Source organism: Chlamydia caviae GPIC, assembly GCF_000007605.1.
Classification (GTDB): domain Bacteria; phylum Chlamydiota; class Chlamydiia; order Chlamydiales; family Chlamydiaceae; genus Chlamydia; species Chlamydia caviae.
Map to the genome: position 1 here is coordinate 863168 of NC_003361.3, position 57671 is coordinate 920838.

The following is a 57671-nucleotide window of genomic DNA, read 5'->3' on the forward strand; positions in this document are numbered from 1 at the left end:
TCTTCTTCTAACCCTTCTATATGTGCTAGAAGATTTTGAATCATCTCGATGTCTTTCATATCTGCAAAGCTCGAGGTGATTTCCTCTTGCTTTTGTAAAGCAAGATACTCTTCACGAACTAAGAAAAGCTCCTTACGAACTTCTGCTAGCGTCTCTGTTTTTTCAGCAAACTGTTCTCTTAGCTGCAAATATTTATCTTTATAAGACTTAAGCTCAACATCAATAGCCGGCGTTTCAATAACGATAGCTTTTTGTTCGTTCACAAGAGCATTTAATTGTGCAATTTCCTCATCTTTTTGATGTAAAAAATTCTGACACTCTTCTAATCGTACACGCAGTTGATCGACTTCTTGAACATGAGACTTAAGACTATGACATTCCTCTTCTAGGGTTGTTCTCAGTAATTTTTCTTCAATAAGCTTATTTTCTAAGGACGACACCTTCTCATCTTTTTCTCGCAAAGTGCGGAGCCATAGCTCAGCATCCTTACTTTCGTTACTGGAAAAAGTTTCTTTCCCAGATACCCAAGAAAATACAGAAGTTGTTTCATCTCCAGCTACAAGACGAACATATTCATTATGTAAAACAGCATAATCTTCCAACCAGCTATTTTTCTGATCAGCAAGAATCTGCAAGTCTAAAGCCATATGCTCCTGCTTCTTACAAGAAGCTTGCAGCAAAGCCCGGTATTCTTGAAGCTCAGATTCTAAAGCTTGCGCACGTTTTTCTAAAAATTCACACGCCATAGCTTTATCATGAACTACTTTATCGTAAGCTACTTGAATCTCCGTATACTCGTTTGATAGCTGATCATATTTTTGTTTTTGTTCATCATTTTCTTCATCGATAAGGGATATGCCAAAAACAAAAATTCCCCAAGATAATAAAAAGGCTGTAGATAGCCCTAAAGCCCACAATAATGAAGAATAAGTAGCGATGTACTTATAATAGTATACAGATAGAAATAAACAAGAAACTACACCATATCCCCAAAACCGGAAATAAACAGAAGCAACTAAAGCTAAAGCAGAGAAACACATCGTTAACAGAAGTAACGTTGCATCCACGATAGAAGCACAACCTAATCCACAGAAAATCAAAACTATAGATGATAGAAATACCCACTCTATTGAAAAAGACCTACATCTACCCAACAAAGTTTCCCATCTAAATCCTTGATAGACTTTTCGATAAAGATGTTTATTAAAAACGTGCATGGCCTCAAATCCCATACAAGAATACTCCTAAGATTCTTCCAGAGAATCTTGAGCCTTAGTTAATAAATAGCTAATCACAGCAGGATCTCCCTCGTAGGTCATCTCTACTTTCATCTTACCATCTGAAGACGCATGCCCGCAAGTCACCAATACATAAGCACTCACATCCTCATCGAAAGTTCCTGTCCCGTCGTCACATTCGTTTCCAGACACTTCCTTCTCCTCTCTAGCTAAAGGCCCCTATCACCAATTCATTGATTGATAACAAGTCCTTTATTTTCTTTAGAAACTCTAAACCTTAGAGATCAAAACTTTTTTACTTTCCCTGCGAAATTTTTTAATTCTATTTGTTGCTAAAGGAAAACAACTTATTAAACAAATCAAATTATTGATTGAATTTATTATTTAATAAAACGCTTTGTTTATTGGTAAAATAAAACTAAATAAAACTAAAAATTTTTCTATTATGACAATACAACCTATCAGCACCGCATCTACAGCTTCGATAGCATCTAAAGAAACGGCGCAGGCTGCTCAACTTCCTCCTTTAGATCCATTAAACACACCTCCTATTGGGGCATTGCTTTTTAGTATTTACGAGCTTCTCCTACAAGCGATTGAAATTCGACAACAAACAGTTCTGACTCAATCACAACAATTAAATGATAATACTAATATCCAACAACAATTAAACCAAGCAACTAATCAAATCAAATTTGCTGTTGTAAGTGCTGGAGGCAAGGAAGACGAAATTACTCGAGTACAAAACCAAAACCAGAACTACTCCGCTCAAAGATCAAATATTCAAGATGAATTAGTCACTGCTCGACAAAATGGACAAATTATCCTCTCACACGCATCTACGAACATTAACATTATCCAACAACTAGCCTCTCAAGACTCCTCGTTCTTAAAAACGACAAGCGCCATTGGAAGTACAGTAAACCAACTCAACAAACCTCCTTCATAAGCAAGTAGGGAAACAACTTAAAGTTAATCGAAGAAAATAGGTAGGAAATTATGTGGTTCTCTTCTCCAGCACTTCAAACTAGCCCTAGAGCCGCTATTGACGTTCCCGGGACATCTATCACAGGTGGACCAAATACAGCAACAGCCGATGAAATTATTGCAAAATTTGCGAAAGATTCCAATCCTCTGATTATCACCGTGTACTATGTATACCAGTCTGTATTGGTAGCGCAGGACAACTTATCTATTATCGCTCAAGAACTTCAGTCTAATGCTTCTGCCCAGACTTTTTTAAACAACCAAGAAGCTTTATACCAATACGTAACCATACCTAAGAACAAATTAAACGATAACTCGTCGGCGTTCTTACAAGATGTTCAATCAACAAACCAAGCTGTTGGAGCTTCTCGACAAGCACTACAAAACCAAATTTCAGGTTTAGGAAATGGTGCTCAGGTTATCTCAAGTAACTTGAACACGAACAATAACATTATCCAACAGTCTCTACAAGTAGGCCAGGCGTTAATTCAAACGTTCTCACAAATTGTAAGTTTGATAGCAAACATTTAATCATAAGGAACTTAGCATAATGACCACCCAACCTATAATACCAGGCGTTGATAAAGTCCCAACAGTTGTTCCAGCAAGTACAAAAGTTGTGTCTGATAGTATTGTGATTAATAAACCTTCCGCTATCTATTTCTGCATCTCTGTAATGTTGCAGTTATCGACATCTACTACAGAATTCGGAAAGGCCATTATGTCCGTACTTCAAGACAATACGGTAATACAACAAAAGAAAACAAAAGAGCTTATTAACCTACCTTTATTGAAAGTCCCCGACCTTCAAAAAGTTGATAATTTTAACGCAGATAAACCTGAATATAAAAACCAGACAGAAATCCAAGCCTATCAAACCTCGAACCAACAAATTACTGCTAACCGACAGTTAATCCAGCAGGAACTGGCTGCTGCACAACAAAGAGCACAAGCAAACCAAAAAGCGGTAAATGCTACGTCTACGGAATCTATGAAGTTATTGCAAGCAACTAATGCTCTCCTATCTTCATTAAAAGACTATAATATTAAAGCAAATCTAACGACATCTCCGTCTGATTAATTATTTAGATAAGGACTTCTAATAAAACAATCCATGATCTAATATAAGCATTACTGAAAAGAAAAGAATCAGGTAAAACCTCCATGAGGGTTATCTTCCCAGATAAACATAACAGATACCCGTTTCTCACTCAGATACTTAAACGGCTTCCCTCGTTTATCTTAATAACCTCATGTGTTTCCCCTATTCTTTCTTATTTGATGAAAAAACTCTTTGGCATCCCAGGGATCATTGAAACCCTGGCGCTATCCACAGAAGGAATTCATAAATATAAATTCTGGCAGTTTATCACCTACCCCCTCATTACCGCAGATTCTCTATGCATCCATAAAGAAGGGTGTATGGACATTACTCAACGGTTACTTATTAGAAATATGCTTGGCTTCACTTTCTTTTATAAAGCCACTAACCACGTCATTCGAAAACTAGGGTCAATAACCTTCCTAGTCCTTATTGTCAGCCAGACTCTTATTATAGGAGTTGTCATTTGGGGATGCTTGAAACTATTTCACAGCTCACAGGCCCTATTTGGTCCAGAATGTTTAATTAGCACGCTGATGTTAATTTGGGTTTTCCTTGATCCAGAAAAACGCCTAGGACTCACCCCACTCCCTATTACCCTATCGCGTAAATGGGGATTTGTCGTCCTAGCAACCTTTTACTTCTTTATTCTACTCTTCTCAGGAGCCTTCGCTTTATTCTTCGGATCGATATTATCCCTAATGTTAGGGGTTCTTTTTTGCTATAAAGAAAAAATCCCTAATCCCTACAGAATATCTCGGATGTTTTAACCTTCTTCGGCAAATAATGCCAAAATCGCCGCCCGAGCCTCTCCAAGACCAGAAAGAACACCTTCCTCAAACCGAAAGAAAGGATTTTCTTCCAGCATAGAAAAATCCATGGGCTGTAATACATCATCAGAAGTTAAATTCGGGACGATCTGCTCCCCCATGCTTTGTAAACGAGATTTTTGATTTTCATAAAGCTGATTCAACAAATCATGTAGTTTATTTTTCATTTTTCTCTTTTCGCTTCTCTATAAAGAATTGTTTCATCAATTGTTCAGACTCCTCACGGCAGATCCCCGAGAAACACTCTACCTGATGAAATGGGTGTTTTGCTGTAAAAACATTTATCCAACTTCCTCCTGCACCTAAACGCAAATCCGGAGCTGCCCAGACAATTCTACGAATACGGGCTAATTGAATAGCCCCAGCACACATCAAACAAGGCTCAAGAGTACAGTAGAGCACGGTATCTACCAAACGCCAATTCTCTAAATATTGTGCTGCGGCTCCTATACATAAAATTTCAGCATGAGCAGTTGGGTCCTGAAACTTCTCCGTAGTGTTGTGACCACGAGCAATTATTTTATTATCTTTAACTATAACACAGCCTACGGGAACCTCATCCTGATCATATGCTTGGCGAGCTTCCTTTAGTGCTTGATTCATAAAAAATATATCTTTTTCTATATCCATAGGCTTTATATTAAATAACTCATAACCACTTTTTGGAATTGGATTATAAAAAATCCTCCTATTAAGAAATAATAAAAAGTCCTCACATCAGTTTAACAACCATTTTTGAATCAGATTGAAAATATAGAATTTTTATTTGCAAATCAAAAAAACCCGCCTCACCATACCAAAAGGTGTACATTAACAATCTTCTCAAGTATAATTGGCTTTTGCAGCAATTATTTTATTTTAAGGAGACATCCAATGTCTTTGGATAAGGGAACTAAAGAAGAAATTACAAAAAAGTTTCAACTTCATGAAAAAGATACCGGTTCAGCAGATGTGCAGATCGCTATATTAACGGAACACATCACAGAACTAAAAGAACATCTCAAGAGATCTCCTAAAGACCAAAACTCTCGATTAGCCCTACTAAAATTGGTAGGACAAAGAAGAAAGCTCTTAGAGTATCTTAACTCTACAGACACCGAAAGATATAAAAATTTAATTACAAGATTAAATTTAAGAAAGTAATCTTTCATTTATTTTCCCCGAACATAAGATCTAATTAGGAGACCTTCATGACATTTGAAACTATTTTCGTTACCCTCGAAGAAGGCAAAACATTAGTATTTGAAACGGGGAAAATTGCTCGCCAAGCTAACGGAGCTGTTCTTGCTCGCATGCAAGAAACTTGGGTCTTTTCATCTGTTTGTGCGGCCAATCTCGAAGAACCTGTAGACTTTCTCCCTTTAAGAGTCGATTATCAAGAAAAGTTTTCCTCTATAGGAAAAACTTTAGGCGGGTTCATTAAAAGAGAAGGTCGCCCAACTGAAAGAGAAATTTTAACTTCTCGTTTGATAGATCGTTCTATGCGTCCTTCTTTACCGAACCGGTTAATGCAGGATGTTCAAGTCTTATCTTATGTATGGTCTTATGATGGGGTGACTCTCCCCGATCCTATAGCTATTTGTGGTGTTTCTGCAGCACTAGCAATTTCTGACATTCCTCAAATTAGTGTTGTAGCTGGTGTTCGTGTTGGCTTTGTCAACAATAGTTGGGTAGTTAACCCAACAAAAGCCGAAATGGATGTTTCTAGAATGGAGCTCGTTTTAGCAGGAACCGAAAATGCTATTCTAATGATAGAGGGTCATTGCGACTTCTTAACGGAAGAGCAGGTTATCGAGGCTATTGAATTTGGTCATAAACACATAGCAACCATTTGTAGAGCAATCAAAGACTTGCAGCAAAAGGTAGGCAAGAAAAAGAATTCCGATGCTATTGTTCCCCTTCCTGAAGAAGTTCAATCTTCTGTAAATACGTTTGTTGAAGGCAAATTTGCTGATCTTTTAAAAATTAAAGAGAAAAAAGCTTTTGAGGCTGCTTCGAAGCAATTAGAAAAAGAAATTGTAGAGAAGTTCCTAGAAGAAAATGAGATCTTCACAGCATTGAATATTAAGACAGCTTTCAAACAAGCTAAGTCGGATTATATGCGTGCTTTGATACGCGAACAAAGTGTTCGTTCTGATGGACGGGCAATAACAACAATCCGTCCTATTTCTATTGACACATCTTTCTTACCAAGAACCCACGGAAGTTGTTTATTCACTCGTGGAGAAACACAAACTGTGGCCGTTTGTACTTTAGGTAGCGAGGCTATGGCGCAGCGTTACGAAGACTTGAACGGTGAAGGGTTGGCTAAATTTTATTTACAATACTTCTTCCCTCCTTTCTCTGTTGGCGAAGTAGGAAGAATAGGTTCTCCAGGAAGAAGAGAAATTGGTCATGGTAAGCTTGCTGAGAAAGCTTTAAGCCACACTCTTCCTGATCCTGCAAAGTTTCCTTATACTATCCGTATAGAATCCAACATTACTGAATCTAATGGTTCTTCATCCATGGCTTCTGTTTGCGGAGGTTGTTTAGCTTTAATGGATGCTGGGGTCCCTATTAAAACTCCTATAGCAGGTATTGCTATGGGGTTAATCTTAGATAATGATCACGTCACTATTCTTTCAGATATTTCTGGATTAGAAGATTATTTAGGAGATATGGACTTTAAGGTTGCTGGGAATACCGAAGGGATCACAGCATTCCAAATGGATATCAAGGTAGAGGGCATCACCCCTACAATTATGCAAGCAGCCCTAGCTCAAGCTAAAGCTGGCCGTCAACATATCCTGGATATTATGAAAGAGGCTCTTGCAGCTCCAAAAACAGACTTATCACAATATGCTCCTCGTATTGAAACGATGCAGATTAAGCCAAATAAAATTGCTACTGTTATTGGACCTGGAGGAAAACAGATTCGTCAAATTATTGAAGAAGCTGGAGTGCAAATTGATATTAATGACTCAGGTCTTGTCAGCATTTCAGCATCTTCTCCACAAGCGATAGAAAAAGCTAAGTCTATGATTGAAGGTTTAGTTGGAGAAGTTGAAGTTGGTAAAATCTACGAAGGTCGAGTGACATCTATTGTTCCTTTCGGGGCTTTCGTTGAAATTCTTCCTGGTAAGGAAGGTCTTTGCCACATTTCTGAATTCTCTAAACAACGTATAGAAAACGTTGGTGATTTCGTTAAGCAAGGAGACATCCTGGCTGTTAAATTGCTAAGCATTAATGAAAAAGGCCAATATAAACTCAGCCATAAAGCTACTCTCAGCGAGTAGTCTTACTTTTCCATCTGTTTGAAAGATAAAAAAAAGCCACATGATTTATGTGGCTTTTTTTATGTCGTTACTAAATTCAGAAATTAGCTTAAGTTGTAGTATTGTTTAATTTTAACGTACCATCTTTCATAGCATTTTCCTGAGGTGGAGGAGGAGGCAAATCATCAGACACCTTCTTGAACAATATGCCTTCTTCTTTTAAACGTGCTCTTTTCCTTTCAGGATCCCAAGTATGATCCATAATTTCTTTAACATCCTTAGCATCTAAAGTTTCAAACTCAATTAACATCTGAGTCATAAGCTCTACTTCATCTCGATGCTCTCTGATAATTGTTAAAGCACGCTGATAAGCAGCATCTAATAATGCTCTTAACTCACCATCAATAGCTTTAGCTGTTTCTTCTGAGTAACTTTTCTCATGATACGATCCATAACCAGTAGAGCTATCCGAACGCTCGTCATAAGTTACAGTTCCTAACTGTTCACTCATTCCCCATTCGCAGACCATACTGCGGACTAATTTTGTAGCCTGAGAAATATCTTGCTGAGCACCACTAGAAATATCTCCTAAAAAGATATCTTCTGCAGCACGGCCTCCCATAAGAACAGCTAACTGATCGAAAAGTTCTTTTTTCCAATAGCTAAGCTTATTCTTCTCAGGAAGAAAATGCGTGGCTCCTAAAGATAAGCCTCTAGGAATAATCGTTACTTTATCCACAGGATCGGCATGTTGCACGCAAAGACCTACAACAGCATGTCCTGATTCATGATATGCTGTAGTTTTTCTTTCTTCAGCATCCATTTCTAAACTACGACGTTCTTTACCATAGAGAACCTTATCACGAGCCTCAGCAACCTCTACAGCAGTCACCGCAGTACGATCCTTACGCGCAGCAAGAAGAGCTGCTTCATTCAATAAGTTCTCTAAATCCGCTCCAGAAGCTCCTGGGGTGCTTCGCGCTACCGCCATGAGATCTACAGTAGGATCTAATTTGATTCTCTTAGCGTGTACAGATAAGATTTCAAATCTACCTTTAATATCGGGTAAATTCATAACCACACGACGGTCAAAACGACCGGGACGCAATAACGCCTTATCTAATACGTCAGGACGGTTAGTCGCAGCCATAAGGATAACACCTTCATTCGTGCCAAAGCCATCCATCTCAACAAGTAATTGGTTTAATGTTTGCTCACGTTCATCATGACCACCACCTATACCCGCACCTCGATGACGTCCTACAGCATCAATCTCATCAATGAAAATAATACAAGGAGCGTTTCTCTTAGCTTGCTCGAACATATCACGGATACGGCTAGCACCAACCCCAACAAACATCTCCACAAAATCAGAACCTGCTATTGAGAAGAAAGGTCGGTCAGCTTCTCCAGAAACAGCTTTCGCTATTAAAGTTTTTCCTGTTCCAGGAGGTCCTATTAATAATACGCCTTTAGGGATTCTTCCCCCTAAGCTCGTGAACTTTGTGGGATTTTTTAGAAAATCTACAATTTCTATGAGTTCTTCCTTAGCTTCTTCAATGCCAGCAACATCAGCAAAAGTAACCTTATTCTGCCCATTCGTTAATAAACGTGCCGGAGATTTGCCGAATGACATCGCAGAACCATTCATACCACGTACTTGTTTCGCAAAGACGAAATAAACAAAGACAAGCACCAGGATAATCGGCAAGAATGTAAATAAATACCCTATATAATGCGGAGCAGGCTCCTCACTCTTAAATGTTTTCTCTAAAACCAAATTACGTGGCTGATCTGGAGCTTTAAAAGTTAAGCTGCGGTTATGAGAGAAATCTTCCCACTCTTGTTTCGCTCCAGAAAACCAATGAGCGAATACCTCAGGATCTTGTTTTTCTAAAGCACGAGAAGATAATTCTTGATTGTTGAAATACCAAACTACCTGGCTAAGATCACTTCGGAGTTTATCCAACTGCACTTGGTTAATCTGACTATCTTCAATAAGCTTCTCATATTTACTACGTTCTTCACGGTATAGGCGTACCGAACGCAACTGACCAAAACGCTCTCCGTTATCAGATAAAGCTAATGATGAAGAAATTCTCTGTAGAGAATCTAAAACTCTCTGATAAAGAGCACTGAGATGCTCAGCATCCATCGACTGAGTTAAAGAAACTTCTACCTGTTGATAGAGATCTTTTAATTCGCGTTTTACACTCTCAGAACCTATGCCTAAAGCTGGAGAAAGATATTTTCCAATAAGTTCATATAAATCCGAACCAAAAGTACGTAAACCTTCACTAGATCTAGGAAGAGTTTGATAACGCTGCTCTAAAGAACGCAAGTTGATAATTTGAAAATTATTTGGAGCTTGAATAACAAGAGCTCCTAAAGAAGATTTCCCTAACTCTACACTAGGAGAAATCAAATAACCTGTTTCAGGGATAGACCATCCTGAAATCGCGGAAAACCATAAAACAGAGCTCTCAACCTCTTTCGAAAGGTTGTCTAAACTCTTATTTATTTCTTGAAGATCAAATTCTAATTGATGTCTTTGATCTATCAATTCTAAGTAATGATAGCGTAGTTGGCTTTCATCTGTTGAAGAGTCTCGGAAACGTCCACTAAATGAAACTAAGTTATCATTCAGAGCAATCTTTCGGCTATCTTCAGGATAAATCAATTTTAAGTTTACTAAATGCTCTAGCTGATGGCTAAAACTGACCCGTGCCTTCTTGGTAACTAGAAAATTTTGAACGGCTATTACGGCGAAGATCACACCAAATAAAAGGAAAAAAAACAATGTAGGGAAACTTTTTTTCGATTCGGGCTTCATTTTTTTATCTTTAGACATAAACTACACAACTAAGCTAATCAATCAGACAGGTAATTATTTAATATAGCATATTTTTTATTATTTTGTTTACAAAACCTAGTTATAAAATAAAAAATATGAAACACTGTATATACAATGACCTATTACTCATCATCTTCGAATACATGATGAGAATCGTCATTATATACTTTCTACTCTATCATTACTACTCCAGCTTTTATGATCACTCTTTTATCTCGAAGTCGCATTTGTGCTGGTAATTTGCGCTGTAAATGATCATAAACCGTTTGCAAAAAATGTCTTGAGGCAACTACTCCAGCCCTAAAAAAGAACTCTTTGCAAACCCATTTAGTCAAAAAGACTTGTTCTATTAACACTTGAGGAATTTCAATAGACCAAGTTGTATTTTCTTTTCGCATATTCTCAAGAAAAGGCTCTGCTTGCTGTTTCATATAACAAGAAAGTTCTTCAGAATCTTGGGCTAATGTCAATAAAGGCTGCGTGATATTCTTGCCAAAAATTTCTTCCAACCAAGGGAATATCTTCTTACGCATTCTAGCGCGAAGATACCGTTCGTCAGTGTTGGTTATATCTTGAACACAGGGAACGTTTTCCGCATCTAAAACATTTATTATTATCTGCTTAGGAATGTGCAATAAAGGTCGAAAAAGTGGGATATCTTCGTAAGATGTTTTTGGACTCATCCCTTTTAAATTACTTAAGGATGCTCCTTCCAATAGACGTTTTAATACGGTCTCTGCTTGATCATTAGCGTGATGAGCTAGAAAGATTCCCGCAAGATTCTGCTCCTTACACACTTTGTGAAACAGTGTATAACGATAGCGCCGCGCAGCGTTTTCTGGATCTCTCGAAGTTCTATATTCGGGAGGAACATGATCTATAAGAATGGGAATCCCTTCTTCTTCACATCTGATTTTAAGTTCTTCAGCCTCACGATAGGAAGATTCCCTCCATCCATGATCTACATGGACTGCGGTAAAAGCAACTCCTCGCGACTTAAGAAGATATAGAAGAAATAATGAATCACTTCCTCCTGATAAAGCAAGTAAGTAGCTTTTTTTCATATCTAAAGAAGAAAAAAAAACTTCTAATAGCTTATCATCTCTGAGTAGACGGGATAACATAATCTAAACACATATCCGTGTAAATGCATTACAAATAAGTTTAAGGTTTATTGACTTGGGGAAACACTGTCGCGTTATCCTTAACCTTGAAGAACTCCTGATATCAGGTATATCATGCCTATTTTATGGAAAGTCTTAATTTTCCGTTATTTAAAAACCGTTACCTTTTGTACGCTAAGTCTTATCTGTATTTCTATCATTAGTTCTCTTCAAGAAATCGTCAGTTACATAGCAAAAGACGTTCCCTATCTGACAGTTTTGCGCTTAACAGCTTACCAGATCCCGTACTTATTGCCTTTCATTCTTCCGGTTTCTTGCTTTATCTCTGCATTTGCACTTTTCCGAGGTCTTTCTGATAATAATCAAATTACTTTCCTTAAAGCCTCTGGGGCTTCTCAAGGGATTATTACTTTCCCTATCCTTATGGTCTCTTGTGCTATCTGCTGTATAAATTTTTACACATGTTCTGAACTTGCTTCTATTTGCCGATTTCAAACCTGTAAAGAAATTGCCAACATGGCAATGACCTCGCCAACACTTCTGCTGCAAACGTTACAGAAAAAAGAAAATAACCGCATTTTCATCACTGTGGATCATTGTGCAAAAAGCAAATTTGACAATGTGATTATTGCTTTAAAAAGAGATAAGGAAATTGCCAATGTCGGGATTATCAAAACTATCATCCCTGACGTAGCAAACGACACTGTCGAGGCGAGGGATGTTGTGATGATTTCAAAACTTCCTTCTACACTGACAGAGCAACATTCTTCAAATTCTAAGGAATACTACATAGAAACTTTGGACGAGATGCTAATCCCTAAAATTACTTCAACGTTATTTGCGGGAAAATCTTATATGAAAACGCGAACGGATTATCTCCCTTGGAAACAGCTTGTTAAACAGTCATTTAGTCATGCGCACCTACCTGAAACCTTAAGAAGGATCAGCATAGGTTTGCTCTGTATTACTTTGACCTATTCAGGAATGGTTTTAGGAACCTATAAACCCAGATTTCGTAAATCCATAACTCTATATTGTATTTTTCCCGTAATGGATTTGATTTTATTAATAGTTGGCAAAAATACTACTACACTACTTCCTGCGTTTATGATGTTTATCATTCCGCAGGTAATCACTTGGATAGTTTTTTCTATCCGTGCGTATCGAGAAAGCAGAGGCTATGCATAGATTATGTACATTTGGAAACGTTACGTATTAACTAAATTTTGGTTATCTTTAGTATCTTTAATAGTACTTGCCTTTGTTTTTTATGCCTCTATCCATCATTCCCTCCACGCGATCAAAGGAAATTCAACCGCGTTAGCCTCAGGTGCCTCTTTAAAGCTTTCCGTTCTATATTATCTATCTCAGATAGCTCTTAAAGCAGAATTTTTGATTCCCCAATTAGTTGCAGTAGCCACAACGATTACGCTATTTTCGATGCAGAACAAACGTGAAGTTCTTCTTCTTCAGGCATCGGGACTCTCATTAAAATCTCTAACAGCTCCTTTAATCCGTTCAAGCTTCATTATCACCTTACTGCTATATGCAAATTTTCAATGGCTGCATCCTATATGTGAGAAAATATCTACAACTAAAGAACATATGGATCGTGGAACCTTAGACAAAGCACAAGATAAAGTTCCTGCTCTTTATCTCAAAGATCAGACAGTATTACTGTACTCTTCTATTGAGCAAAAAGCCTTAACTCTTAACAAGGTATTTTGGATTAAAAATCCCAAAACTATCTATACGATGGAAAAGTTGGCGTTTACAACACCATCGCTTCCTATTGGTCTGGATGTGATACGTTTTTCAGAAACAGAATCTGGCACTATGGAGCTCAGTGAATTCTCAGATATGAAAGAGTTTCCTGAGATTGAATTTGGGTTCTATGATAATCCTTTTTCTAAGATCTTCACAGCAGGAGGAAAAAACCGTCTTTCGGAATCTTTCCGGGCTATTCCTTGGAACGCTACAGGTTTGGGATTATCAACGACTATTCCTCAGCGCATTTCCTCGTTATTATCGACATTTTATTATATGCTGATTTCACCCTTAGCTTGTATATCAGCAATGATTCTCTCTGCTTATCTTTGTTTAAGATTCAGTCGTGTCCCTACGGTGACTCTTGCCTATTTGGTTCCCTTAGGTACGATAAACACCTTTTTCGTCTTTTTAAAAGCAGGGATGGTGCTATCCAATAGCAGTGTTTTACCCATATTGCCCGTAATGTTATTTCCTCTCGTCGTCTTAGCAATATTTACAAACTATGCTTACGCTAAGCTTCAGTAATTTCGTTTAAATAGCCTGAGAAATGCCATTTTTCCAAATCATAATTAAAGAAAGGTTTGAGATTAGATAAGTTTTGTCTATTTTTTCTCAGGCAATTAAGAAACTTACTCATCAATTCTATATGACTTGAAAACACCAAGCGATCTCTGGCGACTAAAGTAGGTGCAAGAACTTTCACCATGAGCAATTTCAATTTATGCTCATCCCACGATGCTTCACCAGCAAAGAAAGTAAACCCTGAAATGAATATCGATGCATAATCTAATCCATCTTTAGACATAACTATGAGGTTATTCGGGTCTATAATTTCTATAAGCTTAAAGACAAGCAGGTAAGAAATAATATGCAAGAGCAATAACTTGTCATTTTTAAATAAGATTTTTTTCTTAGAGAAAAAAGTATCTTTCAAAACAGATAAGCTATTGTCAAGAAATTCATGGATTTGTCCCTTGGATATATTAGGAACAGAAAAAAGAGATAGAGATCCTGATTTACTGAATTCTTCTTTCAATACAGAAAAGAAACCAACAAATGTTTCTTGTTCACCATGTGTTCTTTCTATACTTTTTAGCAGATCTTCAGGTTCTGGGAATGAAAATATATGCGCCCTATCAATGCTATCCAAGCTTTCTTCTATAACACGACTTCGGGCACGATCTTTTCTAGATAAACGATTCTGTATATTTAAAATGAAGGTAGTATCTCCTAGATCTGCCTTAGCATTAAGAAATCCTATAAATTCCGCATTACAATTAGCATACAGTATGGAACTTTGAGTTATAGGGCTCGGAGAGCGTATGACGGTGATAGATTTATCTCCTAATTTCAAAATTCCTTCTATTCCAGGGAACATACCTAAAATAATAGGATCAAACACCGAAGCATGTGGATCGAGTATTCTATCTATAGCTTTAAATAGCGGTCCATTTGGGTACTTAGAAAGCAACCGATATAACCCCTCATAAACCTCAGAAACATATTGCCCGGAAGAAAGAGGTTTCTTATCCCCTTCAGATTGCAATTTCGTATGTATATGGAAATATAAGTACCGAGCAGCCTCTGTAAATGCGAGTTTACCTTCAAAAATGCCACTACTTAACGTAGACATTAGCGTATACGAATGTCGATAATGCATCTGGTCCTGAGTATGATTACTCAAAGCTTTCCACGCATCTCTGAGGAAATAGAGAAAATCATTAAAATAATGGAGATTATTTTTTTTTGGATTATTAGAAACTATAGTGGCTTCGTATCTAGAAAAGAACAAGCCCATAACAGCATTATGAATCTTTTCTGTAGATGGCGTTTCTAAATCACTGAGAGCTTTTTGATAAAATAACCGTACAGGCATGTCGTTAGTAAATACTAACGAAGAGGCTAGGTTATGGAGCTCTTCGCTATTCCACACAAGCGTTTTTGTTAAAGGATCTCCCTCATGAGCTGTTTCGTGGATCTTTCCCTGCTTACAAATAATCTGAGTCAAAGCATCGGTATAAAAGCGCTTATTCTCCTCATCAGACATATAAAAAAGCTCGTAGGAACGATCGCGTTTAACCTCTACTAGGTTATTTAAGAAACGCTCTTCTTGATGCATTTCTTCTAGCTCTCGCTCTACTAGATCCTCATCCTCTTCTTCCTTAATAATTTTTCGACTAAGATTTGCCTGAGTCTTATTATAGACCTTACTTAACTCAGAATAGTCTTGAACCAAGTTTTGATACAATTCTCGCTCTCTACTTTCCAAAAACGAAAATACATTCTGCACCCCAGCAATAAGGAAATTAGATTCTTGTAACGCTTTATTTGCCTCACTCTTGGGCAAAGCTCCCGCCTTCTTAAGATAGTCTTCTATATTTTTCAAAGCGTGTTTCATTTCGCCAACATGTTGGTCAGCAGAAAGCATGTCATCAAGCTTAACGTTCTCTATAAAAGAGGAAGAGGAACTGTAAGAAATCTTTTTTAATTTCTCTAAATGTTCCAATACTTTTTCAAAATTATAACAAGATCTTCTCATACTTCCCCATAAAGGAATCAAAAAATTAGATTATCATCTCGCGATCGTTTTATTAGTTTATTATAAACAAAATTTAACAATCAATTAATTTTAGAATAGAAATAAAACTATAATTAATAAAACTCTGAACTAAAGAAATTAAAAACTAATAAAAAAAACAAACAAAGAGAAAAAAGATGAAAACCAAGACTGGAGGGACTAAAGAGAGCTAAAAGACTGATATTTACAAAGAAACGGAAGAAGAGGGATTCGAACCCCCGGACCCTTTCAGGTCTCCTGTTTTCAAGACAGGTGCATTAAACCGCTCTGCCATTCTTCCTTAAGAAAATTGCTGTAAAAACCTTAGGTCGTTTTCACAGAAAAGACGGATATCCGAGATTCCATGTTTTAACATGGCTAACCTTTCGATACCCATGCCAACAGCATACCCTGTATAGGTTTCAGGATCAACACCGCTGTTGCGCAAAACTTGAGGGTGTATCATACCAGCTCCAGCCACTTCCAGCCAACCAGTATGTTTACAAAGGGAACATCCTGCAGCCTGACACTCACAAGAGACATCAACTTCTATTCCCGGCTCAACAAAAGGAAAGTAGCTGTGTCTTAAACGCAACTCTATTTTCCTTTCGAAAAATGTATGGTAAAACTCCGTCAACATCTCTGTCAAGTCAGAAAGTGTTACATTACGATCAACATAGAATGCCTCTACCTGATGAAAAATAACATGTGAACGGGCTGAGATATCTTCATTACGAAAACACAAGCCTGGAGCGACAACTTTAATAGGAGGTTCCCCTCTACTTAGTTCTCTAACCTGAACATTAGATGTGTGTGTGCGTAATACTGTTTTAGCATCTAGATAAAAAGTATCATGCATTTGTCTAGCAGGGTGGTTCTCTTCAAAATTGAGTAAGGAAAAGTTGTTTTCTTCACTTTCAATATTTGGAGCTTCGCGAACACAAAATCCTAAATGAACAAAGATATCCACAACATCGTCTAAAACTTTTTTGACAATATGCTTCCCTCCAGGACATTGAGGTTCTCCTGGTAGTGTGATATCGATTTTTTCTTTGAGAAATTCTGCGGATTCTTCTGCTAGAAGAATAGCGTTATTTTTATCTCGGATTAAATCCTCGATATAGGTTTTACAAGCATTTATGGAAGCACCCATTAGAGCCTTTTGGTCCGAAGGACACTCCCTTAACTTATCTGCAAAACAACGAAAAAGACCTTTCTTTCCTAAATAGCGAACCTTTAGATCGAAAAGATCTTTTGAAGAGTGAACTTGATCTAACTCAATACAAAATTGTTGCTTTGTAGCTTCAAGCTCCTCTTGAATCATCATGAGATTAATTCCTTAAATAGTTGCCTCTAAAGCTTTTTTAGCTTGATTAGCTACTTCTGCAAAACCCATAGGGTTATGAATAGCCATTTCCGATAGCATTTTTCTATTTAAATCGATTCCGGCACATTTTAAGCCGTTAATTAAACGGCTATAGGATAGACCGTTTATTCTAGAAGCTACGTTAAGACGAGCTATCCAAAGACTACGAAAATCGCCTTTGCGATCTTTTCTATGCATATAATTGAATGCCATAGCTCTCATTACAGAGGATCGGCTTTGACGAAAGTGCCCTTTTCTATCTCCCCAAAAACCTTTAGCTTGTTTCAATACACGCTTACGACGGCGTCTGGAAGCTACTGAACCTGTTGCTCTCACCATAATAAAATTCCCTTATTCTTAAACAAGCATCATTCGCTTATACATCCCTACCTGACCCTTATCTACTAAAGGTTGCTTGGATAGGTTGCGTTTTTCTTGCGAAGATTTTTTTGATAACTTATGCCTCTTCCCTGGGCGGGTTCTTTTTAACTGACCAGAACCTGTCAACTTAAAACGCGCCGCAACGGATTTATTGCTTTTCATCTTGGGCATTGATTTTGTCCTGCTTTTTCTTAGTTTTAACCGTTCCTGGAGCCATTACGCAAATTAACGAACGGCCATTTAATTTTGGTTCGGATTCCATGAATCCGATGTCTTCGAGACCTTGGCTCATCTTTTGCACAACTCTGTGCCCATGTTCTGGGTAAGCAAGCTCACGACCTCGGAACATACACGTAATTTTTACTTTATTTCCTTTTTCAATAAAAGCCCTTGCTTGTTTTAGCTTTGTAGAAAAGTCGCCTTCGTCAATATTTGGCTTTAATTTGACTTCTTTAATGCGCACTTGGTGCTGGGCTTTCTTAGAATCTTTTTCTTTCTTCGTCAGGTCATAGCGATACTTGCCATAATCCATGATCTTACACACGGGAGGCTCACTATTTGAAGCAACTTCCACAAGGTCTAAATCAGCTTCTCTAGCTAAATCTAAAGCATCTTTGGTATTCAATATGCCTAGTTGTTCACCAGAAGAACCTATAAGACGGACTTTAGGAGCTCGTATCTGTCTGTTAATTTTTAAATTTAATGCCACACTCTATCCCGATTACTCGTTAACACGATTCTTTAAATGATCAGAGGCCAGTACCTTGCCACGGGGAAAATCTATAGAAATAATTCTCCCCTTACCTAGACAAGAAAGCTAAGATCTTAGAGCATCCATAAAAGAAAAGCAATTGAAATCCCTTTGTCTGGTGCTTTGTCTACCAACTTCTTAGTCTCCCTATTTAAAGAAACCCAATATTTTAAAAATTTATCTTTACAGAACTTTTAATAAAAAAAGCTCTGTAAGCACGTCTGGAAGTATGATTTTTCGTTGCATTTAAAACTTTCTAAAATATAACCTTAATGCTTTCTCATTCCGCATCTTTCTATACTAAGTTCCTGATTTAGCAAACTGAAAGTGTATTTTTATAACTATATAACTAATAAAACATCGTTGTTTTGGTGTCATAATGTCTACGCTGACCCCTGAAAGCTCCTTAGGGTCTTACGTCAAGATTTCTCGTCCCCTCCCCAAACAAAAAATGCGGGAGATTGTGCTACAGATGCTTTACGCTCTGGGTATGGATCCTTCATGCGAAGAGAGTCTTGTTCCTCTTTTAATGTCTGAGACTGCTGTGACTCAAAGACACGCTTTTACTGCTTTAAGTTTTTCAAAAGAAATCCTTGCAAAGTCTTCCGAATTGGATTTATTAATTGCTCAAACAGTGAAAAACACCTCCCTTGAGAAATTGACTTTGATGGAGAAAAATGTTTTGCGTTTAACGCTTTTTGAACATTTCCATGGTCAGCCTATAAATACTGCTATTTTAATTGCTGAAGCTACAAGACTGGTAAAAAAATTTAGCTATATTGAGGCGTGCACATTTGTTCATGCAGTTTTAAATGATATTTTTCGTTTAGCTATGCCCGTAGCACATCAAGAAATTCCGTTATGTTGTCAGGCTTAACCACATCTAAAACTTAATCGGAATCCTAAATGTGAAAGAATCTACCGTTATTCATTTTCCTTTCTCAGTTCGTCGAGGTGTTTGGTTAAGTAAGTACTCCACATTTCGTATTGGAGGTCCTGCCAATTACTTTAAAGAGGTTCACTCAACGAGTGAAGCTCAGCGGGTCATTCAATTTTTATATAGTCACAATTATCCTTTCATTATTGTAGGTAAAGGTTCTAACTGCCTATTTGATGATCAAGGATTTGACGGTTTTGTTTTATATAACAGCATCCAAGGAAAAGAATTTCTTTCAGATACCACTATCAAAGCGTATTCAGGAATGTCTTTTTCTTTTTTAGGTAAAACCCTTGCCTCATCAGGATATTCAGGTTTAGAATTTGCCGTAGGCATTCCTGGATCTGTTGGGGGTGCGATATTTATGAATGCTGGTACTGGCAAACAAGACACTGCCTCAGTAGTGGAAAGTGTCGAGGTGATTAATTCTAAGGGAGAAATTCTTTCATATCGGAATGAAGAATTAGAATTCGGTTATCGAAAATCACGTTTTCAGAATCACAACGAATTTATCTTATCAGCAACCTTCCGCATATCTAAAAATTCTTCCTCTTTACAAATTGCCAAAGATCTACTTGAAAGTAGGCTACTCTCTCAACCTTATCAACAACCTTCTGTCGGATGTATTTTCCGTAATCCCCCAGGAAACTGTGCGGGCAAGCTGATAGACGAGGCAGGTTTAAAAGGCGTCTCTTTAGGAGGGGCTCAAATATCTCTGAAGCATGCCAATTTCATTGTGAATACGGGAAGAGCCACTTCTCACGAAGTGAAAGAGCTTATCCGCATGGTTCAAGACAAGCTAAGATCTCAGGGAATTAGCTTAGAAGAAGAAATTCGTATCATCCCTTATCGCCTACCTTAAGAGAGCGGAAAATTAAGAGCCTTGGAGCCTTGTTCCTATTCATAATATAGAAAGATCCCACTTCCCATAACCTAGAATCTAATCCAATCGCAAGTTTCTCAATAGATACCATCTCATGCGATCCCTCTTCATGACCTGGATAACATACAACAGTAATCACACCTTGAGGAGCAACTAAATCGAGTGCTTTCTGAATACTAAGCATCGTTGTAGTTTCTAAAGTCGTAATACGTTTATCCCCGTTTGGGAGGTAGCCTAAATTATAGTGAAATAACTTAGCTCCTGCCTCGTTGATATGTTCGTGAGACATTTCTTTAAATTCTATAACAGACCTCTCTTCAGGAGATAGAGATTTTGAACATAAAAGAGCCGTTCTGTTTAAAGCTTCCTTTTGCACATCATAAGCTATCAGCTTCCCTTTTCCTTTCAATAGTCGGGCTAAAATCAAGCAGTCTTTACCATTACCACAAGTAGCATCAACAACGGTGTCACCAGGAGTAAGAACTTTTTGAAAAATTTCATGAGATAATTGAACAACATTTCCTTGAAGCAACTCTATTCCTTTAAACATCAATAAGCCTATTGCAAAGATACTCTTTTCTCGATAACATTACACGCAAGTTTGGGGTATTAGCTCAGTTGGTTAGAGCGTCACGTTGACATCGTGAAGGTCAGCTGTTCAAGTCAGCTATATCCCAACTTTCTTTACAAATTCTGTATAAAAAATCTCCTGTCCCTTAGATCTCCACAACCTTTCAAACCAAGAATCTCCGTAGTTATCCAACACTTTACAATAATAAGGATCTTCGATTGTAGGCAGTAAACATTGTCTCATCATCTTGATAGCTTCAACAAGATAGTTCTTATCGTCTGTAGCAAGAACTAAAATTCCAGACTCTACCAACACCCTAACAACATCGTTCATGAACTCATCTTGAAATAAACGGTGTTTACGATGACGAGACTTTGGCCATGGATCAGGGAAGTTAACAACTATACGTTGTAAGATTTCATTTTTAAGATAGTGACGAAAAAATGTCTGTGCTTCCCCACAAACAATCCGCAAATTACTGACCTGAAAATTATGCATTTTCGACCAGATTTTCCTCACCCTATCAAAGCGCTTTTCAACAGCTATCCAATTCATCTGGGGCATATTTTGCGCTTGGGAGACTACCCAATCGCCATTTCCTGAGCAAAGCTCACAAGAAATGGGGTTGTTATTTCCAAAAAATTCTTCCCAAGAGGGCATGATGAATTGATCGTGTTTGAAATAGTGATTGGGAATATAGAGAACATTATCCTTTATTTCAGTACTACGTTCTTCCCAAAAAAAAGGAACTTTTAAATTTTGCGGTTTCATTGTGAAATAATAATAAGAACTTATATCTCAGGAAATTATAAAAGCTCTTTCAGTTTTCTCTAAGGATTTTCTTTTCAAGAGAAAAAAGATTAAAAACGATTCCTAGATATAAAAAAATGACTTTCAGAGATTACTGAAAGTCGTCAAAATATCTATAAAAACTATTTCAGATAAGGACTACCAGCTTAAGTTCCCAGAAGTTTGGTATTCCGTTACGCGAGTCTCAAAAAAGTTCTTCTCTTTATTAAGATCGATAGTTTCACTCATCCATGGGAAAGGATTTTTAGAATAATAAATAGGCTTCAAACCAATTCTTTCTAAACGACGATCGGCAATATGACGAACATAGTCAATGAACATTGAAGATTTTAGTCCTAAAATACCCCGTGGCAAGCAGTCTTTAGCATATTCGATTTCTAGATCTACTGCTTTTTGAATGAGGGCTATGATTTCATCTTGAAGTTCTTGAGACCACACTTCGGGATTCTCTTCTTTAATACCATTGATAAGATCAATACCGAAATTCAAATGAATAGTTTCATCTCGTAAGATATACTGGTACTGTTCTCCTATCCCAGTCATCTTGTTTTGACGATGGAAAGAAAGAATCATTACAAAACCACTATAGAAGAAAATCCCTTCCATAATGATGTAGTAGCCTACTAAATTCTTAATAAACTGACGTAAGCCCTCTACAGAATCTGTGGAAAAATTAGGATTCAGAACATCTACAGTCAAGGTCATTTGGAAATCATCCTTAGCCTTAATAGTTGCACGTTCATTATAGGCGTTGAAAACTTCTCCCTCATCTAGCCCCAAGGACTCACAGATATAAAGAAAAGTATGGGTATGCACGGCTTCTTCAAAAGCTTGTCTCAATAAATATTGACGTGCTTCAGGATTGGTAATGTGTTTGAAAATAGCTAGGACAATGTTATTACCTACCAAGCTTTCCGCAGTGCTGAAAAACCCTAGGTTTAAGAGAATGACTCGACGTTCGTCTTCCGAAAGATCGTTAGATTTCCATAATTCAATATCACGAGCCATCGGAACTTCTGTCGGCAGCCAGTTATTTGCGCACCCATTTAAGTAATGTTCCCACGCCCATTTATACTTAATCGGGACCAACTGGTTCACGTCTACCTGATTACAATTCACCAAGCGTTTACTATTTAATTGGACTCGCTTTGATTTGCCGCCTAAAATATCTGCTTCCATTGTTTCCATCCTTCTCTTGTGTATTACTGGCAAGATTCGCAACCTTCTTCGAGAGAACAGACAGGAGTGCTCTTAGTTCTTTCTACGACAATACTCGTAGAAGCGGACTTATTCTTCATCCATCGAGGTTGGATGCCTCGTTTGTTAACATCAGTAAATGATTTCTCTACAGAAGTAGCTGCCAAGGACCTTAAGTAATACGTAGTTTTCAGTCCCTTTTTCCATGCTGTGAGATACATGGCAGAAAGTTTTTTACCATTAGGTTCCGACAAGTATAAATTGAGAGACTGTCCCATGTCTATCCATTTCTGCCTTCTAGAAGCACATTCGATAAGCCATTCGGGTTCAATCTCAAACGCTGTAAGGAAGATTTTTTTCAAATCATCGGGAATGCGTTCAATCTCTAATAGAGACCCATCGAAATATTTCAAATCATCTAACATATCGGCATCCCATATGCCTAATTTCTTGAGCTGTTCTATCAAATACACATTAGGAATTGTAAATTCTCCGGAAAGGTTGGATTTCACAAACAAATGCTTATACGTAGGCTCTATGGATTGGGTAACTCCAATAATATTAGAAATCGTTGCTGTTGGGGCAATCGCCATAGTATGGCTATTTCTCATCCCATAAGCTTTGATAGCTTCACGAACAGGTGTCCAATCCTTACGACACGAGGTGTCCATAAGAACATTTTCTTCACCGCGGTATTCTTTTAATAGCTCTACAGTATCTAGAGGTAGATAACCGCGATCCCATTTAGATCCTTTATAAGAGCTATATGTCCCCCGTTCTTTAGCTAATAAACTAGAAGATAGTATTGCATAATATGCAATCAATTCAGCACTTTTATCAGCAAACTCTACAGCTTCTTGAGAAGCATAGCTAATATTGAGTTTATAAAGAGCATCCTGGAAGCCCATCTGCCCTAAGCCCACCGCTCTATGAGACAAGTTTGCATTAGCTGCTTCTGGAGTTGGATAAAAGTTAAGATCAATAATGTTATCTAAAATGCGAATAGCTATTGAGATGGTTTCTGCGAGTTTCTTTTCATTGATATCGCCATTTTCAATATGCTCTACTAAGTTTACAGAACCTAGATTACAAACTGCTGTTTCATTTTCTGAGCAATTTAACAAAATCTCCGTACATAAGTTTGAACAACGCACAACCCCAGCATGATCTTGCGCACCACGGATATTTGAAGGATCTTTAAATGTTAACCAAGGATGCCCAGTTTCATAAAGCATGCTCAGCATCTTACGCCATAAATCTTCAGCAGGAATCTTTTTGTATAACTTAATTTCTCCGTTATCGATTTTTCTTTCGTATTCTTCATAAAGCTTATCAAATTCAAAACCATAAGCCTCATGTAAACCAGGAACATCATCGGGACTAAACAAGGTCCACGTCCCTTTTTGATCTAAACGTTTGAAAAATAAATCAGGAATCCAACTTGCTGTATTGATATCGTGAGTACGTCGGCGCTCATCACCAGTATTTTTTCTTAGTTCTAGAAAATCTTCGTAATCTAGATGCCATATCTCTAGATATACACACATAGCGCCTTTACGCTTACCCCCCTGATTCACAGCAATCGCTGTATCATTGGCGACTTTAATGAAAGGAATCACGCCTTGGCTTTTACCATTGGTTCCTTTTATTAAAGAACCTATAGCTCGTACCCCTGTCCAGTCATTACCGATACCTCCAGCCCATTTAGAAAGCATAGCGTTATCTGATATGACTTTATAAATATGCGCAAGATCATCTTGTACAGTGGATAAATAACAAGAGCTTAATTGTGAATGGCGCATTCCAGAATTAAATAGCGTAGGTGTTGCTGGAGTATAGCGGAATGTAGATAGTAGGTTGTAGAAAGTGATGGCCCACGAAGTCTTATCTTCACCTTCGTTTAATGCAAGCCCCATGGAAATACGCATCCAAAAAATCTGCGCGGTTTCTAATCTACGTCCTTCATGCTGGTTGAAATAACGATCATAAAGATTTTGTACTCCCATATAAGAGAACTGACGATCTCTAGATATATCTAAAGCTTCAGCAAGGGCATCAAGATCATACTCTTTTAAACGAGGATTTAATCGATATTCTTCCCCATTAAGAATATAGTTTTTAAAACATTGCTTTTGTGCTTCAGCAAGATCAGAATCTGTTGCGCTTTTGCCCATAGTTTCTTGATAGACAACATCGGTAAGCAACTCTGCCGCTACATAAGCATAATCAGGTTCTTTTTCGATATTTGCTCGAGCTGCCATAATACAGGCCTTAACAATTTCTGCTTCTTTGATTCCAGAATAGAAATTTGCAAATGCCATAGAAGCTAGCGTCTGGGGATTTGTGGTTTCAGGGAATCGCTGGCACGCCCAAATAAATTTATCAGTTAGTTGAGCTTTGTTTATTTGGTAAGTACTACCATCCTCCCTAACAACATCATAAACTTCTTCAATACTTTCTTGTGTAGCAACGTTTTCTTTACTTTCACGGATTCTAGAACGTGCTTCTCGATATAAAATATAGTTTTTCGCAACATCATAATGACCAACTACCATGAGTTGTTTTTCAACAATATCTTGTATGACTTCTATATCGACAGTTTTTTCTTGAGAACAAACCACTAAGATTTCTTCAACAATTTTATTAGTCAAATCATTGATCTCAGCAAGAGTTTCTTGAAAAGGAGTATCCGTATTTTTTTGCGTAGCCCTAAAAGCTTTTTCTAAGGCTGCAGAAATTTTCATAGGATTGAATTTTACAGCATTTCCATCCCTACGTCTTACCAAAACGCAATGCCAAGATCCTTCGCGCTGCTCTTTATGCTGATCTCTATAAACAATATAATCTCTAGCAACGTCTTGCAAACCATTTACATATAACTGGTTTTCTACCATATCCTGAATACGCTCGACGGTAACAACTTGCCCTTCTCTAATCTTTTGCATTACCTCGTTAACAACTCGATGCGTAATGTCGGAAATAGAATTTTCTAAATCCTCAGGCAAAGGAGAGTTATTTTCTAAACTACGTGTATCACGAAAAGCAGCTTCTAAAGCTTGAGATATCCGATCTTGATTGAAGGGGACGAACATGCCATTACGTTTCACAATAGTATAATTCTTCTCTTTTACCTCGACCATATGTCATCCCCTAACAGCTGTATTTTCGATTCAAATAAGTATTTCCAAGCAATAATAGAATTCGGCTAAACACTTAGGAAAAGTTAAGACGAACTTTCGTAATTGAAGATCAAAAAACTTAGAGAAAGCTCTCCCTTCTCCAGAAGACGTTTCTTCCAGAAAACCCAATATGTAGTGAAACATTATGTGCTTGTATACCATATATAGGAATAGACAGCGTTTCGTGCAATTGAAAAGTAGTCTCATTCTCTGGAAAAAAATCCGCTTCTGAGGAGCATTTTTTCCACTTAGATACGCAATGATCTTTTCGGCAAAACCTTGTTGATTTTAGATGAATATATTATGCTAAAGCCATAACGAACTTCAGGAATCCTCATGGCAGAATTGGAACCAGAAATCCGAGGCAAGCGTCGTGTAGTGACTCCCAATGCCATTACAGCTTTCGGCCTCTGTTGTGGACTTTTTATTATTTTTAAGAGTGTTTTAAAAACGTCATCGTCTGTAGAACTCTTGCACCGTCTACAGGGACTTTCGCTTTTATTAATCAGTGCGATGATTGCAGATTTTTCTGATGGCGCTATTGCACGCATTATGAAAGCAGAAAGTGCTTTCGGCGCACAATTTGACTCTCTTTCTGATGCTGTGACATTTGGTATAGCACCGCCACTCATTGCAATTAAAAGCCTTGATGGTGTGTATGCTGGAGGGTTCTTTTCCTCGCTTCTTCTTGTAACTTCTATTATTTACTCTCTATGTGGAGTCTTAAGATTAGTTCGTTATAATTTATTTTCTAAAAACCCTGGAGATGCGACACGGCATTCGTGTTTTATTGGCTTGCCTATTCCTGCGGCGGCGGCGTGCGTTGTATCTTTAGCTTTATTTGTAGCTTCTGATTTCTCAACGGTATTACCTGTACAAGTACGTGCTGTTTTGATTTCTTTAGGGCTACTTTTTATTGGAAGTTTAATGATCTCTCCGTGGAAGTTCCCTGGAATCAAAAACTTACGTTTTAAAGTATCTTCTTTTTTACTTGTCGTCGCTACAGGATTAGTAGCATGCTTATTTTTCCTAGGTCTTGTTGATCACTTTACCGAAGTATTTTTCTTAGTCTCTTGGCTATATGTTTTGGTAGTTTTCCCTATTTTTGCGATCACATATCAAAGAAAAAAGAAACGTCAATGATAGATTTCTCCACAACACAGATTACTATTGCCCTTGCTGCCTTTGGCTTGGGGTTGTCTTTATCGTCTCTTTACTATCGGAAAAGAGAATCTTCTCAGATGAAGTTGCAGAGAAATTTAGAACACGAAAATGAGCTTCTTAAAAATTCTTTAGATTTATCGCGTCGCCAAGAACAACTCATGGAAGATTTCAGTAATAAGCTTGCGGTATCTTCACAATCTCTTATCAAAGAGATGAAAGAAGAAACACAGAGTTACTTTTCTGAAAAATCCAAAACTATTGAGTCTATATTGACTCCTGTTCAAGCTACTCTGACAGCTTTTAAGCAAAACTTAGAAACTTTTGAGTCTAAGCATGCTGAAGATCGCGGTTCATTAAAGGAGCAAATCACCCATCTTCTTGCCGCTGAGAAAAAGCTAGAGAAAGAAACACAAGCTCTTACGGACATTTTAAAGCATCCAGGATCACGAGGTCGCTGGGGAGAAATCCAATTAGAAAGAATTTTGGAACTTTCCGGCATGCTGAAGTATTGCGATTATGAAACTCAGGTTACCGATGCTCAAGGGTCAGCACGTGCTGATATGATCATCCGTCTTCCTAACGAGCGCTGTTTGATTATTGATTCGAAAGCTCCATTTTCAGAAACCTATTTTTCTCAAAATACTTCTAACAAGTCTGATCTTGTAGGAAAGATAAAAGATCATATCAAAACTCTAAAATCAAAAAGCTACTGGGAAAAATTTCATTCTTCCCCAGAATTTGTGATTCTTTTTCTTCCTGGGGAGAGTATTTTTAATGATGCTCTGCGTATTGCTCCCGAGCTTATCGATGTTGCAGCAACCTCTAATGTCATTTTATCAGGACCTTTAACCTTGCTGGCTTTACTAAAAACTGTTGCTCATATGTGGAAACAGGAAAATCTACAAAAACAAATTCAAGAGATAGGTCAGTTAGGAAAAGAGCTACATCATCGCTTGCATGTAGTCTTTAATCATTTTCATAAGGTTGGGAAAAACCTTAATAATGCTGTGCAAAGCTACAACGATATGTCCTCTAGTCTACAACGCAGGATATTGCCAACTCTAAGAAAATTCGAAGATTTAGAAGTAGCTTCTTCCGTGCATAAGATAGAAGATCCTTCTTCTATTGATAATCCTGCTGCTTCTTTATTACCTAGTTATGAAGAAGAAGATATCCCTGTAGAAAATTCCCTATTGCAAGAAGATACGCTCTAACACCTTATAAAGCAGACTTTATTGGCAACTCTTGATCGAAGTTTTTCGCATTATCCTCAAGCATTTCTTTTCCAGCGAAGGAAATGAATGTTGTTTTCCCCTTAGGATTTTTTAAATACTTCTCCATAACAGAGCAGATATGCTCTTTCGTTATATTAAGAACGGCTCTACGAAACGCCTGACGTAAAGCAGGAACTCTTCCGCAGCGCAATCTATAATACCCTGTAGATGCACGACTTCCAGGAGCTATTGGAGAATCTAAATTTTGGATCACTCCGAGAACTCCTTCATGAATATCTTCACTTGAGAAATTTCCTTTAGAAATTTCATCAATACCATGAAGAAATGCCTGATGAGTATCAAAAATTGCCGGATCACGATAACTATAACAATAAAATGCTCCTCTACCGAGGTTTACAGCAGCTCCCGATCCATACGCTCCACCTTGTTCGCGGATCTTTGTATGTAAAACAGTATTATCAAGGATTTCTGCAGCTACAGTGAGAGCTGCAGCATCAGGATGATCATACGGTAAATCTCCGATAGGGAAAGCTAAAGTATTGAAGGCTGCACGAGCAGGAATATATAGCCCTTGAGATGCTTGGGAGATATCTATAGAAGGATTTATCCAGGGTTTATGCGGCTGACCTTCTACATCTAAAATGCCGTAGAAATTATTCTCACGTAAATATTGATAATTTGCACTGCTACCGCTAAGAATCAACTGACGTTTACCAAAGAAACATTTTTTATATAAGGATTGTAAAATACCAATAACGCTATCAACTTCCTTATCAAAATTGCTCGTTAAACTACAAATTTTATCAACATAAGGCAATCCCGAAGCTAAATAAGACAAAGTTGCTGATATAGATTTATCCATACAAGCCATGCTCACAGCATAACCCATAGGACTATTACGCACGCTATTTGTCAGTGCTTCATTATGCTGCATAAGCAGCTCTTTAATTCTTGCTACGTCTGTAAAATCAACACTTGTTAGTGTCTCTCCCATAACTTGGAATAACTTATCAGCTTTAGATGCTAAAGCTTTTCCACGAATACCTAGCGAAGGTGATAACAAGGCATTTTGATTTGCATGTGGAGAAAATTCATAAGAAACATCCACCCCTCCCGTATGCTCTAGGAGAAACTCAAGCTGTTCCCTATAAGATCTACCCGCACATCCCAACTGCAACATAAGGAAGACAAGTAAACGCAACCAAGGAAGTTCTTCAGCAGATAATGGAGGAAGATCCATAACTAATTCTGCAAAAATTAAATCGTTGGTAAAACAATCGTGATGAAGAACCTCACCACAAGAGAGGTTCTCCTTTGTAAGATTGTATTCTTTTCCTGAGTTAGGAACTTTATCCAAAGAAAAATTCGGAAGAATCTTATCTAAATCTTCGTTCTGCGCTTGATACTCTTCTAAAACCTTAGAAGTCAGGCGTATTTTTTCCACATCTTCTGGAGAAAGCTTCTCTTGTACTTCTTTAAGAAGAGACTGCTCTTCTTGATTTTCAATAGAAATCAAATCAGCATCAGGGAGCAAGATCACACGAGCAAAATGCGGATTATCTAAGAAATACTTCCTGATAAGCTTAGGAAGGTAATCTGGTTGTTTTAATTTTTCTCGAAGATCTGCAAATAGACTATGTATTCTTAATCCATCTTCAGCACGACCCCCATGCTGTCGTAATAGCCCTGAACGGAAAAATAGTGATAATCCATAGGGTAAAGAGTAACCAGCAATTTCCTTCCTAGCTAACTCTAATTGATGTACAGCAGCTTCAACAAGATTATTAGGAATTCCCTCTCTTATGATCTCTTCTAAGCAAGCAAAAATCCAAGATTCTAATTTCTGAGCCCCTCCATGGGAACATCCCTTACAAACAATAGTAATAGGGATTTCACGAATCTCGCTATCGATTCCCATATCTGCTTGTTTACAAAATCCTGATTTTAACAATCGAGATTTTAAAGGAGCAGCATCTGTGCCCATAAGAACAACATCAAGAACGTGCAAGGCTAGCAGTTCTTGCTGATCTAATATGGAACATGTCAACCAAGACAAGCCAAAAAGCACCTTATCTTCATTTTGACTATCCGAAGGATATTTAAGGATATTTCTAACGGGCTCTTTAAATCTCTTTTGAAGAGGAACGGCAACCGTCTGTTTTTCTAATTTACCTACATGACGTAAGAGTTTCTCTTCGAGAAAATCTAAATGCCTAGAAGGCTTAATATTTCCATAAAAATAAAATAGGCAACGCCCGAGGGTATATTGACTTTGATGAAATGCTACTATACTGTCATGAGAGAGCGTAAGGATATCCTTAGGCTCTCCTCCTGAGTTCACCCCATAAGTGACCGAAGGGAATAGGGCTGCATTTAAAGCTTCTGATAATCGGGATTCTCCCGACATCATTGCGCCTTTCATCTCATTAAAAACTACGCCGGTATAGGTTAAGGCATTTTCCGGATTCAGTTCATATCGCCATCCCTCCTGCAAAAAACTATTTTCTGTAAGGAGGGGATGAAAAACAGCGTCTATGTACACACTGAGTAAATTATAGAAATCTTCAGGAATTTGCGATGCCGCAGGATAACAGGTAAAATCCGCTCCTGTAAAAGCGTTCATAAACGTATTTAAACTACGTCGTGTCATGGAAAAGAAAGGATCACGGACGGGATAATTATCGGAGCCGCAGAGGACCATGTGCTCTAAAACATGAGCTACACCATTAGAAGTTTGCGGACAAGTTCTGAAGCAAATGTTAAAAACATTTTCATCGTCATTATTGATGATCATCATAATAGAAACGCCTGAGGGTTTATGTTCTACCTCGAGCAATTTACTTTCTATTTCAGGGAGATCCTGACTCAATTTAACAACGAAATTCCTATATGTATCTCCAGCTTTCATAATCTGTCCAAATCCCTAATGCGACACATCAGGTGTTTTCCATCCTTTTTAAATCTATAGTATTAATTGTACTATAATGTTCTTACTTTTCAGCAAAACAAAGTTAAGTTACCTTGGGTATTATTTTCAATACCTCCTAAGGAAAGTTATGAACGATGATCTCAATTATTTTGAAAGTCATTATGAAAAATTTCTCAAGGAATTTTCAGATCTTCTTCACTTCCGTTCTATATCTGCAGATCCCGATTGTCTGACTAATTGCAAAAAGTGTGCAGATTTCCTAGTTGACAATCTTCAAGATATATTCTCAATAGAATTATGGGAAAAACCTGGCCATCCTCCTATAATCTATGCCACTTACCGTGAAGCAGGTCCCGCAGCTCCTACCCTACTTCTCTATAATCACTATGACGTACAGCCTGCAGATCTTGCTGATGGCTGGTTAGCAGATCCTTTTACTATGAGAAGAGAAGGAGAACGCCTTATAGCGCGCGGTGCTTCTGATAATAAAGGACAATGTTTTTACACCTGGAAAGCTCTTGAGCATTATTACAAATCACGAAAAGGTTTTCCCGTCAATATCACCTGGATTATTGAAGGTGAAGAAGAAAGCGACAGCCCCGCTTTAACGAGTTTTGTTAAAGAGAAACAAGAAGCTCTGCAAGCAGATTATTTCTTAATTGTTGATGGAGGGTTCTCCTCCGCAGAATCTCCCTCTGTTAGCATTGGAGCGCGAGGTTTAGTGACTATGAAAGTTACCCTAGAAGAAGGCAGCAAAGATATGCATTCAGGGATCTTCGGAGGTGCTGCCTACAATGTAAATAGAGCCTTAGCAGAAATGCTTACTACGTTGCACGCTAGTGATAATTCTATCGCCGTAGAAGGGTTTTACAATGACGTTTCTCTCCCCAAAGAAAATGAATCCTGTGATATTCCCAAAGGAAATCTTTTAAAAGATGGTGAGAAAACTTTCGGTTTTTGCCCTACGTTATATGCTCCTGCAGGAAGTGTTGAAGAAGCCTTAAGTTTATACCCCACTTTAGAGATCAATGGGATCTCTGGCGGCTATACAGGACCAGGATTTAAAACTGTAATTCCTTATAAAGCTACTGCGTATCTTTCTTGCAGGCTAGTCCCTAATCAAAATCCAGAAAAAACAGCACAACAAGTTATTCAGCATTTAGAAAAACGCGTTCCCTCTACATTAAAATTTTCCTATGAGATTTTTGAAGGTTCCCCAGGATGGAGAAGTTCTCCGAACCTCCCGCTTGTTCTCATGTTGCAAGAGATTTATTCAGAGCTCTACCACGAACCTTGTCTCAAATTATTTATGAAAGCCACTATTCCCATTGCCTCATTGCTCGGGGAAATTTTGAAAACAGAACCTATCGTTTGTGGTACATCATATTTAAGTGATGCTATTCATGCTGCTGAAGAAAACTTCTCCTTAGAACAAATAAAAAATGGTTTTCTCTCTATTTGTCTTCTTCTTGATAAGTTAGGAAAAGCATAAAAAAAGCACCCTCTTGGAGAGTGCTTTGACAAAATAAGCTTATGAGAACTTAAGCTTATTCTTCTGGTTTTAATACAATAAAGCGAATCACCTCTCCTTGTGAAACCATAAGGAGGATATTTTCGTTATTTCCATCTTTTAAAACAGAATTCAGCTCTTCTACTGTAGATACTTTCTGTCTATTTACAGCTAAGATAAGTTGTCCTGGGGCGACTCCCGAAGATCCTGCTACAGAACCTGCTTCAACAGCAACAATAAGCACCCCTTTACTATCGGGAGCCATGCCTAATTTCTTAGCAGTTTCTGGATTAAGATTTTGCACGCGTATGCCTACACGATTTAAAGCGGAGACACCATCATCTTGAGGAGCCTGAGAAACAATGACAGGAATTTCTATAACCTGACCTTCACGAACCACTTTAAGTAATACACGCGTATCAGGATTCATTAAAGAAATCGCATTACGGAATCCGCTGAGAGACTCTACTTCCCTACCGTTGTAGGCAATGATAACATCTTCTTGCTTTAATCCTGCTTTATGTGCTGGAGATCCCTTGACAACATCTGTAACTAAAGCTCCGTAAACTTTATCTAGTTTATAACAGGCTGCTAGCTCAGCATCTATAGGTTGTAAAGTAACTCCTAAAAATCCACGAATTACCTGGCCATCACTAATTAGCTGATCGATGATTCTCTTAGCCATCAAACTAGGAATAGCAAAACCAATACCAATGTAGCCTCCGCTACCACTGACAATAGCAGTGTTTACCCCTATAACCTTTCCATCGATGTCAAGAAGGGGGCCTCCGGAGTTTCCTGGATTGATAGCAGCATCCGTCTGTATAAAATCTTCAAAATCTGCAATGTGCAGCTGATTTCTACCTTTTGCGCTAATTACCCCTACAGTAACCGTAGCTTGCAAACCAAAAGGATTCCCAATAGCTATGGCCCAATCCCCTACTTTCAAATGATCAGAATTTCCAAAAGTAAGATGAGGCAGCTTATCAGCATTAATTTTAATAACTGCTAAATCTGTTTTAGGATCTAAGCCTATAACCTTAGCAGGATATTTTTGACCGTCATGTAAGGTAACATGAATTTTCCCTGCGTCTTCAACCACATGATTATTGGTAACTACATAACCATCTGAAGAAACTATGAACCCTGTACCACGAACAGCTTCTTTAGAGACCGGACGTTCTTTTTGCGTAGGCAAACCAAAGAAACGATTAAAGAACTCATCGTTGAAATAGTCAAAAGGGTTATCATAAGGTCCGCGACGTCCTGGAGCAGGAGCTACTGGACGATTACATTTAGGAAAGCTCTCGATATAAACAACTCCTGGGGTTGCCAGTTCAGCAACCTTAGAAAATCCTCCGGAAATCTCCTTTAAAAGCACCTCTTGAGGCACCTCTGCTATCCGTGCATCTTTTTTCACAGCAGCAAATCCTGAAGGAGAAAGCGTAGGAACACTTAAAAACATCGCTGTGGCTAATAATAAATATAATGGCTTCTTCGTCATACCTTTTTCCCTATAGGTAGGCTTCTAGATTTCGTGCTCACGTTTTTGGAAGTTTGCAAATCCCAATGCTTTTTAAATACGTGTTTTATCAAGCATAGTGATTCACATGTCTTTTTGGATATAATCACGAAAAGCGAATTATATTGTAGCAAGATATTACTACAAAGAATTTTTATCTTAAGAACTTTCGGAATATGAATTTATATCTTCTTGAAAAGAATATGTAAAAAAGAAGAAATAGTGAGCTATTTTTCTGATTTATAAACTTCTATACACATAAAAATATAATTACCAGCAACATATGCAAGCAATTGCAGATAAAGAGCTTGTCCTCACTATCGTGAGCGAAATACAGCTTCTACAGTTTCTCCGATGAGAGCAGGGGATTCAACAACAAAGACTCCTGCTTTTCTCAAAGCTTCTTTCTTACTCTTTGCATCTCCAGAATTCCCAGAGATAATAGCTCCTGCATGGCCCATACGTTTCCCTTTAGGAGCCGTTTCCCCTGCGATAAAAGCTACAACGGGTTTCGTACAGTAAGTTTGAATCCATTCAGCGGCTTCTTCCTCAGCACTACCTCCGATTTCTCCAATCATTAAGATAAGTTCTGTTTGAGGATCATTTTGAAATTCTTCAAGGACATCAATAAATGAAGTTCCATTTAAGGGATCTCCCCCTATACCAATGCATACACTTTGGCCTATGCTCCGTTGTGTAAGCTGCCAAACGGCTTCATAAGTTAAAGTCCCTGATCTAGAGACCAAACCTACATTTCCTGGAAGATGGATATATCCCGGCATAATACCAATTTTACATGCTCCGGGTTTAATAATTCCTGGGCAATTAGGGCCTATAAGCCGAGAAGCACTATGTTCCATCACATGGCTCACTTCAAGCATATCTTTTATTGGAATCCCTTCTGTAATGCAGACAATCAGATCAATTCCAGCATCTTCAGCTTCTAAAATCGCTTCCGCAGCATAAGCAGGGGGAACAAAAATCATTGTCGCTTGACAACGAGTAGCCTGTTTTGCTTCTAATACAGAATCATACACAGGGAGATTGAGGTGGGTAGTGCCTCCTTTTCCTGGAGTAACTCCCCCAATGAAATTGGATCCATAAGCTAGGCATTGCTCAGTATGAAATGACCCCGCTTTACCTGTGATTCCTTGAGTGATTATTGGTGTTTTTTTACTTAATGAGCAAAACATAGATTTTCTTAACCCTGCTTACTTAACGCTACTGCAAGCTGTGCGGCTTCATTTAAAGAGTCTGTAAATTGGCAAGGGATTCCTGAACGTTGTACAATATCTTTCCCTAGATCTACATTAGTTCCTTCCAAACGGACTACTGTAGGAATGAGATTTTCCCTTGTTTGCATAACAGCAACCAATCCTGAGGCAACTGCAGAACAATCCATAATGCCTCCAAAGATATTGATAAACAGAACTTCTACATTTTCATCTGAGAGGACTAAAGAAACCGCCTCTTGAACCTGCTGTTCTGTAGCGCTTCCTCCTACATCAAGAAAATTCGCTGCAGATCCACCGTGAATTTTAAGAATATCTAATGTACTCATAGCTAATCCTGCACCGTTTACTAAACAGCCGATATTTCCATCTAGAGCGATGTAGGAAAGCCCTATCTGCTTAGCAAGCACATCACGGACATTTTCTTGAGAGGGATCGTAAAGCACTTCAAGTTTCGGATGACGGTATAGAGCATTATCATCAATAGTGATTTTAGCATCTAAAACGAGAAGATCTCCCTCTTGAGTAAGTACTAAAGGATTGATTTCAAGAAGAGAGGCATCATTATCGTAGAAACATTGGACTAGCTTTTTAATTAACTGTGCGCCTTGTTTCCTTATATCCCCTTCCCAGTTCATAAATTTAATGATCTGTCTAATCTGATAATTATATAGGCGTGCAAAAGGCGTTAGAGGCACTGTGAGCAACTGATCTGGATATTTCTGAGCGACCTCTTCAATATCCACACCACCTGCTTTTGACAGCATAATTGCTGGACAGCGGTTTTTCCTATCCATGATCACTGCAAGATAATACTCAGCAGCAATATTTACTAAAGGGGTAATAAGAACTTTCTCTACGGGAAGAGCTTCTCCTGAAGTTTGGTTGCTTACGAAACGCATGCGCAACAATTTGTCAACAGCTGCCAAAATATCAGAAGGAGATTTAGCAACAACTACACCGCCATTTTTCCCCCGGCCTCCCGCATGTACCTGTACTTTGACAACACCAGCGTCTATAGCCAACTCCTTGAGTGCCTGTTGCCCCTCTTCGACAGAAGAGGCCACACGATAAGGAGGGATGGCGATATCATAGGAGACAAGGAGATCCTTAGCTTGGTATTCATGAAGGTGCATAAATAACCCTTTGAATTTTCTTCCTTATCTTGTATCATTTCTTTTACTTCAACTAACTTTGCTCTAATCTGTGTTCAAGTTCTTTAGTAGCAAGATTCAGTCTTTATTTAAAAAATCCCTCTCTACAGACCTTTTAGAATTTACAGAAAGTTTATTTTATGAAGCTGATTTCGGTTCAGATCTTACCGAAGAGTTGTGTTCTCGGTTGCGCAAGTGTCGCAAGCCCGATGAGTCTACTGTTAAAGATCTTGTCTTATCGTTACTTCGTGAAACAATAGCGAATCTTCCTCATACGGAATTACCTCAAACAGAGGGCCCAATCGTCTCCTTAATGTTAGGAACAAATGGATCTGGGAAAACAACGACAGTAGCTAAGCTAGCGCATCATTACCAGTCGCAATCAAAGAAAGTCATGATAGTCGCTACCGATACTTTTCGTAGTGCTGGTATGGATCAGATGCGCTGTTGGGCAGAGAAATTAGGTTGTGGATTTGTCGCTGGCAAACCTGGAGGTGACCCTGCAGCTATTGCTTATGATGGCATTGCTTCTGCTATATCTCGAGGTTATGATCGTGTGCTTATAGACACTTCAGGTCGTTTGCATACCCATACCAATTTACTCAATGAACTATCAAAAATTGTTTCCGTTTGTAATAAGGTGCATCCAGGGTCTCCGCATGAAAGGCTGATGACTATAGACGCCACTTTAGGAAGCAATGTTATTGAGCAGGTTCGTGTATTCCATGATACCATTCCCCTGTCTGGGTTAATTCTTACTAAAGTGGATGGTTCTGCTAAAGGTGGAACTTTGTTTCGCGTAGCAAAACAATTGAAAATCCCCACAAAATTCGTCGGTTACGGCGAACTTATTGGGGATCTTGAAGAATTTCAGATAGATAGGTTCTTAGAAAAGCTTTTCCCTTCCTAATCTTAGATTTTTTAGCGTCTTTTCCCTGAAGCAGCAAAAATCTGTAGAAGATACCAAAATATCATAATCACGTTGCAATACATCTTGAATGCCATGATTAAAGATAGCTTATAGCTTAAATCACCGTCGTCGCCTACACTCTGAGCTGCCTTACGGACTGCTTGAGCATCCAGAACAGTCAATCCCACAAAAATTGCTAATCCTATATAGCAAATTAACAAGTAGACCATTGGCAAATAAACAAATAGAGATACCAAGGCGAATATCAGTGTTACCGCCATTAAACCAATCAGAGCAAACATCAAAATGACACGCATCTGTGTAAGATCACTTTTGGTAAAAGCTCCGTAAGCAGCTGCTAGGCCAAAAATCAACCCTGCAGAGCCAAAAGCGGCCCAAACGACTCCTCCACCGTACTGGGCAGCATAAACGGGAACTAATGTTCCAAAGAATAACCCTTCTAAAGCAGAATAGACTAAAAATAATCCCATAACTGCAGAAACAGAAAGCTTATGAATCATAGCACTGATGCAAAAAGATATTCCTAGAGTAGCGATACACCAAACCCACCAGAATGAAAATAAAGTCTTATACATCCCAGAAAAGTATAACCCTAAGGATACACAAGTCGTTACAGCAAGACCAGCGGTCATCCAGCCGTAAACTCTGGATGTAAATGTTCCCGGTAAACGAGACTCTTGTACGTAATCACGATCATATAGTCCCATATAACCCTCCTATACTCACATATAACTAAAAATTAACAAAATGCTCTTGTTTTATTTAAAATTTGTAATAAAAGCTAGCTAAATTAATTACTATTACTACAAGCATTAATACCAAGACAATTTTTCCACCTGGGACTAAATGTTTTGCTTGATAATGTTTTTTCCCATAACGCCCTTTCCAGATCATTAACACTGGGCAAACTCCGATAATTAAAGCAGCGCCGAAACCTCCAGCATAACTGAGACATTTAAGCACGATCTCGGGATAGCACATTGACCAAGCTAAAGGGATAATAACAGTTAAAAAGAAAATAGAAAAACTACGTTTCTTTTTATTCCATTGAAGAGCATCCGCGAGGAAGTCCATAACCCCCAGAGCCACGCCTAAAAATGAAGAAACTAAAGCAAAGAAACCAAAAAACTCCCCAGCAAGATAAAACATTGAACACTGCAATGAAGTTTTCATAGCCTCTACTGCTGTATAGCCATGTTCCTTAGCTTTCATAAGAAAGTCTAAAGGAACAACTCCCAAAACAAGAGCCTCCCAAATCACGTATAAAATCAAAGGAATCAAACTACCAATAAAGATAGCTTTTTTAACATCTTTAACGTTCTTATCCATGTAGTAATACAGTGAGGGCACTACATTGTGGAAACCAAAGGAGAGAAACAGAACAGATAAACCTTCTGTAGAGCGCGCCCACGAAGCACGTAAAAGTAGCTGGGGTTGTAAAGAAAAAACTCCTAAGATACAAAATACCGCGAAAGCAATAGCTAATCCTAAAACAAAAAAGCGATTACAGTAATCTACAACTTTTGCTCCCATCATCAATGCAGGGCAAATCAAAACTGCAAATGCCAAAGGGGCCATGTGACGTATCCAAGGAATGTCTAATCCCTGACAACCAAAAATACGAAATAGGATATTCCCTCCCTCACAAAAGTAAGCAATAAGCAAAGAGTAAAATAGGAACAGGTAAAGGAGCCACATGAAGATCTTACCAATATCCCCTAAGGTATATTGCGCCATCGACAACAAGTTAACTTGTTGCTTTTCCTTAAACCAAGTCATAATTTCGAGGTAACAAAGTCCGGATGCCACAGAGAAAAGCCAAGATAGCACATAAAGAAGAGTCGTGGGGAGAAAACCTGCATACGCTGTTATTACAGGAACTGCTAACACACCAGCTCCTATGGCGGTCCCTGTAACAATAAGGGAACCTCCTAAAACCTTGTTAGACATAAAAAACCTTTACATTTTGTCTATTTGAAAACCAAAAATAATTAAGAATACAAACACTAAACCCTACTTTATTCAACTGTTACAGACTTTGCTAAATTCCTAGGACGGTCTATCTCATAGCCTTTCTTCAAAGCCATAGTATAGGCCATAATTTGCCCGACTATTGTATAAAGAATCGGAGACACTAAAGGATGACTATTAGGCACATAGATCTGAGCATCCGAAACGGCGGCAATATCTTCTTGTGATTCTGAAGCTACAGCAATCACATGCGCTTGCCGAGCTTTCACTTCCATGATACAACCTACCATCTTTTCATAGACGACAGGATCGCCGCAAAAAGTAATCACTGGAGACCCTTGACTAATTAAAGCAATAGGCCCGTGTTTCATTTCACCAGCAGGATAACAGTTTGCTTCAACATATGCAATTTCTTTCAACTTTAAAGCAGCTTCCATACAAATAGGATACATCAAACGACGCCCTAAAAATATGAACCTATCTTCGTCGCAATAATCATTTGCCCATGAATGCAAATTTTCATTTGCTAATAAGCGATTGCATAATTCTGGAAGTTCAAATAAACCTTTTCCACAAGCACGATGCTCTTCTAAACTTAGCGTTTGTTTTAAAGTAGCTAATTTTAATCCTAGTAAAATCAGCAAAAGCAGTTGTGCTGTAAAAGCTTTTGTAGAAGCAACACCAATTTCAATCCCGGCTTCTAAAAATAAACAATGATCGACTCCTGTAGCTAATGCAGACTCTTCAACATTGCAAATCCCTAAAACACAGGCAACCTGTCTACGACGGAATTCTTTTAAAGCAGCTAATGTATCCGCAGTCTCTCCAGATTGACTGATTAAAATCGCTAGGGTCTTTTTCCCAATATATGCCTGCCGATAGCGAAATTCCGAAGCAACTTCTACATGGACAGGAATAGAAACTAAAGACTCTATAATATACTTTGCTAAAAAGCCTGCATGATAGGAAGAACCGCAAGCGACAATAGAAATCTCATCAAAATCTTCTATTGAGAAACCATTTAAGAATTTCTCACTAATACATCCCTGCTGATCTAAATATTTATGAATGAGACGTTCTAAAACTTCTGGCTGCTCATAAATTTCCTTAAGCATATAATAACTATAGCCCTGCTTATCGGAATCCGCATCGGTATAAACAACTTGACGCACTTCTTTATGAATGCGCTTTAAAGCGAAATTATATGTCTCAACTTCACTTCCAAGACCTACAACAGCCAATTCTCCGGAAGCTAATGCTTGAATACTCTTTGTATGTTTTAAAAAGGCACGCGCATCTGAAGCAATAAAGCTTTCCTTCTCCCCTAACCCAATGATTAATGGGCTCTCCTGTGCTGCACAAAGCAAAACATTAGGATGATCTTTATGAATAAGACCACAGGAAAAACTTCCCTGAAGTTGCGATAGAGTCCATGAGAAACTATGAACCAGATCTCCTGTAGCTTGATAACGGAAAGCAAATAGCTGAGCAATAACTTCAGAATCGGTATCTGAAGAAAAAGAAATGCCTTCAGAAATTAGTAGGGACCTTAATTCTTTAAAATTATCGATAATGCCATTATGAACGATCGCACAGGCAGAATTCTCATCAACATGAGGGTGCGCATTCTTCACTGTAGGCACGCCATGCGTTGCCCAACGGGTATGACCTATAGCTAATGAAGAAGGCACATTTTCCTTCTCTAAAGAGCTTCTAAGCTCATCGACACGGCCTACGGTTTTTCTTACGAACAACCGCTCGGGAATAACAGCTGCAAGCCCTGCGGAATCATAACCTCGGTATTCTAGTTTAGCTAACCCATCTAAAACTACAGGAACAGCTAATTTAGCACCTATATATCCAAATATTCCGCACATACATACCCTACTCTATAATGCCGGCCCCCAACTCAGAATCAACAATATCAGCTATAGTCTTAGCTAGGGAGTCGACTTGATGCTTCTTTAAACCCTCAACCATAACTCTGCAAATATTTTCAGTTCCAGAATATCTTAATAAAACACGTCCAGAATCACCTAAAGACGATCTTACATCTCTAAGAGCCTCTTGAACTATAGGCAAAGTATCTAAGGGAATTTTCTCCTTAACAGATACGTTGATAAGTGCTTGAGGGCTTTTTACAATTAGAGAAGTTAAGTCTGAAAGCGTAGATTCACTTTCAATCATAATGCGAAGCACTTGTAAAGCAGAAACAATACCATCTCCAGTAGTGTTATAATCTAAAAAGATCATATGGCCGCTTTGCTCACCACCGAGATTTGCCTCATGCTCTAACATATTCTGAAGAACATGACGATCTCCTACAGAAGAAATCAATGTCTCTATTCCTAAACTTTCGAGATATTTTAATACTCCGAAGTTAGTCATCACAGTAGCAACAACACGATTCCCGTTTAAAAGAGCCTTTTTCTTTAGATCACTAGCGCAAATACTCAAAATCATATCACCATCAACAATATGACCTTTTTCATTTACCATGATAATACGGTCACCATCACCGTCTAAAGCAATTCCCACATCTGCCTTGTGCTCTATTACCGCTTTCTGAATTACCGAAGGAAAAAGAGCTCCACAGTTATCGTTGATATTACTGCCTGTAGGCTCACAACCATAACAAATCACTTCAGCATCCAACTCTTCAAATACAGAAGGGGCCACTTTATAAGCAGCACCGTGAGCACAATCTAAAACTATCTTCAACCCCTTTAATGTTCTTCCTTTAGGGAAAGTAGCTTTGGCAAATTCTATGTAACGGCCCATAGCATCTACGACACGCTTATTCTTCCCCACAGCATAGTCTTCAGGGAAATTTCCAAAATCTCTACAAGCGACCATTTGCTCAATACGGCGCTCTATAACATCGCTAATTTTAAACCCCTCAGAAGAGAAAATCTTTATCCCATTATCCCAATAAGGATTATGGGATGCAGAAATCATAATTCCCGCATCTGCACGATAAGCTCGGGTAATAAAAGCAACTCCTGGAGTAGGTATGGGACCTAATACTAGGGTTTCTATCCCCATAGAAGTTAAACCTGCAACAAGTGCATTCTCAAACATATATCCTGACAAACGTGTGTCCTTACCTACAACAACACGGTGTTTCCCAGGTTTTCTTTCCTGTAAAACCCCTGCAACAGCCTTGCCAAGCAATACAGAAAGCTCTACAGTCATAGGCTCATAATTAGCTCTTCCTCGAATCCCATCCGTACCAAAAAGTTGTTTTTCTTCCCTTGTCATTTATTCCCTTAAAGATTCGTTCTCAATAGTTTAAAGAGTAGACCCTGCTCCAAAATTCAGATATTAAAATAGCGTTTGTATCGATTTCCTAGCAGATAAGACAAGTTAAAAACTCAAAGTTTTGGTCCTTATCGAAGAGTAACTGGTTGCATTTACTGAATTTGCACCCCACATAATCTTCCTAACGCTTTTAAACCTTCTAACACAAAACTAAAATTGTTATTTAGAGAAATTATGTTTCTAGAGACGTGTTTTTAACATACTCATGCAAAAAACCTCAGCGTAGGATCAAGACTTGATGATCTTTTAAAATCCTAAGAATTCCCTTAGTATAAATTCTTATAAAAGGATCTTAATTTAAAAATAAAAGGCTCATTTTATGAAAGGATGAACATCTCCAAATCGCGCAATAACAGTCCGATTAAGAAACCACAAAAAATCAAAATAAAGATTCTCTGAAAAAACATAGATAAATAATAAAAAAATCCTTGCATAGAGTATAAAGGAATGTCTTTCGGCTAAACATTTTGTTCTTGCAAACTTCGGTATTTTTGCTATGGTGAAATTCCCCTAGAACAAAGAGTGCTTTTATAAACCCTTTTTCTTCCAAGACTTTTTAACACTTAATACCTATAATAAATGGTCTGTGACAACAAAACTCTCTTCCGTAGAGGCTTAGAATTGTTTAGAAAAATTTCTAAATCTGCACCCACTCCAATTATCTATTCAGCTGCCGACCACAACATAAAACTTAAAGACTTTTCTCCACACGCACTCTCCGTAGTAAAAACCTTAAGAAAAGCCGGCCACAAAGCTTATATTGTTGGCGGGTGCATCCGTGACTTATTACTCAATACAACTCCTAAAGACTTTGACATCTCAACGTCTGCTAAACCTGAAGAAATCAAAGCTGTTTTCAAAAATTGTATACTTGTAGGGAAACGTTTTCGATTAGCCCACATCCGCTTTTCGAATCAAATTATCGAAGTCTCCACCTTCCGCTCAGGAAGTGCTGATGAAGACTACCTCATTACCAAAGATAACCTTTGGGGAACAGCTGAAGAAGATGTTTTAAGAAGAGACTTCACAATTAACGGTCTTTTCTATGATCCTGCAGAAGAAACAATCATAGATTATACTGGTGGGGTGAGCGATTTACAGAATCGGTACTTACGTACTATAGGAGATCCTTTCGTACGTTTTAAACAAGACCCCGTACGTATGTTGCGCCTGTTAAAGATTCTCGCAAGAGCCTCTTTCACTGTAGACCCCAAAACTTTAGAAGCACTTCAAGAATGTCGTTATGAGCTCGTTAAGAGTGCTCCGGCACGCGTTTTTGAAGAGCTCATTAAAATGTTAGGCTCTGGAGCTTCTTCTGAATTTTTCAAATTAACAGTTAAATATCAGATGTTAGAAATTCTGTTTCCTTACATGGATAAGGCCTTTCGTTTAAATAAAACTTTAGAAGAGCAAACCTTTTCCTGTTTAGATGTTTTAGATAAAAACGTTTCAAGCAAAAAATATAACTACGATCGCCATCAACTTATGGCAGCATTTTTATTCCCGATTGTGAATTTTAATGTACGTTATAAGCATAGGCAGCACCCGAGTTTATCTTTAACTGCTATATTTGATTATATTAAAAACTTTTTAGGACAATTTTTTGCAGATTCCTTTACTAGCTGTTCTAAAAAGAATTTCATTTTAATAGCTCTTGTTTTGCAGATGCAGTATCGTCTGACTCCCTTAGTGCCGACGAAAAAAATTCATTTCTTTAATCGGAAGTTTTTAAACCACATACGTTTTTCAGAGGCTCTTTCTCTATTAGAAATTCGTAGCTTAGTTTATCCTAAACTAGATAAAATACTTGCTGCTTGGGTTCGTCACTACCAAGCTTTACAATGTAAAAAGGAACTTCCTTCTTGAGTTTAAACTAGCCATGCTTCCTCTTTATCTGGTTCATGTACTGTATCCTATAGGATTGATTGCCAATTTATTTTTCGGTAGTGCGTTTACCATCCAATGGTTGTTGAGTGAAAAACGAAAAACCGCTTATGTTCCTAAGGCTTTTTGGGTTTTGTCTTCTATAGGAGCGGTTATGATGATCGCTCATGGCTTTATCCAAAGCCAGTTCCCTATGGCACTCCTTCATGGAGCCAATCTTGTTATCTATTTTAGAAATCTCAATATTGCCTCCTCTTATAAGCTTTCATTAACAACAACACTGGTAATTCTTGTTCTAACCTTACTTGTTACAACATTACCCTTTGCCTTAGCGGCCTACTACTATCCCTATATGGAATGGATGGCCTCTCCCAACTTTTTTCATCTTCCTCTACCTCCACCAAATATTTACTGGCATATTGTTGGCTGTTTAGGTTTATTTACCTTTTCCTCAAGGTTTTTTATCCAGTGGTGCTATTTGGAGATGAACAACCACTCGACCCTACCAGCATTATTTTGGCAGGCAGGTTTCGTCGGTGGTTTCTTAGCATTCATATATTTCATACGTACCGGAGATCCTGTAAATATCCTTAGCTATGGCTGTGGGCTCCTGCCTTCACTGGCGAATTTGCGTATCATATATAAGAAATCACGCTTACCTAAATTTCATAGCCCGAGCTGTTTCTTATCTGCAGGAGAGCCAAGCGGGGATACCTTAGGAAGTGATCTTCTTCGCAATATTAAGGAGCTAAATCCTAATATACATTGTTTCGGTGTTGGAGGACCTTTAATGCGGAAAGAAGGTCTTGAGCCCCTCATTCGTATGGAAGAATTTCAGGTGTCAGGATTTCTAGAAGTTTTTTGTGCTGTTTTCAGTTTATATAAGAAGTACCGAAAACTCTATAAAGCCATTCTTAAAGAAAATCCTGAAACTGTATTTTGTATAGATTTCCCCGACTTTCATTTTTTCCTAATTAGAAAGTTAAGAAAATGCGGGTATAGAGGAAAAATTATTCATTACGTCTGTCCAAGCATTTGGGCATGGAGACCTAATAGGAAAAAGATCTTAGAAAAGCATCTTGATACTCTTTTGCTTATACTTCCCTTTGAAAAGGAGATTTTTAAAGACTCCCCTTTAAAAACTATCTATCTAGGGCACCCTTTAGTAAAAACAATTGCTAATTTCCAAGATTGCAACGCGTGGAAACAACAATTAGAAATTTCTGACCAGCCTAGTGTTGCGTTATTTCCAGGTAGCCGCCCTGGCGATATCTTTAGAAATTTACAAGTACAAGCTCGTGCATTCCGATCTTCATCATTAGCAAAATCACATCAACTGCTTGTATCTTCTTGTAATCCTAAATACGACAAGAAAATCCTAGAGCTCCTAGACAAAGAAGGTTGTCATAATAATAAAATTGTTCCCTCAAAATTCCGTTATCAGCTGATGAGAGATTGTGATTGTGCTTTAGCAAAGTGTGGGACTATTGTTCTTGAAGCTGCTTTAAATCAAACCCCAACGATTGTTACTTGTTTGCTAAGACCTTTTGATACCTTCTTAGCAAAGTATATCTTTAAGATTTTTATTCCTGCGTATTCCCTACCGAATATCATTACAGGATCTGTTATCTTTCCAGAATTTATAGGGGGCAAACACGACTTTTCTCCAGAAGAAGTGGCTGCAGCGATTGATATCCTTGCCAACCCTATAGGTAAAGAGAAACAAAAATATGCCTGTCAGCAGCTTCTCAAGACTATGACAGAAAATGTAATCACTCCTAAAGAGTGTCTGCAAGCTATATACGCACAAAAAAATCGTTTTTACTTAAAGAATGACTTTATCAAGGAATTTCATCCTAAAAGCTCTAGAGCTTAATTCTACAATAAATCTGCAATGAGATTTACCGTTTCGATCTGCTTGTCTTTGAAGTTAAGAACAGCAAGTTAAAGAACTTACTCCTAGAGATATATGCGTTGTTGACTTACGAATATAATTACGTTATATGCAAGTTGCCTATGAAAAGTTAAAGCACCCAAAAACGTAGCGTTTACAAGCAACTTACTGTTAAATATTAAAAATTGTAACTATTTCATTTATTACAAATAGTTTACTTACAACGTAAAAAATGTTTTATAAGAATAATCGTTTTGAAACTAGCCCGTCAGGGCATTGTCTCAGAGATTATCTAAATAGAGGCGGAGCGTGATCTAGGCTTTGGTGGAACCTTTTCTGCTTCTTCCTGAAGGAACTGTATCATATTTGCTGCATATTGGAGATCTCGAGAAAGACGTAGTTGGACCCACTCCAAGATTTGAACTCGCTCTCTGGCAACTTTCAGTTCTTCGGGAATTTGTAATCGTTGCTGCTCTATCTTCTTATTAGCCTCGTAAAGCTTTCTGGCTACTTTTTTAAGTTCTCTTTCATAAGCTCGGGAATCTTCAAAATGAGCACATACCATTTCTTTTTGTTGATTGTCTTTCCACTCTTTGAATTGTTCTAAAGCAGTTATATGAGAGTGGAGGGTTTTGACATACTCTTGTAATTGTTCGACTTTTTCAATGTCGCCCGCCTGCTCATTAACTCTATCTTGTAGGTCCTGAATTTCTAAAAGCGACTTCCATATCATGGCGCCGTATCCTGCTCTTTCATGGCTATCTACAAAATCTATTTTAGAAAGATACGTACGGACATACTTCACTCCTAAACTAATTAAAGCTACCCCTATGAGAGCAGAAGTAAACAAAAGAATAGAACACAGTATAGGTAAGGAAGAAGCATAAGCAATCAACGCAGCGACACTTGCAAGAATGAGAACAATACCAACAGCAACAGCAGCAGTGTGCGATAGCAAACACTTCTTAAAACGATGCATAGGAAATTTATTTGTCGTGCTTTCAGGATTGACAAGGGAAGATACACTATTCATAGCGTGCAAAACTCTCAATAAAATGTAGAAAAATATAGAAGTGTTCTAGTTTTGATCTTCGGTATCATCACTAGCCCGAACCACTATATTATCAACCGCAAATTCTTGAATATCAAAAACATCTTTAAGCAAAGCATTTACTTTTTGGGCCAAGATATTCCCCGTTGGGATGGCTATTTCGTCTCCCTTTGTACTCTCCGTAATATATGCCTGAAGACTTTCTATCTGAGATTTCAATGCTGCGAGCTTCTTATTCAACTCCTCAACAACATCACGTTTTTGTTCTCTATTTGCTACATTATCAGTAATAAATATCTGAAGTGTGGCAATCTCCTGTTTTAACTCAGCCACTTGTTGCGTTAACTTCGCAATTGTTTGATCTTTATCACGGAGGTCTTGTGCTTTTTCACAAAGCTGTTTTGATAGTTGTTCAGAATAGTTTCTCAGACTCTCTACAACAACTTTTTCTGCCTCCTGAGACTGTCGTGCAATTATAGTTTCGGAATGGAGCAACTCACTATTGCTGCGCAACTTTTCTATAATAGCATTCGAAGTTATTGTGTTCTTTTCTAAGACTCTTTTTAAATCTGCTGACTCAGTACGTAAATGCAAAACTAACGCTGCTAAATCTGAGCTTTCCTGAGCCATGGCAGCATACCTACGTATCAGGCTGTCTAACTCCTCCTGTTTGAGTTTTAACACTTTTTGAACTTTAACAGTTTCTTTATCTAGTTGCGCCCGTAAATTACAAATATCGCTTTCTTTTTTAGATAAACGACTTTGAAGATCCTGTAATTGCCTTTGCAAATTTAACTCCGTATTCTCAAATATAGAACTCTCTACTTGACGGGATCGCACTAATTTAAAGACGATAGCAGAATGTATTCCTCCTATAAAAAAGAGCAGTAAAGCTGCGAGAATCACCCCAACAATAATCCCATGAAACACTGCTGATCCCTGAGCACCAAATAAAACAAGCAAAGCTATGCTAGCTGCTAGCACAGCTAGTCCTAAAATTGTGGCAACGACAGAAGAGATGAGAACGCTGTGTGGTTTATTGATATTATAACGATTAGAAGCTAATTGCTGCGTATGAACAAACCCTAAAGGAAGTGAAGATTTCATAAATTGCTCGCTAAACATAATATAGTGTAATAAATAACTCATTCTAAATAAAATAAGACGCAGACATTCAATACACTTAATGTGTTAATATCAAGCTGTTTGTTCTTAAAATTAAGAAAACCAACAACTTAATCTCAATTTTTTCCCCTAATATACAACAAGAAAAAGAGCTCCCTAGCTCAGATAAGAAGCCCTCCTTTAACACCCTCATGATTAAAAAATTATCTAGGAGATTCGCGTTCTGAAGAAGTACTTGCTTCATCATCTGCATTGCCTTCGTCCATAACCATATACGCGACATTTTGTTGATCTGTGGGAGATCCTAAAATGTTATTAGCTTCAAACCAATCTGCATCTTCGTCCATCTCCTCATCACTATAGGGCGGTTCTATCTCCATGCTCGCTGCTTCCAATCGAGATTCTAATTCCTGAGATAGGTTCGTAATTTCTTCTCTTGCTAATTGTAATTGTTGTTCTAGATCTGCTTTATCCGCTGCAAAGCGATGCAAATTCTCACCAAACTTGCTCTCACTATGCTCTGCTCTGTTAATTTGCAAAATAATCTCTTCTCCAAGACAATCTAGTTCGAGTCTTTGTGCTTGCAATTGTCTATTTAGCTCTTGTTCTACCATTTCTAAATTACGCACTCTTCGATCTAGCGATTCTTTTTCATCTTGATGCTCACGTACGGAAGTACAAAGATGAAAAAGGTTATAAACAGCTACACAGACAAGTAAAATAGATACGATTATAGTCAGAGTCACGAAAACAACATGAAGCGACCCTAGTTTTGCATGTGAGGCGACACGTACAGCAATTTGCGCCCCAAAGATAATAGAACTCAAGGCCATCGCTGTGATATTTACAACGCGATGGCCTTGAGGTCCATGCACAGTAAAACAAACAGGTGATCTGTTTACATTTGTGCCCGTGTAGTTAGAAACCCCATCCACAACTCCCTCTCAGATAAAATGAAAAATACATACGTATCAAGAAACACAAAAGTTTCGTGTATAGGTGACGCGAAGATATTCAAAACACCTCCTGAATATCTCGATGTTGACTTCTATCCTAAAATGGTCACTGAGGAATGGATACAAGCAATAATGAGACTGCTCTTTAGTCTCTAATTCTTCCACTTTTTTGTTGCTTCATTAAGAGTTTCCTCTTGATGATGGCGTAATGTCAAACTCGTAGCATGACGTGTTAAAGCGAAAAACAATACATTTATGTGTTTCTAGATATCTAAGAAGGAGAAAAAGAGAACAAAGCACCTTATGAAACAACTCATAAAATGCGTGGCTATTGAACTAATGCTTATAAAAAGCGACCCTATTGAATAGGGTCAATAAAACTGACATTATTAATTTAAAGGGCTGTAAACATACAGTCACAGCCTTTTATTTCATAAGTATCCATCCAAATTAATCAAGGTCTGGACCACTTTCACTGTCTAGGTTCCCTGCATGTACAGAATCTCCTTCTTCAGAAGCTTCTACTTCTTCTGTAGCTTCAACAGTTTCAGAAGCCTCAGCGGATTCAGGAGCTTTAACTACTGCAGCAGCTTCAAGTTCTGCAACACGAGCGTTTAATTGACCTATCTCTTGTTCTTTCTCAGCTATTTGCTTCTCTAATAAAACCGTTGTTTTTACGAAGTCTTCAAGTCGTGCTGTCTTTTCATCTAGTTCTTGTTGAACTTCTGTTAATTCTGAATGATCTTTTTCCGCTAATTTGAGAGTAGAAGTATACTGTTCTTGCAATAATTTAACTTCAGCTTCTAAAGCGGATTTCTGGTGTTGTGTGGCCTCTAAATCACCTGTTATAGCTAACAACTGTCCTAATAAGGAAGCGCTGCGCTCTTCCTCTTCGATTAATTGAATGGCCTTCTGTGTAAGCTGAGCTTTTATCTCTATAATTTCTTCTTTTAAGGTTACGCTGTCCTCAATACCTTTTGGATCGCTAGGAACCTGTCGACATCTTAACAGTTTATACATAGCCATAGATAGAAGAATAACGCTAGCACCTAGAGCAATTCCAATAAGAACAGTAAGAACAGTAATAGTTGTCGCTGTAGGTAAGGCAAAGAAGACCAAAGCTCCTACTAAAGGTGCGATAAGTACTAAGCCTTCTAATAAGGTAGTAGCAGCAGCAATTCGTCGATATTTACTCTCTTGTACGCTACAGAGTGGTTGTTTTTGTGTGATAGGTGGAGTTATCGTAGTAGTAGTGTTCACTGGGTTAGTTGTCATAAATCGCTCGCTTTAAATAAAATAGACTGTGAACATTGAAGCGGTCACAACGTTTTAAATGCAAGAACTTTATGTGAAACGACAAGTAAAAGATTTAGACAAAATTTTGAACGGAAATAAGCTGGAAACAAATACTTAGGGATGTTTGAAAGTTCTGTTTATTTTTATCTTGAAAAGCTAAAAAATACACGATGCCTCCACACGCTTACACAAAGAAATGATCATACATTTGCAAAAAGTGATTATAGGAGTATTTGGGAATATTCTTAGTACTCAGTAATAAGCAGTAACTAAGAAATTAAAGACCCCCTCACGATACAGGGATCTTTAATTAAGATGTGCAATGTTATTGTTTATCTTCGAAGCTCTTTAATTTATCTTCAGCAACTTTAAAAGCTAAATCTCTCGATTGTATCTCTAGGGATGCCTTCAAAAGTTCATTTTGAGCACCAAGGAATCTGGTTTTATAATCTTCCAATTGCGAATGAGCTTCATGTAGTTGACTGCGGAGATTTTGAATATCTTGTTGTGCTTCCTGTTGCTCTGCTAGTGATTTTCTTTCAATAGCATTAGGGCTTAAAGCCTCTGTACTAGCTCTAAGCGCTTCTGTGAGTTCTTTAATTTTGGCTTCTAGGTCAAGTATACGTTCATTGGAGTCTTCCAGAGATTCGCGTAGTGAAAACAGTTTACCCTCTCTAGCATCAAGAATTTCTTGCTCTAGTTCATAAAGCGCTGTGGAATCAATCGGGGCATTTGGAGGAAAATTAAACTCGCGCACTCTTGCTTCAAGTTCTGCATCACCATCACAATATTGCTGCAATCTTAGTGCTCTCAGACCATCGATTCTATTTTTTCTTGTGGCAGGCTTCTTGGAACGGAAAAGATCGTATAGAGAACTTTCTAATTCAAAAAGCCCTTGATAATCGATCCTTTTTTCTGCATCCTCAGCAAATAGGAAAGCTTGACGCGCTAATGTAGAACCTTGACTGAGTCTTTCCAATCTTTCGATTCTTTTCTGTGCCATACGCACGCGATCCTTATTGTCTTTACTCATATTTGTTCTTATTCTTTGTCTTGCCACTTCTAACTTAGCTATACTGCTTTGTCTCTCAGGATCCGACGTAAGTTTCATAGATTTCTTGTTTGTATGCTGTTGAACGGTTCTTTCTAATTCTCTATTTCGATTCTCTAGTCTTGAAATCGTAGTAGTATTTTCTCCTATTTGCAAACTCAGTTCTGCTATCTGTCTTTGTAAACCTACAACAGTACGGCCAGGTTCTCTTTTTAATTTCCCGATAGTAGCTTCCAATTCTCGAGTTTTAGATTGACTTTCTTTTAATTCCAACTCTACTTCTTTTCTTTTACTTACCTGATTAGCTATCTGTTCTCTAGCCACTCTCTGAGTCTGCATTTTTGCATTCGAAATGCGAACTATTTCCTCATCTAGCTGAGAGACTTTTCTCTGTTTTGCCTCATTTTCTCTTTGTAGACGCGTAATGTTATCCTCTAATTCCCTTAATTCCCTTCTTAGAGCTTGGTGGGCCTCGACTTGATTCCCAACTTCATTTGAAGAAGACACATGCTCTTTTCGCAAATCCTGCATAGTCTTTTCAAGAGTAGAACAGGTGTTCTTAAGTTCAGCTATTTCTCTTTCGTATTCACTACGTCCATCTACGAAAGCTTGAGCACTGCGCTCTTGTTCACTAGCAGCGTCTATGAGTTCTTGTTCCAATCCTTGGATCCGTGAAGACATCTCAAGCTGATTCTGTTTTAACTGTGAAATCTCCTCCTTGTGGCAATGTTCCTTCTCCCGAAGGCCCGCGTCGATAGCGGAAATCTCCTCTTTTTTAAAATTAAGTTTTTTTTGTAATATAACGATCTTCTCTTCAGCATTTCTACGTGCTACATTAAGCCTGTTTATTTCGGACTCATACTCGACGATATTGCTAGAAGAAGATCGCGAAGCATTCGATAACAATACCCCTAGCTGCACCTTTGCAGCTTCTAGTTCTAAACATCTAGCGCGAAATTCATCTCTTTCCGTTTCTAGGGCAACGCGAAGCTTTTCAAATCTTTTAGCAATTTTACCGTTATTCTCCGCTTCGTTATCTAAAGATTGTTGCACTAATGTAAGCTCATTATAGACTTGTAATTTCAGTGCTTGTAGCTGTTGTATTTCCTCATCTTTCTCTGCTAACTGTCTTTCTAATTCTGTAGTCAATGTTGCAGATGTTCGCTCAGCATGAGTTGCTACCGTGGTTTCTAACTCTGCGATGCGATTTTGCAGTTGCAGACGTTCTTCTTGTAGAGTTTTCAAAGTACTTTCTAAAACAGAGGTATGGCTTTGAGATTGAGATTCGGCATCAGAGAGCGCTTGCTCTAAATCATGAATTCTCGATTCAAAAGTACGTCGTTCATTATTTAAAGTTATTAGTGAAGAGTTCTCCTGCTCTTCAAATCCACAAATCCTTCCCTGATCTTCCTGGCATCTTAAAGCCCTAGCTTCTAATTCTAAGATTCTTGCGGACATGCGTTCACGCTCTGCTTGCATTTCCTGGATCTGCTGATTCTTGGAACTGAGCTCTCCTTGAATTTCACTAAACACCTGAGAGGTTCCCAAACTTGTTGGAGCTCCCTGGAGAGAAGATCGCGTACTATCTTGAGAAATTCGTTGATTCTGTAAAGCAGACATGCCTACAGTATGTTTTCTATTTGCTAGGTAATAAGCATTCATCACTAGGAAAAATACTGCAGCTAAAACGCACATGCCTAAAATTGCGCTATGCATCATCCCCAGTCCAACACTAAAAAAAATTAGCGTGGTTATACCAGTAACAAGAATCAACAAAGATAAAACTATAGAAAATACATTGATCACCAGGCAAACCTTTGATGAATTTGCTTTAATCAAAAATTGATTCCTTCCTTCCAAAGTTAGCGTTAAACACGCAGGGATACATCTCATAATTATCTCACAAACAATAACGATGATTTAAAACCAAGATCTAACTTATTGTTTTTTAGATCTTTTCTTCTAACAAATAATGTTGTACAAACTTTCTTCGTAATTAAAATTAAACGGACGCGAAATAGGATAGGCTTCACAACAAAATGTGAAGCCTATTTAGAACATAGTGATAAGTGTCTATCTATATACTCGATGATCGATTACGTGTTCTTGGAGTCAGTTGTAAATTTATAACCTCTAACAAAGTAATGCGTGCTTCTTGCTGTCGGATACGCGCTAAAGCATGAGGAAGAGAGTCTATGCTATGATGTAGTTCTACATTCTCATAAGATTCTACATCGCGTTGTAAGGCTGATATAACTTCTTCCTTATCTTCTAATAAAGTTTCTAGCTCATGAATACGATCAAGATCTACAGCATGTTGCTGACTCACAGAATCTCGTAGAACAGAAATCTGTTGTTCTTGTTCTCGTATATTTTGATTAAATATTTCTTGGTTTTGCAATAGAGTTTGTCGGATTGTTGTCAATTCATCGGCGTGTGATGTCACGTGTTGCGACATCTCATTTTGTAAAAATTCCATTCGCTCTCTAACGGATTTCTCCTTTGACTCCATTTCTTTTTGATGATTATTTTGAAGCTGGTTACGTAGGGATGTTTGCCTGATAATCTCTGCATAACATTTTCTGTCTTGCTCCTCCAAAAGTTCTGCATGCTCTTTTCTTAGAAGCTTTATTATGCTTTCTAAGTCAATTATACGCTGATTTCTTGCTTGTAGAAGCGTTGCCTGTTCTTCAGATACGAGACCTTCTCGGTCTGGCACTCTATGCTCTTGATCCTCTAGCTGTTGAGCACGTAGATCAACGAGTTCTTGCTGTGCAACAGCTAGCTGTGTTGTTAGCTCAGCACTCCTTGCCTGTTCTACTAAAACTCTTTGGGAGACAACTGCTTCGAAAGCATTTCCCTGACAACAAAAGTATGTCCCAAGAGCAATAAGTATTAGCCCAGAAATAATAGTGAAACCTAGAAGAATAGCACTTAACAATCCTAAATCTGCACCTATAAAAATACATCCCGCGACACTAGCAGTAATGATTAAAATTCCCGAGACTATCGCAAGAGCATTGATAGCACTGTAAGAATATGTTCTGTCTACATTTGTAGATGCAACCTGCCCTTCTAATCCAGAAGACAAGTTCGTCTGCATACATTTCATAAAGAAACCCATAATAAAATAGATAACTTGCACACGCTCGTCTTTGCACAGTATGAATAAGGCTCAAGCGTTAGGGAAGAACAGTCGCACAAAGATGTTAGAAAATGAAAATTACAAATTTCTCTCATTCATCTAATCTTATTCCGTGCGTCCTCGTATTCATCATCGAGAATCCACCCCTTGTTTAGACCTTAAAAAACATCATGAAAATTGTGATAACTGTGTTCTATTAAAATCCAACACGCTCGTCTATGATAAGTACTAATTTCTCCTTGATTATTTGTTTAATTTGTAAAGTATAAAACTATTCATTTTGAGGATCTAAAAAACTGTCTCCCGCATCTTGAAAATCATCGTCACTCACGACTAGGTTAAGCGTATTTTCCTCTAATGTCATATCAACAACATCTAAGCTCGTGACATTGAGGTCTCGGTGTCTTTCTGCCCCACGCGCATTCTCTAGTTCTCCTATAGAACTTCGTAAATCCCTCTCGAGTTGAGATAATCGCTCGAAGTCTTTAGTGCGTAAATCTAATTGACTTTCTAAAACACGCTCACGTGCTTGAGCATCCTCTGCTTTTTGTCTTAATACAACACCTACCTGCTCATAAGCAGATGTTACCTTTTGAAACTCTAACAGATTGTTCATAGAACTAATTTGCTCAAGAATCCCTTCATAAGCATGTACAGTCTGAATGTATTCCAAACATTTTTCTCTTGATGTCATCAAACCTGCTTGGCATTCCAGACTTATATTTCCATCAACTGCAGGCTGCTCAGCTAGTCTTTGATACTCTGCATCCGCGCTTTCATATGCCGCTCTAGCAGCATGTAAACCTATCGCTGACTGCTCTTTTTGGTTCATAAGATCTTGATAGGCATCCCGACTTTCAGCATATTCTGAAATAACATCACGTAGATGATGTTCTATATTCTCTGTAGTTTCATCAGATAGTGTAGTTAGCTGAGAAGCTGCTGGATCATCGATACGAAGTCGCGAAGAGCTATGTTGAAACCGAGATACTAAAGCGCAACAAGTAAAACATCTGAAACTTGCGCTAAAAAGCAATACCCCAATCGCTACAGATAAACCAATGATTATTGTTGAGTATAGCAAACCTAACTGCGATCCAAAAAGAACCACCGCAGCTATAGCTCCGATAATAATTAATAAACTTGCTACTATTGATAAAATAGTCGCAACTACACGAACTCGAGAATCAAGAAAATTATAACAACGCTCATCAGAGTTCTCCGATTTCAAATAGAAACAAGGAGAAGCACACTTCATAAAAAATCAATCCAAATTATAAACAGCTGAAATATAGTATTTTCTAATCTGTTTTATTTCAAGTTCTTATTAAGAAGTTCGCCTTTAATTATTGGTTGATTTAACTTAAACCATTTAGAATCAAAAAAAAACAACAAAATAACAAATGGCATAAAAATCGTTCTGCAGAAAAAATTCCTGAATTTATGTGGATGCAAAAATAGAAACGGAAAAAAAAGATCCGTGGAATATATTCTCGAATTAACTATCTTTTTAATATTTAAGGGTGTTCTTTCTTTATCTTCGGGCTTTCCTATTTTTCATCATTTGTCATTAAGACTCTCTTTTGTTTAGAATTGTCGTCTTTATAGTTGATAGCCTCGAACATCCCCTACCCCTACCACTCTGCAGAGATATTCTCTGCCAAGAGAGCTCTGTGAAATACAACATTTCAGAAACTTGATTTAGATCAACAACCGCACAACAAAGATTGAAAACTGCAATATTTTCTAACATGCGCGTTTACGCGGCATTGAATAATAAACTGATTTATTTAAGCTGAGATGTTCTCTATGGCAAATACTATTCCCACTAATTTTCCTATCTATTCCGCAGACGTTGTCTCTCAGAAATCTTTAAAACAAACTCTGCGAATATACGCTGAAAGGGTCCACTGTTATGTTTTCCATACTTTTGTAAAAACGGCTCTATTAAGACCCTTTCAGCCTGCCAGCAGTCAAAAGTATTGCCATTCTCTTCTTATTTCTATCCTGGCAGTCATTGTTAGCGCTATTCTCTTCTTACTTCTCTATCCTGTAAAACTCACCTTCCTAGCGATCAGCCTGTGTTTAAAAGATCCAAAAACAACCACAGTATCTCTTAGAAAAAGTTTCGTTCGTAATCTTCAAGACATGGTGAACCGACAGCTCTTTATAAATTCCGATTATCTTAGTGTTACCCCCGAATCATCTCCTTTTCTAACATCTTTCTTAATCCCAGAAACGCAATCCTGGGAATCGTATCATTTAGAAGATGAAATACTCGAACTCTACTCTACCCTCCCTGAAGGATGGGAAAAGATACTGAATTATGCCGACACTAGAAATCAAGACTACCCCTCAAAAGAGATGGCGTACGAGGGATCATTATACCTTACAGTATTGCACAAACTAACGACAGTATTACAAGACCCCTTGATCCCTAAAAAGAAAAAACAAGAGCTCCTAAACTATATTGGGACCTACGCAGATGCTTGTCCCCCCACATGGATCG

At 38.0% G+C, this 57671-nt stretch carries 47 protein-coding genes and 2 tRNA genes (2 of these 49 running past the window's edge); 18 read left to right on the forward strand and 31 right to left on the reverse strand.

Features of this window, described 5'->3' with window-relative positions; translation table 11 throughout:
* A protein-coding gene (locus CCA_RS03785) for a hypothetical protein (protein WP_193328808.1) crosses the window boundary here: on the reverse strand, positions 1–1106 show its 5' portion. Its footprint begins 46 nt before the window's first position; the window shows 1106 of its 1152 coding nt (coding positions 1–1106); the start codon lies at positions 1104–1106; its stop codon lies off the left edge, out of view.
* Between the two features lie 138 nt (positions 1107–1244).
* On the reverse strand, positions 1245–1430 hold the full coding sequence (locus tag CCA_RS03790) for a hypothetical protein (protein ID WP_011006709.1): 186 nt from the start codon (positions 1428–1430) through the stop codon (positions 1245–1247).
* A 253-nt stretch (positions 1431–1683) separates the two neighbouring features.
* Between CCA_RS03790 and CCA_RS03795 the strand changes: the two genes are divergently transcribed.
* From CCA_RS03795 to CCA_RS03810, 4 genes are all read left to right on the forward strand, one after another.
* Positions 1684–2187 (forward strand): DUF720 domain-containing protein, encoded by a 504-nt coding sequence (locus tag CCA_RS03795; protein ID WP_011006710.1) that lies wholly within the window; start codon positions 1684–1686, stop codon positions 2185–2187.
* A gap of 50 nt (positions 2188–2237) precedes the next feature.
* Complete coding sequence (locus CCA_RS03800; RefSeq protein ID WP_011006711.1) at positions 2238–2756, forward strand: DUF720 domain-containing protein; 519 nt, start codon at positions 2238–2240, stop codon at positions 2754–2756.
* Between the two features lie 19 nt (positions 2757–2775).
* Entirely contained in the window at positions 2776–3306 is a 531-nt protein-coding gene (locus CCA_RS03805; RefSeq protein WP_011006712.1) for a CT847 family type III secretion system effector, read from the forward strand.
* 83 nt (positions 3307–3389) lie between these two features.
* Complete coding sequence (locus tag CCA_RS03810; protein ID WP_011006713.1) at positions 3390–4097, forward strand: hypothetical protein; 708 nt, start codon at positions 3390–3392, stop codon at positions 4095–4097.
* On the opposite strand, the gene CCA_RS03815 is transcribed toward CCA_RS03810, so the two are convergent.
* Both CCA_RS03815 and tadA read right to left on the reverse strand, forming a co-directional pair.
* The gene (locus CCA_RS03815; protein WP_011006714.1) at positions 4094–4324 is read right to left on the reverse strand and encodes a hypothetical protein; all 231 of its coding nucleotides are present in this window, start codon (positions 4322–4324) and stop codon (positions 4094–4096) included. The genes CCA_RS03810 and CCA_RS03815 overlap by 4 nt on opposite strands.
* Positions 4314–4787 (reverse strand): tRNA adenosine(34) deaminase TadA, encoded by a 474-nt coding sequence (gene tadA / locus CCA_RS03820; RefSeq protein ID WP_011006715.1) that lies wholly within the window; start codon positions 4785–4787, stop codon positions 4314–4316. Before tadA ends, CCA_RS03815 begins: the two co-directional genes overlap by 11 nt.
* Positions 4788–5030: 243 nt before the next feature.
* Between tadA and rpsO the strand changes: the two genes are divergently transcribed.
* Together rpsO and pnp are read left to right on the forward strand one after the other, a co-directional pair.
* Entirely contained in the window at positions 5031–5300 is a 270-nt protein-coding gene (gene rpsO, locus CCA_RS03825; protein WP_011006716.1) for a 30S ribosomal protein S15, read from the forward strand.
* Between the two features lie 47 nt (positions 5301–5347).
* Positions 5348–7432: a polyribonucleotide nucleotidyltransferase gene (gene pnp, locus CCA_RS03830; RefSeq protein ID WP_011006717.1), complete on the forward strand. Its 2085-nt coding sequence runs from the start codon at positions 5348–5350 to the stop codon at positions 7430–7432.
* Between the two features lie 88 nt (positions 7433–7520).
* Here the strand turns inward: pnp and ftsH are convergent, their stop codons facing one another.
* Both ftsH and tilS read right to left on the reverse strand, forming a co-directional pair.
* Entirely contained in the window at positions 7521–10262 is a 2742-nt protein-coding gene (gene ftsH, locus CCA_RS03835; protein ID WP_011006718.1) for an ATP-dependent zinc metalloprotease FtsH, read from the reverse strand.
* Between the two features lie 173 nt (positions 10263–10435).
* Positions 10436–11389, reverse strand: coding sequence for a tRNA lysidine(34) synthetase TilS (tilS, locus tag CCA_RS03840; protein WP_011006719.1), 954 nt, complete (start codon positions 11387–11389; stop codon positions 10436–10438).
* 114 nt (positions 11390–11503) lie between these two features.
* Between tilS and CCA_RS03845 the strand changes: the two genes are divergently transcribed.
* Entirely contained in the window at positions 11504–12577 is a 1074-nt protein-coding gene (locus CCA_RS03845; protein ID WP_011006720.1) for an LptF/LptG family permease, read from the forward strand.
* Positions 12578–12580: 3 nt separating this feature from the next.
* Positions 12581–13684 (forward strand): LptF/LptG family permease, encoded by a 1104-nt coding sequence (locus CCA_RS03850; protein WP_011006721.1) that lies wholly within the window; start codon positions 12581–12583, stop codon positions 13682–13684.
* Here CCA_RS03850 and CCA_RS03855 read toward each other — a convergent pair.
* From CCA_RS03855 to infC, 6 genes are all read right to left on the reverse strand, one after another.
* Positions 13671–15698 carry a hypothetical protein gene (locus CCA_RS03855; protein WP_011006722.1) on the reverse strand — a complete coding sequence of 676 codons (2028 nt, stop codon included), beginning with the start codon at positions 15696–15698 and terminating at the stop codon, positions 13671–13673. The two genes, CCA_RS03850 and CCA_RS03855, sit on opposite strands and share 14 nt — an antisense overlap.
* A gap of 234 nt (positions 15699–15932) precedes the next feature.
* Positions 15933–16017, reverse strand: a tRNA-Ser gene (locus CCA_RS03860).
* Entirely contained in the window at positions 16018–17043 is a 1026-nt protein-coding gene (gene pheS, locus CCA_RS03865; protein ID WP_011006723.1) for a phenylalanine--tRNA ligase subunit alpha, read from the reverse strand.
* Positions 17044–17055: 12 nt separating this feature from the next.
* Positions 17056–17421 carry a 50S ribosomal protein L20 gene (gene rplT / locus CCA_RS03870; protein ID WP_011006724.1) on the reverse strand — a complete coding sequence of 122 codons (366 nt, stop codon included), beginning with the start codon at positions 17419–17421 and terminating at the stop codon, positions 17056–17058.
* 18 nt (positions 17422–17439) lie between these two features.
* Complete coding sequence (gene rpmI, locus CCA_RS03875; protein ID WP_011006725.1) at positions 17440–17634, reverse strand: 50S ribosomal protein L35; 195 nt, start codon at positions 17632–17634, stop codon at positions 17440–17442.
* Positions 17612–18172 (reverse strand): translation initiation factor IF-3, encoded by a 561-nt coding sequence (gene infC, locus CCA_RS03880; RefSeq protein ID WP_011006726.1) that lies wholly within the window; start codon positions 18170–18172, stop codon positions 17612–17614. The genes rpmI and infC overlap by 23 nt, the downstream gene beginning before the upstream one ends.
* Positions 18173–18593: 421 nt before the next feature.
* Here infC and nusB point away from each other — a divergent pair, with 421 nt between their 5' ends.
* On the forward strand, positions 18594–19091 hold the full coding sequence (gene nusB / locus CCA_RS03885; protein WP_011006727.1) for a transcription antitermination factor NusB: 498 nt from the start codon (positions 18594–18596) through the stop codon (positions 19089–19091).
* Between the two features lie 31 nt (positions 19092–19122).
* Entirely contained in the window at positions 19123–20013 is an 891-nt protein-coding gene (murB, locus tag CCA_RS03890) for a UDP-N-acetylmuramate dehydrogenase (protein WP_011006728.1), read from the forward strand.
* On the opposite strand, the gene CCA_RS03895 is transcribed toward murB, so the two are convergent.
* A complete protein-coding gene (locus CCA_RS03895) occupies positions 19991–20584 on the reverse strand; it encodes a tRNA (mnm(5)s(2)U34)-methyltransferase (RefSeq protein WP_041462228.1) in 594 nt (197 codons plus the stop codon). The genes murB and CCA_RS03895 overlap by 23 nt on opposite strands.
* 53 nt (positions 20585–20637) lie before the next feature.
* Here CCA_RS03895 and CCA_RS03900 point away from each other — a divergent pair.
* Positions 20638–20711 (forward strand) — tRNA-Val (locus tag CCA_RS03900).
* On the opposite strand, the gene trmB is transcribed toward CCA_RS03900, so the two are convergent.
* The 3 genes from trmB to CCA_RS03910 all read right to left on the reverse strand — a co-directional run bounded on the left by trmB (position 20702) and on the right by CCA_RS03910 (position 25752).
* Positions 20702–21376: a tRNA (guanosine(46)-N7)-methyltransferase TrmB gene (gene trmB / locus CCA_RS05270; protein WP_011006730.1), complete on the reverse strand. Its 675-nt coding sequence runs from the start codon at positions 21374–21376 to the stop codon at positions 20702–20704. The genes CCA_RS03900 and trmB overlap by 10 nt on opposite strands.
* Positions 21377–21553: 177 nt before the next feature.
* Positions 21554–22594: a ribonucleotide-diphosphate reductase subunit beta gene (locus tag CCA_RS03905; RefSeq protein ID WP_011006731.1), complete on the reverse strand. Its 1041-nt coding sequence runs from the start codon at positions 22592–22594 to the stop codon at positions 21554–21556.
* 23 nt (positions 22595–22617) lie between these two features.
* Positions 22618–25752 (reverse strand): ribonucleoside-diphosphate reductase subunit alpha, encoded by a 3135-nt coding sequence (locus CCA_RS03910; protein WP_011006732.1) that lies wholly within the window; start codon positions 25750–25752, stop codon positions 22618–22620.
* 375 nt (positions 25753–26127) lie between these two features.
* On the opposite strand from CCA_RS03910, the gene CCA_RS03915 reads away from it, so the two are divergent.
* Together CCA_RS03915 and CCA_RS03920 are read left to right on the forward strand one after the other, a co-directional pair.
* A complete protein-coding gene (locus CCA_RS03915; protein WP_011006733.1) occupies positions 26128–26934 on the forward strand; it encodes a CDP-alcohol phosphatidyltransferase family protein in 807 nt (268 codons plus the stop codon).
* Positions 26931–28169 carry a DNA recombination protein RmuC gene (locus CCA_RS03920; RefSeq protein WP_011006734.1) on the forward strand — a complete coding sequence of 413 codons (1239 nt, stop codon included), beginning with the start codon at positions 26931–26933 and terminating at the stop codon, positions 28167–28169. Before CCA_RS03915 ends, CCA_RS03920 begins: the two co-directional genes overlap by 4 nt.
* A 4-nt stretch (positions 28170–28173) precedes the next feature.
* Here CCA_RS03920 and CCA_RS03925 read toward each other — a convergent pair whose 3' ends face one another.
* A complete protein-coding gene (locus CCA_RS03925; RefSeq protein WP_011006735.1) occupies positions 28174–31098 on the reverse strand; it encodes an insulinase family protein in 2925 nt (974 codons plus the stop codon).
* A gap of 148 nt (positions 31099–31246) precedes the next feature.
* Here CCA_RS03925 and CCA_RS03930 point away from each other — a divergent pair, with 148 nt between their 5' ends.
* Complete coding sequence (locus CCA_RS03930; protein ID WP_011006736.1) at positions 31247–32611, forward strand: M20/M25/M40 family metallo-hydrolase; 1365 nt, start codon at positions 31247–31249, stop codon at positions 32609–32611.
* Positions 32612–32666: 55 nt separating this feature from the next.
* On the opposite strand, the gene CCA_RS03935 is transcribed toward CCA_RS03930, so the two are convergent.
* From CCA_RS03935 to sucC, 3 genes are all read right to left on the reverse strand, one after another.
* Positions 32667–34133 (reverse strand): serine protease HtrA, encoded by a 1467-nt coding sequence (locus tag CCA_RS03935; protein WP_011006737.1) that lies wholly within the window; start codon positions 34131–34133, stop codon positions 32667–32669.
* Between the two features lie 335 nt (positions 34134–34468).
* A complete protein-coding gene (gene sucD / locus CCA_RS03940; protein WP_011006738.1) occupies positions 34469–35344 on the reverse strand; it encodes a succinate--CoA ligase subunit alpha in 876 nt (291 codons plus the stop codon).
* Between the two features lie 8 nt (positions 35345–35352).
* Complete coding sequence (sucC, locus tag CCA_RS03945) at positions 35353–36519, reverse strand: ADP-forming succinate--CoA ligase subunit beta (RefSeq protein WP_011006739.1); 1167 nt, start codon at positions 36517–36519, stop codon at positions 35353–35355.
* 70 nt (positions 36520–36589) lie between these two features.
* Here sucC and ftsY point away from each other — a divergent pair, with 70 nt between their 5' ends.
* Positions 36590–37447, forward strand: a complete 858-nt coding sequence (ftsY, locus tag CCA_RS03950; RefSeq protein ID WP_011006740.1) for a signal recognition particle-docking protein FtsY — start codon at positions 36590–36592, stop codon at positions 37445–37447.
* An 11-nt stretch (positions 37448–37458) separates the two neighbouring features.
* On the opposite strand, the gene CCA_RS03955 is transcribed toward ftsY, so the two are convergent.
* The 4 genes from CCA_RS03955 to glmM form a co-directional block, all read right to left on the reverse strand.
* Complete coding sequence (locus CCA_RS03955; RefSeq protein WP_011006741.1) at positions 37459–38175, reverse strand: Bax inhibitor-1/YccA family protein; 717 nt, start codon at positions 38173–38175, stop codon at positions 37459–37461.
* A 55-nt stretch (positions 38176–38230) separates the two neighbouring features.
* Positions 38231–39418: an aromatic amino acid transport family protein gene (locus CCA_RS03960; protein ID WP_011006742.1), complete on the reverse strand. Its 1188-nt coding sequence runs from the start codon at positions 39416–39418 to the stop codon at positions 38231–38233.
* Positions 39419–39486: 68 nt separating this feature from the next.
* The gene (gene glmS / locus CCA_RS03965; protein WP_011006743.1) at positions 39487–41316 is read right to left on the reverse strand and encodes a glutamine--fructose-6-phosphate transaminase (isomerizing); all 1830 of its coding nucleotides are present in this window, start codon (positions 41314–41316) and stop codon (positions 39487–39489) included.
* A 7-nt stretch (positions 41317–41323) separates the two neighbouring features.
* Positions 41324–42700 (reverse strand): phosphoglucosamine mutase, encoded by a 1377-nt coding sequence (glmM, locus tag CCA_RS03970; protein WP_011006744.1) that lies wholly within the window; start codon positions 42698–42700, stop codon positions 41324–41326.
* A 639-nt stretch (positions 42701–43339) separates the two neighbouring features.
* Between glmM and pcnB the strand changes: the two genes are divergently transcribed.
* Both pcnB and lpxB read left to right on the forward strand, forming a co-directional pair.
* Positions 43340–44626, forward strand: a complete 1287-nt coding sequence (gene pcnB / locus CCA_RS03975; RefSeq protein WP_011006746.1) for a polynucleotide adenylyltransferase PcnB — start codon at positions 43340–43342, stop codon at positions 44624–44626.
* Positions 44627–44639: 13 nt separating this feature from the next.
* On the forward strand, positions 44640–46520 hold the full coding sequence (lpxB, locus tag CCA_RS03980) for a lipid-A-disaccharide synthase (RefSeq protein WP_011006747.1): 1881 nt from the start codon (positions 44640–44642) through the stop codon (positions 46518–46520).
* A 310-nt stretch (positions 46521–46830) separates the two neighbouring features.
* On the opposite strand, the gene CCA_RS03985 is transcribed toward lpxB, so the two are convergent.
* From CCA_RS03985 to CCA_RS04015, 7 genes are all read right to left on the reverse strand, one after another.
* Complete coding sequence (locus CCA_RS03985; protein WP_041462229.1) at positions 46831–47571, reverse strand: IncA family protein; 741 nt, start codon at positions 47569–47571, stop codon at positions 46831–46833.
* A 45-nt stretch (positions 47572–47616) separates the two neighbouring features.
* Positions 47617–48696: an IncA family protein gene (locus CCA_RS03990; RefSeq protein ID WP_041462230.1), complete on the reverse strand. Its 1080-nt coding sequence runs from the start codon at positions 48694–48696 to the stop codon at positions 47617–47619.
* A gap of 221 nt (positions 48697–48917) precedes the next feature.
* Positions 48918–49649, reverse strand: coding sequence for a hypothetical protein (locus CCA_RS03995; RefSeq protein WP_011006750.1), 732 nt, complete (start codon positions 49647–49649; stop codon positions 48918–48920).
* 471 nt (positions 49650–50120) lie between these two features.
* Positions 50121–50945: an IncA family protein gene (locus tag CCA_RS05380; RefSeq protein WP_011006752.1), complete on the reverse strand. Its 825-nt coding sequence runs from the start codon at positions 50943–50945 to the stop codon at positions 50121–50123.
* Between the two features lie 346 nt (positions 50946–51291).
* The gene (locus CCA_RS04005; RefSeq protein ID WP_157850893.1) at positions 51292–53856 is read right to left on the reverse strand and encodes an IncA family protein; all 2565 of its coding nucleotides are present in this window, start codon (positions 53854–53856) and stop codon (positions 51292–51294) included.
* Between the two features lie 238 nt (positions 53857–54094).
* Positions 54095–55129 (reverse strand): IncA family protein, encoded by a 1035-nt coding sequence (locus CCA_RS04010; RefSeq protein ID WP_193328801.1) that lies wholly within the window; start codon positions 55127–55129, stop codon positions 54095–54097.
* A 304-nt stretch (positions 55130–55433) separates the two neighbouring features.
* Entirely contained in the window at positions 55434–56420 is a 987-nt protein-coding gene (locus CCA_RS04015; protein ID WP_011006756.1) for an IncA family protein, read from the reverse strand.
* A gap of 551 nt (positions 56421–56971) precedes the next feature.
* Here CCA_RS04015 and CCA_RS04020 point away from each other — a divergent pair.
* Positions 56972–57671, forward strand: the 5' portion of a protein-coding gene (locus tag CCA_RS04020; RefSeq protein ID WP_041462232.1) for a DUF1548 domain-containing protein. Its footprint extends 572 nt past the window's final position; the window shows 700 of its 1272 coding nt (coding positions 1–700); its start codon is at positions 56972–56974; the stop codon falls past the right edge of the window.

What these genes read in the sequence shown, in the direction of transcription:
- CCA_RS03795 (WP_011006710.1), top strand. Translation starts at nt 1,684, where the DNA reads ATGACAATACAACCTATCAGCACCGCATCTACAGCTTCGATAGCATCT.
- CCA_RS03800 (WP_011006711.1), top strand. Translation starts at nt 2,238, where the DNA reads ATGTGGTTCTCTTCTCCAGCACTTCAAACTAGCCCTAGAGCCGCTATT.
- CCA_RS03805 (WP_011006712.1), top strand. Translation starts at nt 2,776, where the DNA reads ATGACCACCCAACCTATAATACCAGGCGTTGATAAAGTCCCAACAGTT.
- CCA_RS03810 (WP_011006713.1), top strand. Translation starts at nt 3,390, where the DNA reads ATGAGGGTTATCTTCCCAGATAAACATAACAGATACCCGTTTCTCACT.
- CCA_RS03815 (WP_011006714.1), bottom strand. Translation starts at nt 4,324, where the DNA reads ATGAAAAATAAACTACATGATTTGTTGAATCAGCTTTATGAAAATCAA.
- tadA (WP_011006715.1), bottom strand. Translation starts at nt 4,787, where the DNA reads ATGGATATAGAAAAAGATATATTTTTTATGAATCAAGCACTAAAGGAA.
- rpsO (WP_011006716.1), top strand. Translation starts at nt 5,031, where the DNA reads ATGTCTTTGGATAAGGGAACTAAAGAAGAAATTACAAAAAAGTTTCAA.
- pnp (WP_011006717.1), top strand. Translation starts at nt 5,348, where the DNA reads ATGACATTTGAAACTATTTTCGTTACCCTCGAAGAAGGCAAAACATTA.
- ftsH (WP_011006718.1), bottom strand. Translation starts at nt 10,262, where the DNA reads ATGTCTAAAGATAAAAAAATGAAGCCCGAATCGAAAAAAAGTTTCCCT.
- tilS (WP_011006719.1), bottom strand. Translation starts at nt 11,389, where the DNA reads ATGTTATCCCGTCTACTCAGAGATGATAAGCTATTAGAAGTTTTTTTT.
- CCA_RS03845 (WP_011006720.1), top strand. Translation starts at nt 11,504, where the DNA reads ATGCCTATTTTATGGAAAGTCTTAATTTTCCGTTATTTAAAAACCGTT.
- CCA_RS03850 (WP_011006721.1), top strand. Translation starts at nt 12,581, where the DNA reads ATGTACATTTGGAAACGTTACGTATTAACTAAATTTTGGTTATCTTTA.
- CCA_RS03855 (WP_011006722.1), bottom strand. Translation starts at nt 15,698, where the DNA reads ATGAGAAGATCTTGTTATAATTTTGAAAAAGTATTGGAACATTTAGAG.
- pheS (WP_011006723.1), bottom strand. Translation starts at nt 17,043, where the DNA reads ATGATGATTCAAGAGGAGCTTGAAGCTACAAAGCAACAATTTTGTATT.
- rplT (WP_011006724.1), bottom strand. Translation starts at nt 17,421, where the DNA reads ATGGTGAGAGCAACAGGTTCAGTAGCTTCCAGACGCCGTCGTAAGCGT.
- rpmI (WP_011006725.1), bottom strand. Translation starts at nt 17,634, where the DNA reads ATGCCCAAGATGAAAAGCAATAAATCCGTTGCGGCGCGTTTTAAGTTG.
- nusB (WP_011006727.1), top strand. Translation starts at nt 18,594, where the DNA reads ATGTCTACGCTGACCCCTGAAAGCTCCTTAGGGTCTTACGTCAAGATT.
- CCA_RS03895 (WP_041462228.1), bottom strand. Translation starts at nt 20,584, where the DNA reads ATGTTTAAAGGAATAGAGTTGCTTCAAGGAAATGTTGTTCAATTATCT.
- trmB (WP_011006730.1), bottom strand. Translation starts at nt 21,376, where the DNA reads ATGAAACCGCAAAATTTAAAAGTTCCTTTTTTTTGGGAAGAACGTAGT.
- CCA_RS03905 (WP_011006731.1), bottom strand. Translation starts at nt 22,594, where the DNA reads ATGGAAGCAGATATTTTAGGCGGCAAATCAAAGCGAGTCCAATTAAAT.
- CCA_RS03910 (WP_011006732.1), bottom strand. Translation starts at nt 25,752, where the DNA reads ATGGTCGAGGTAAAAGAGAAGAATTATACTATTGTGAAACGTAATGGC.
- CCA_RS03915 (WP_011006733.1), top strand. Translation starts at nt 26,128, where the DNA reads ATGGCAGAATTGGAACCAGAAATCCGAGGCAAGCGTCGTGTAGTGACT.
- CCA_RS03920 (WP_011006734.1), top strand. Translation starts at nt 26,931, where the DNA reads ATGATAGATTTCTCCACAACACAGATTACTATTGCCCTTGCTGCCTTT.
- CCA_RS03925 (WP_011006735.1), bottom strand. Translation starts at nt 31,098, where the DNA reads ATGAAAGCTGGAGATACATATAGGAATTTCGTTGTTAAATTGAGTCAG.
- CCA_RS03930 (WP_011006736.1), top strand. Translation starts at nt 31,247, where the DNA reads ATGAACGATGATCTCAATTATTTTGAAAGTCATTATGAAAAATTTCTC.
- CCA_RS03935 (WP_011006737.1), bottom strand. Translation starts at nt 34,133, where the DNA reads ATGACGAAGAAGCCATTATATTTATTATTAGCCACAGCGATGTTTTTA.
- sucD (WP_011006738.1), bottom strand. Translation starts at nt 35,344, where the DNA reads ATGTTTTGCTCATTAAGTAAAAAAACACCAATAATCACTCAAGGAATC.
- sucC (WP_011006739.1), bottom strand. Translation starts at nt 36,519, where the DNA reads ATGCACCTTCATGAATACCAAGCTAAGGATCTCCTTGTCTCCTATGAT.
- CCA_RS03955 (WP_011006741.1), bottom strand. Translation starts at nt 38,175, where the DNA reads ATGGGACTATATGATCGTGATTACGTACAAGAGTCTCGTTTACCGGGA.
- CCA_RS03960 (WP_011006742.1), bottom strand. Translation starts at nt 39,418, where the DNA reads ATGTCTAACAAGGTTTTAGGAGGTTCCCTTATTGTTACAGGGACCGCC.
- glmS (WP_011006743.1), bottom strand. Translation starts at nt 41,316, where the DNA reads ATGTGCGGAATATTTGGATATATAGGTGCTAAATTAGCTGTTCCTGTA.
- glmM (WP_011006744.1), bottom strand. Translation starts at nt 42,700, where the DNA reads ATGACAAGGGAAGAAAAACAACTTTTTGGTACGGATGGGATTCGAGGA.
- pcnB (WP_011006746.1), top strand. Translation starts at nt 43,340, where the DNA reads ATGGTCTGTGACAACAAAACTCTCTTCCGTAGAGGCTTAGAATTGTTT.
- lpxB (WP_011006747.1), top strand. Translation starts at nt 44,640, where the DNA reads ATGCTTCCTCTTTATCTGGTTCATGTACTGTATCCTATAGGATTGATT.
- CCA_RS03985 (WP_041462229.1), bottom strand. Translation starts at nt 47,571, where the DNA reads ATGAATAGTGTATCTTCCCTTGTCAATCCTGAAAGCACGACAAATAAA.
- CCA_RS03990 (WP_041462230.1), bottom strand. Translation starts at nt 48,696, where the DNA reads ATGAAATCTTCACTTCCTTTAGGGTTTGTTCATACGCAGCAATTAGCT.
- CCA_RS05380 (WP_011006752.1), bottom strand. Translation starts at nt 50,945, where the DNA reads ATGACAACTAACCCAGTGAACACTACTACTACGATAACTCCACCTATC.
- CCA_RS04010 (WP_193328801.1), bottom strand. Translation starts at nt 55,129, where the DNA reads ATGAAATGTATGCAGACGAACTTGTCTTCTGGATTAGAAGGGCAGGTT.
- CCA_RS04015 (WP_011006756.1), bottom strand. Translation starts at nt 56,420, where the DNA reads ATGAAGTGTGCTTCTCCTTGTTTCTATTTGAAATCGGAGAACTCTGAT.